Genomic DNA, 56,739 nt, shown 5'->3' with positions numbered 1-56,739 from the left:
GGGACATCTTCGTGGCGACCCGGCGGGGCGGGGTGGGATCAGGGGGGATCGCCCAGCACGGTGCGTGCCTTCGCGGCGCGTACGGCGGCGGTGAGGGCGTCGATGTCGTACGCGCCATGGTGGCGCCGCCCGTTGACGAAGAACGTGGGGGTGCCCGACACACCGTAGGTATCGGCGCTCTCGACATCCTCGGCGACCCGCGCGGCCCCCTTGTGGGACCGCAGATGCCGGTGGAACCGGTCGGTGTCCAGCCCGATCTCCTCGGCGTACCCGAGCAGATCGGCGGGTCGCAGAGCTCCCTGATGTGCGAGCAGCAGGTCGTGCATCTCCCAGAAGGCGCCCTGGTCCGCCGCGGCCTCGGAGGCCTCCCCCGCGAGCTGGGCGTTCGGGTGGACATCGTTGAGCGGCAGATGGCGCCAGACGTAGCGGACGTCCCCGAAATCCGCGAGCAACTCGCGGATCACGGGTTCGGCCAGCCCGCAGTAAGGGCATTCGAAATCGCCGTACTCGACCACGGTCACCGGCGCCTCCCGCGGTCCCCGCACATGGTCGCGGTCCGGGTCCACCGGTTCGGCGAGATCGACGATCTGCTCGGCACTGCCCAGCAGGGCCCGGATCCGCCGCTGCCGGGGCAGCGCCCCGATGACGCGCGTGACGAGCCAGGTGGCGGCGAACGAGCAGATGGCCGCGGCGAGAATGCCGATCTTGGCCTGCTCCAGCTGTTCGCTGTCGAAGGCGAGGGTGGCGATCAGCAGCGAGACAGTGAAGCCGACACCGGCGATGGTGCCACCGGCCGCGGTGGCGCCCCAGCCGACCGGCGGGCGCAGCCGGCCGTGGCTCAGCCGGGTCGTCAGCAGCGAGGCGCCGAGGATACCGAGGGGCTTGCCCAGCACATAGCCGCACAGGATGCCGAGGGTGATCGGCGACTCGAAGGCCCGAGCCAGCTGGCCACCGCTGATGGTGATACCGGCGTTGGCGAGCGCGAAGACGGGTACGACCACATAGCTCGTCCAGGGGTGGTACATCCGCTGGAGCCGTTCGTTCGGCGAGATCGCCGAGGCGATCCCGAGCCGCGCCGTTCGTTCCAGCTCCGGTGTCGGCTGCTCGCGGAAGAGCCGGAACAGTCCGCTCGCCCGTTCCAGATCGGTGCGCGAGGCGGGGTACGCGAAGGTCACCAGCCCCATCGCCAGACCGGTGACGACCGGGTCCACCCCCGACTCCAGCATCGCCACCCAGATGGCCACCGCCAGTAACGCGTACGCCACGCCCCGGCGCACTCCCCAGGCGCGCAGCAGCAGGACGAGCCCGAAGATCAGCACGGCCACGATCAGGGCGACCATACGGACATGCCCGCTGTAGGCGACCGCGATCACACCGAGCGCCACGAAGTCGTCCACGACGGCGACGGTCAGGATGAAGACGCGCAGTCCGCGCGGCAGCCGGGTGCCGAAGACGGCGAGCACGCCCAGCGCGAACGCGGTGTCCGTGGACATGGCCACGCCCCAGCCGTGCGCCGAGGTGTGTCCGGCGTTGAAGACCAGGAAGATGGCGACCGGTACGAGCATTCCGCTGACGCCGGCGATCATCGGGAGCGCGACCCGTTTCCGTTCGCGCAGTTCCCCCATGTCGAACTCGCGCCGGGCCTCCAGACCGAGGACGAAGAAGAACAGCGTCATCAGTCCGCTGTTCACCCACTCGCGCAGCTCCAGCGAGATCCCGGCGGAGCCGATCCGGACCGAGAGCACCGTCCGCCAGAACTCCTCGTACGTTCCCGGACCCGCGTTGGCCCAGACGAGCGCCGCGAGGGCCGCGGCGAGCAGAACGGCCGCGCTGCCCGTCTCCGTACGTAGGAAGTCGCGCAACGGGGTGCGCATGTCGTCGCGCTCGGTCTGGCCGGAGAGGTTCGGGGTCGCCGGGTCCACAGTCACCTCGCCATTCTCCTGCGGCCCTGCCGCGAGGGCCCGGCGACCGAGCCGCGCCGGCGCTCACCGCCCGATCAGGTGCGTCACGGTCCTGGAGAGGTACCACACGGTCACACCGCCCGTCGCCGACACGTCCCACCTCTCCGTGTGAGCCGGAATCACGTGAGAACACCGGGTGGAGGAGGACGATCGTGAGGTCTCCCCCGCCCCCGGGGCGGATCCACGCGGGCGGCGACCGCCCGGCCCCGTTCGAAAGGACCTCCCGTGCTCCCACTGGACGGCATCACCGTGATCTCTGTCGAGCAGGCGGTCGCGGCCCCGTTCGCCACCCGCCAGCTCGCCGATCTGGGCGCCCGCGTCATCAAGGTGGAGCGGCCCGGGACCGGCGACTTCGCGCGTGACTACGACGAGACGGTCCGGGGCATGTCCAGCCACTTCGTCTGGCTCAACCGCGGCAAGGAATCCATCGCCCTCGATCTGAAGCGGCCCGAGGACGCCGAGGTGCTCCGGCGGCTCGTCGACCGGGCCGATGTGTTCGTACAGAACCTCGCGCCGGGCGCGGCCGACCGGCTGGGCCTGGACGCCGCGACCCTCCTCGGCGCCAACCCCCGGCTCGTCGTCTGTGCCATCTCCGGCTACGGAACCGGCGGCCCCTACACGGACCACAAGGCGTACGACCTGCTGGTGCAGTGTGAGTCCGGGGCGATGTCCCTGACGGGTACGGCGGAGACGCCCGCGAAGATCGGTATCCCGGTCGCCGACATCGCCGCCGCGATGTACGCGTACAGCGGCATCCTCACGGCGCTCTACGAACGCGAACGCACCGGCCGGGGCGGGGCCTTCGAGGTGTCGATGCTGGAGGCGCTCGGGGAGTGGATGGGGTATCCGGGCTACTTCACCCGCTACGGCGGCGCCCAGCCGCGGCGTTCGGGTGCCGAGCACGCGGCCATCGCCCCCTACGGTCCGTACACCACCGCCGACGGGGTACGGGTCTTTCTCGGCGTCCAGAACGAGCGCGAGTGGGAGGACTTCTGTGTGCGGGTCCTGGACGCGCCCCGCCTCGCCACCGACCCGCGGTTCGTCGGGAACTCCCTGCGGGTGGCGAACCGTGACGCGCTGCGGACCCGGATCGAGGAGCGCTTCGCCACCCTGAGCGCCGGCGAGGCCGAGCGGCGCCTCGCATCGGCCCGGATCGCCCATGCCCGGCTGCGGGACGTGGCGGAGTTCTCGGAGCACCCGCAGCTCGCCGCCCGGAACCGCTGGCGCACCGTGGACTCCCCGGTGGGGCCGCTGGACGCGCTCCTGCCGCCCGTCACCGTCGCGGGCCGGGAGCCAAGGATGGGTCGCGTACCGGCCCTGGACGAACATCGCGAGCGCATCCTGGCCGAACTGAACTCGACGGCGGTGCGGCACAGCGGCTCTCGGGGCGTCTAGGGCGGGTCTTCGTGTCTTCGTGTCTTCGTGTCTTCGGGTGGATCAGGCCGGATCAGGCCCGGTCAGGCCCGGTCAGGCCGGATCAGGGAGCGGGGCCGGCGGGAAGATCACCGCCCGCAGCGGCGCCAGCAGTTCGTTGACGTACTCGATCCCCTCGGGCGTTCCCAGCGGGAGCGGCGCTGTCGCCGACGGTTTCAGCGCGTCGGGGGCACGGCGGTCGCCGAAGAACATCAGGGACTCCAGGGGCCGGTTGCGGCGCGCCTGCCAGCGCAGGCCCTGGGCCCAGGGGGCGCTGTCGCGCAGGTACCTGGCCCAGCGTCGGGTGAAGGCGTACTGCGGGCCGTCGGCCTCGACGAGCCAGCCGTCCTGGCACACCGCGGCCAGCTCCACCGCCGAGCACAGCGACACCACCCGCAGATCCTCGGTGACCTCCAGCGCGGACAGGGTCCGCTCCGCGACCTCATGGCCGAGGATCACCCGTACCCCGAGCCTCATGTCGAAGTCCCGGTCGCGCAGCAGTACTTCGGCGAGCGCCGTCGCGGGGTCGGGCGCGGCGTACAGGAACGGGTACGGGCTCTCGGTGACGCCGTCGAAGCGTGAGCCGCCGAAGTAGGGATCGGCGGGACGGGGGTTGAAGTCCGTCACCGCGCGGGTGGATCTATGGACCCGCCACAGCACCGTTCCGGCGGGGACGGTGTGCGCGTGGGGGAAGACCGGTACGTCCGGCAGGGCCTGCGCCGTCATATCAGTCCTCCCCCAGGACCGCACCGGCGCAGGCCACCAGCTCGTCGTCCCTGTCCGCGCCCAGCAGAGCGGCGGGCGGCTTCCCCAGCCAGACGTTCGAGGCCAGCCACCAGGCGGTCACACCCCAGGGGTCCCGGTCGGCGCCGAGCAGCCGGTTGACCCGTACCACCACCTCCCGGGGCCGGCCCGAGGGCTCGAACTGGAAGCGGGGGAAGGCCGTCGCCTCTCCGGGTCTGTCCAGCCGGATGAGGTCGCGCGCCATTCCGTTCCGGCGCAGGGCGTGTGCCTCGTCCTCGCTGAGCACGGGGGTGACCGCGAGCACGCGGCGCCGGACGAGGTCCATGAGCGCGGCGGGTGCGGGGACCGCAGTACCGGCGCCCGGGGTACCGGGGACCGTGGGACCCGCGTCCGCGGTACCGGCGTCCTCCGGCTCGAAGGAGAGACCGGCGAGGGACAGGAGGGCCGCGGCCTCCGCGTCGATGGCCGCGCGGTCCAGTACGTCCGGAGCCCGCCAGTCGGCCTGCCGCAGGATCGCCAGCGCCACCGGGTGGTCGGGTGGAAGCGCCTCGGCGAGGGCGAGCAGCAGCCGTCTCGCGTACGGCTTCGGGTCATCGGCGGCTCGCATCCGAGCCTGGATCGAGGCGACGGCGGCCCGGTCGCGGGCGTCAAGCCGCGCGGCCAGGTCGGCCCGGTGGTCCGTCACGATCCTGTTCAGGTCTGCCAAGCTCATCGGCGTCAACTCCGGCTGGACGGTGGGAGGTCAGCGTCCCTGGTGGGTGTACGCGGCCCAGGCGTGGATGTGAAGGTGTTCGGGGTCGTTCACCTGCCCGGCCATCAGCCGGCTCATTCCGGGGACGGGCGCGCGCTCCGGGTCGAGCATCCACAGCTGCGCGGCGCGCAGGGCGCGTGCGGGGGTGACGCCCTGGGAGAGATGGTGATGGAACACGGTCATGAGCAGGCCGCTCGGCCGGTCGGGAACGTTCCAGCGTGAGCCGACGACGCCGGTCGCTCCCGCGGTCAGGAAGGCGGTGGCGAGAGTGAGCGCCTCGTCGTGGTCACGTTCGCTCAGATCGCTGAGGCAGGCGTTGAGTACGACGAGGCCGCCTGGACTGCCTGGGCGGCGGCCCGCCGCCCGTTCGAGCACCCGCGAGATCGGGAGTTTCAGTTCGGTCCGCGCGGCGCGCTCGCTCTCCCGGGTGCCGCCGAAGAGCAGGGCCGAATCGAGCGGGACCTCTCGTGTGTCGGCGTGGCAGCCGAGATGGAGGAGGGAGGCGCCCGTCTCTCCCCGGCCGGGCAGACAGGCGAGTACCCGCTCGGGCAGCCGGGCGTGTTCCTCGGCCGTTTCCGTCTCGGCGCCCAGGATGCGGGCCCGCGGGTAGTGGGCGTCGCGGATGCCCTCCGCCTCCAGCACCGGCCACAGGAGGTCGCCGCTGGGGTCGAGAACGATGACGGGGTCGTCGGCGGGCGGCAGTTGGTCGCGTCCGGCCGCCTCCGCGAACTGCCTGCCACTCGCCGCGTAGGACACCACCGCGTCCTGGATCACATACCGGTACCCCGTCGCGTCGCCGCTGCCGGGGGCCGGGGCGCGGGCGGCGTGCCAGGTGACCACGCCGAGAGTGGAGCAGGGCACAAGCACCAGATGCGGGGGCCGCTCGCGGTCCCGGTCCCAGCCCGCGATCTCGTCGAGCACCGGTCCCATGGCCGCCGGGTACGCCCAGTCGCAGAGGCGGTCCAGCGCGGCCCGCCAGTCGGTCTCGGCGCTCTCGCGCCCGGCGCCGCGAGCCCGGGAGAACGCCGTGCGGGCGGAGATGTACGACCGGAGCGGAGCACAGGCGCCCCGCGCCAGTCCGGGCAGGGGTACGTGTACGACGCGGCCGTCCGTGTCCACCAGCAGCGCGGCGCCGGGGGCGTCGCCGTCCTCGGGCCCGTCCAGGAGGTAGACTAGCGCGTCGGCGTCCACCGCGGCGAGGGACTTCCCGAGAGCCGCCGGGGTGAGCGCTTCGTGCAGGCTGTGCCGGCCGTCGTGCTCGGCGAGTACGCCCAGTGCCTGCCGCCGCAGCTCGCTGGGGATCTCCCCGCCGGGCATGCCCTGTTCGAGCAGCAGCCGCACCGTACCGCGCAGGCTCTCGGTCACGACGGCGTCCCGGTCCGCCGCGCCCCCGGATCCGGGCGCGGACACCAAGGGAGGCGCCGGGGGCAGCACCGGCGCCGGGCTGTCGAGCACACGCGCGCGCCAGCGGTCGGCGAGGTCCGCCCGCCCGGCCGCCACCAGCCGGTCCGGTACGTCGGTCGCGGTGGTCGAGGCGCGCAGGACGAGCGCCCGCCCCAGTTCGAGCGCCTCGACGGCCGTGCGCGGATATCCGTCCGCCAGACTCCAGTGCGCGACGCGTACGGCCCTGCGCGCCGCGCCCCTGGCCGGGAGCAGTCCGTGATGGGCGCCGCGCTGGAGCATCACCTCGGCGGCCACGGTCCGGATCACCGCGAGACCCGCGTCGACCGCGGCGGAGAGATCGCCCGCCGCGGGATCTCCGCGCCGCCGGTATCCGTCGGCGAGGCCGTCCAGTACGGCCACGGCCGCGATGGGCGGCGTATCGGGGCCCATCCGCTCCCGGGCGCGTTCCAGGCCGAGCAGCGCCGTCGCCAGTACCTCCGGATCGCCGTTGAGCAGGTTCAGCATCAGCCGGGCCGAGCCGAGACCGGCGTGTCCCAGGAGGCGGATGTCCGCGGGAAGCCGCGACTCCTCCGCCACGAGCTCTTCCAGCAGGGACGTCCCGCGCCTCAGCTCGGCGGTGTCCCCCCGCACCGCCCCTCGCACCACGGCGGCCAGCCCGCCGAACGTGGCCGCCATCGGCTGGAGCCAGGAGACGGAGAAGTCGTCATCGAATGCGGTCTCGTCCAGCAGGTCCAGCGCGGCGGTCAGTTCGTCCCAGTCCTGGTTCTTCATGGCTTGTCCGAGCATGCCGAAGGCCGTGGCGATGTTCACGGGCGCGGGCAGCGGGAGTGCGCCGTCGCTCCCGACGATGGTCCGCAGTTCGGCCAGCGCCTCCGCCGCGCCGTCGCCCTCCTCGTTGGCGCGCAGCCCCAGGGCGAGGGCCCGGAAGGTCTCACCGAACTTCTGGTACCTGGCGGGGCGTTTGAGGGGCCGGTGCGCGGCGGCGGCGCCGGTGGCGTGGTCCAGGAAGATCCGTCCCGTCTCGGCATCCTGACGGGTGCCGTGCCGCAGATAGTGGAAGTCGAGCGTGCCTCCCAGCAACGCCAGAGCGGCCGGGGCGACAGCGTGCTCCGCCGGGATCAGTTCGGTGGCCCTCCGCAGATGCGCCAGGGCGCGCCGGCTGTCCTCCGTCTCTCCGGAGATCACGGCCCGGAGCATCAGCGAACCGCCCACCTGGAGATGGGCGACGCCGGGGTGGGAGTCGTCAGGGGCGAGCCCGGCCGTACGCTCCAGCATCTCGTCCGCGGCCACCAGCGCCTCGGACAGACCGTTCGGCGAGGCGCCCCGGGGAGCGGTCGCGCCGTCGGGACGCCAGCGCAGCAGCGCGCGCACCCCGGCCACGACCGACTCGTCCACCAGCTCCGGTGAGCGGTGCCGCAGCGCCTCCAGGAACTGCCGTGAGCCGAGCAGATCCAGCACGGAGTCGTACCACGGACTGCCGGCGGTGATCTCCGCCCTCGCCCTGGCCAGCACGGCGGACGCGGCTGCCAGATCCTCGTCGGTGCCCGAGTCCGACGCCCGGTCCAGATACTCCTGCGCCAATTCGCCGAGCAGCGCGTCCCGCAGGAGGTGTCCCGGGGGAAGGGTGTCGATGGCCTCCTCCAGCGCCGGGCCGGTCTCTCCGGGCGTGCCGTCGGTGTGGCGGGACACCTCCAGGGCGGCCAGTCGCGCGAAGGACTGGAACTCGGTCCGGTTCACGGCGCCCTTGGGCATCAGCCCCACCCCCTGCTGGAACAGGGGCAGTGAACGCATCAGCGACAGGGGATCGAAGGGCTGTCCGAGCGCCATGCGCAGGATCGGTACCATCCCGAGCATGAGCTTCAGCGAGCCATGGACGGGCTCCGGCCATCGCGGGCAGGCGCTGCTGTACTGGAGATGGCCGATCGACTCGTCGAGATGGGCGACAAGTCGCGCCCGCTCCCCGGGATCGCTCGGCGGGGCCTGCATCCATCGCCTGGCCGACTCGAAGTCGACGGGGGCGCCCAGTCTCAACTGCCGTGGCAGCGCGGGGAAGAAGAGCATCCAACCGAGCCACAGCCGGGCGTAGTCATGGTCCCAGCTCCCCGGCCGGGCGGTGTTGAGGACGCGCCGGAACGCCGTCAGCGCGAGCCGCCGTTCCTCGTCCTCGCCCCCGAACCGGATATGGCGGATCATCAGCACACTGCCGAGCCGGACATCCAGGCGGAGGCGACGGGGATCGTCGAGGGGCAGTTCCCGGTCCGCCTCCAGCAGCACGTCCCGCGCTTCCTCCACGGCCAGTTGACCGACCGCCTCCCGTACCCGGTCGGGCGCGAGGGGATCGGGGCCGGTCATACGGTCTCCCAGCCGCAGGAAGCGATCGGCCAACGCGATCCCCCAGTCGGCGAGTTGCCGCGCCCGCTCGACCGGGTCCAGCCTGTGGATCTCCGTCATCGCGATTCTCCCCGCAGTCGTCGCTGACGTACCGTCAGTGACTCTTCACCGTAACGCCGTTGCCCGTGCAGGGGCGGCCGTACCGCCACTGTGCGGTGCGGGGAGGCCGTACGGAGGGGACCGCCCGGAAGACAACCGGAAGGCGACCCGAAGGCGACCGCTCGAAGGGCCCGCCTTCTCCGGTGGATTTGTTGTCCAAGCCTTTGATGTCTCCGGGCTTGGCAAGGGGGCCCGGCCGGAGCACCGTGTATGGCGACTGGGCGGCCGGTAGTGATCACACTGAACCGGACTCGCGTACTTGCTTGTTGAACGCTGCGCAGTTCGCCGCGCCGCCAGTCGACCCCCGGTGCGGAGAGCCGCACCGAGGGAAGAGTGGAAGAGACCGGCGTGGAACGAGTCAGCGGGGGCTACTCCCCGGACATCACTCTGGAGTCACTGACAACGGAGCCCCTGCTCGGGCGTGAGTATCAGGACCACCCGGAGGCCGTGCACGAACGGTTACGGAGCCGGCACGGGGCAGTGGCTCCCGTGGATCTGCTGGGAGTACCCGTCTGGCTGGTGCTGGGGTACCAGGAAGCCCTGCACGTACTCCAGAACGACGCGATGTGGCCCAAGGGCCTGCGGCACTGGCGCGCCCGCAACGAGGGCCGCGTCCCGGCCGACTGGCCGGTCGCTCCCGCGCTGGAGGCCGACAACACGATGGCGCGCGGTGGGGCCGACCACTCCCGGTACCGGACGGCGTGGGACGCGGCGCTGAAACCGTTCCAGGACCCGGGTCATCCGCAGACCCGCCGGCTCAAGGACAACATCCGCAGGACCGCGAACGAACTCGTCATGCTCCTCGCCCAGGAAGGCAGGTCGGGCACGGCGGATCTGGCCGCGCGGTTCTCCCGGCCGCTGCCCCTCATGGTGGCAGGCGAACTGCTGGGCGTCTCGGGATCCCAGAGCGAGCGGACCCTCATGGACATCTGGCGGATCCTGGACGCGGGACCCGACGCGGCCGTGGCCTCCGAGCGGGTACACACCGCCATGGGCGCCCTCGCCGAGGAGAAGCGGCGCCGGCCGGGCGAGGACTTCCCCTCCTACATGCTGGCCGCCCATCCCCAGCTGACGTCCTCGGAGCTGGCCCACGAACTCACCATGCTCATGGGGATGATCTCCGACCACGCGGGCATCCTCATCGCCAACGCCGTCGTCGAGATCATCACGGGCGACGGGCGCGCACGCGCGAGTCTGTCGGCGGGCATGATCCGCGAGACCGTCAACCATGTCGTCCTCCGAAAGCCTCCGTTGGCCAACTTCATGCCGCGGTTCCCGCTCAGGGACCAGCGGCTGGGCGGATACGTCATCCGGGCGGGCGAGCCGGTATGGATCGCCACCGCGGCCACGCACGCGGACCTGCGCTCGGCGGCCGGTACGTCACCGGACCGGGCGACGAGCACACGCGCGCATCTGTCCTGGGGAGCGGGCCCGCGGCAGTGTCCGGCGCGTGAGCTGGCGACCACGATCACCACCCTGGCCCTTGAGTGCCTGTTCGAACACTTCTCGCGGCTGGAACTGGCCGTACCGGCGGACCAACTCCCCTGGCGTTCCTCACCGTTCGTACGCGGGCTGCGCTCCCTGCCCATCGGATACGAGCTCAGGGCGGACTACGAGATCCCCGCCCCCGACCGGCCGGCGGCCGACGGACGGGCGGCGGACGAGGAGCGGCCCGCCCAGGTCTCCACACTGCGACGGCTGCTCGCCGGAACGGTCACCGGGAAGGTCGATCCGTACTCGTTCTAGACGAGCGGGAGGGGTCGCAGGTGGGTGTGGCTGGGTCGGGGAGCGGGGCTGGGTCGGGGAGCGGGGCTGAGTCAGGGGGTGTCGCCCCGCCAGTCCCACAGCCCCGGGTCCGCGGGCCCGGGGCCGTACAGCGCGTGGCCCCCGGAGCCGTACGCGCCGATCTCGGTGGCCAGCGCCGCGCCTTCGCGCAGTTGTCCGGCCGTCCAGCCGGTGACATCGAGGAGCAGGCCGTCCAGCGGGCCGGCGACCAGCTCACGGTAGACATGGCCGGGCCGGGGCCCCGGGTCCGGGTCGTCGTGGTCGGCGCCGTACACCCGCCGCCGTATCAGTTCGTCCATGACAGCCAGCGTCCCACCCACCACTGACACTCGGAGGACGAGCCGGCGCGCCGTACCTCAGACCGCGACCGGCAGCCCTTCCAGTCCCCGGATCACGAAGTTCGGCTTGCGTACGGGCTCGGCGGCCAGTCGCAGTCCGGGGGCCAGCTCCAGCACCGCGGCCATGGACGCGGCCAGTTCGATACGGGCCAGTGGCGCGCCGATGCAGTAGTGGATGCCCGCGCTGAACGATATGTGCGGGTTGTCCCTGCGGGACAGATCCAGGCCGTCCGGGTCGGCGAAGACCGCGGGGTCGCGGTTGGCCGAGCCGAAGAGCAGGGCGACCTCGGCACCGCGCGGCACGGTGGTCCCTCCGATCTCGACCGGATCGAGCACCCAGCGCTCGAAGAGCTGGAGCGGTGTGTCGTAGCGCATCAGCTCCTCGACGGCGGTGGGCAGCAGGGCCCTGTCCGCGCGCAGGGCGGCGAGCTGTCCGGGATGCCGGAACAGCGCGTACCACCCGTTGACGGTGGCGTTGACGGTCGCCTCGTGCCCGGCGTTCAGCAGCAGCGCGCAGGTGGCGACCATCTCGGCCTCGGTCAGCTTCTCGCCGTGGTCGTGGGCGGCGATGAGCCCGGAGATCAGGTCCTCCCCCGGCTTCTCGCGACGTACGGAGATGAGGTCACGCAGATACGCGGAGAACTCCTGGGACGCGACGACCGCGCGGCGGGCGGTCTCCTCCGACGGGTTCAGCTCGTACATGCCGACGATCGCCGCCGACCACGGCCGCAGCAGCGGCCGGTCCGTCTCCGGCACGCCCAGCATCTCGGCGATGACGGCGACCGGCAGCGGTTCCGCGACGGATTCCAGCAGGTCGCCACCGCCGCGCTCCACGAGCCGCTCCACCAGCTCGCCCGCGAGCCGCCGCACGTACGGCTTGAGCTGCTCGACCGTACGCGGGGTGAACGCCTTCGACACCAGGCGCCGGATCCGGGTGTGGTCCGGTGGCTCCAGCTCCAGCATGCCGTGATCGTTCAGCTCGTGGAACGGTTCATGGCCGGTCGGCGGCGCGGTCCTCCCGAACTCCTCGTGGCTGAACCGGTGCCCGTAGGAACGGCCGAGCCGCCGGTCCCTGAGCAGCGCCGACACATCAGCGTGGTGCGGGACGAGCCATTGGTCGCTCGGCTCGTAGTAGTGCACCCGGCCGCGGGCACGCAGCTCGGCGTAGGCGGGGTAGGGGTCGGCGAGGAACGTGCTCGACCGGGGGGCGAAGTCAGACATTCCAGGAAGGTATCCGGCGGCGGGAGCGAAGACCAGTACGGTTCCGCCGCGACGGGCCCGTCCTCGCCAACCGCCGTGCCGCGCGCCGCGCGCCGCGATCGAGGGCTGCCGACCTTGTGCGCGGTTGGCCTGTCCATGACCATGGAGCGGCCGGATCACTCACGTAGCCGTGGAAGGGACTCGCCATGTCGCAGCACCCCACCGGGATACCTCGAAGGACCGCCCTGTCCGCCACCGTCGCGACCGCCGTGGTGGGGGTTCCCGCACTGGCGTCGACGGCGTCGGCGGTCCCCGCGAGCGCGTCCGCCGAGCGGGGATCCGGAGACCGTCCCGCCACCGCCCAGTCCCCCGGCCGGGAGTTGCGGGAGCTGCTCAAGGAGATCGACCGTGACCGGATCGAGGCGACCGTGCGGCGGCTCGCCGCGTTCGGGACGCGGCACACCCTGTCCACCCAGGACGATCCCGAGCGCGGGATCGGCGCCGCCAGGGACTGGATCCACGCCGAGCTGAAGCGGTACGCCGAGGCTTCCGGCGGCCGGATGACCGTCGAACTCCAGTCGTATGTGCAGGAACCCGCCTCACGGATCCCGGTGGCGACCCGTATCACCAATGTCGTCGCGACGCTGCGCGGTTCGGCCGACCCCGACCGTATCCATGTCGTCTCCGGCCACTACGACTCGCGTGCCACCGACGTCATGGACGCCGTGAGCGACGCGCCGGGCGCCGATGACGACGCCTCCGGGGTCGCGGTGGCGATGGAGCTGGCCCGTGTGATGGCGAGACGGCGGCCCGCCGCGACCATCGTGTTCGCCGCCGTGGCCGGTGAGGAGCAGGGGCTGTACGGGGCCGCGCACATGGCGGAGCGGTTCAAGGCGGCGGGCGCCGACGTCCGGGCCATGTTCACCAATGACATCGTCGGCAGTTCCCGGGCCGACGACGGCAGCCGCGACCCCTACACCGTGCGGCTCTTCGCCGAGGGCGTGCCCACCTCCGAGACCCCGCAGGAGGCCGCCACCCGCCGCTCGGTCGGCGGCGAGAACGACTCGGTGACCCGCCAGCTCGCGCGCTTCGTCCGGGACGTGGCGAGCAATGACGCCACGGGGATGGACGTCCGGGTGGTCTACCGCCGCGACCGCTATCTGCGCGGCGGTGACCATATCCCCTTCCTCGAACGCGGCTACAGCGCGGCCCGGTTCACCGAGCCGGCCGAGGACTTCGCGCATCAGCACCAGGACGTGCGGGTGGAGGACGGCAGGCAGTACGGCGATCTGCCCGAGTTCTGCGACTTCGGCTATATCGCCCGCGTGGCGCGCGTCAACGCCGCGGTGCTGTGGACGCTCGCCCAGGCCCCGGCGGCGCCGAGCGGGGTGAAGATCGTCACCAGCTCGCTGACCAACTCCACCGAGCTGGTGTGGGAGCCAGGTACCGAACCCGATCTGGCGGGGTACGAGGTGGTGTGGCGCGAGACCACCGACCCGGAGTGGACCCAGGTGATCAGCGCCGGTGACCGGACGAGCCACACCGTGGACCTGTCCAAGGACAATGTCTTCTTCGGTGTCCGCGCGGTGAACCGGGCCGGTCTCCGGGGCCCGGTGTCCTTCCCCGTACCGCAGCGCTGACCGGCTCCCGTCCGTCGAACGGCCGCAGTACGAAGCCCCGGGGCCACGCTCCCCCGGCCCCGGGGCTCCATCACCCACCACGGCCGCCAGGACTCATCGAGCCGGTCCGCGAGCCCGAGCCCGATGCCGTGAGCGGAAGTCCGAGGCCCGGGCCCCCGCTACATCGAAAGACGTACGGGCATCACGCCGTCCCCGCCCATGCCTCATACGAAGGGCACGGTGAGGCACGCGAGCCGGGCCCCCGCGGTTCCCGCCTCGCCCGGATCCGTCATCGTCCCGTGGTCGTGGATCACCACGGAACGCGCCTCGCCCCGCCGGAAACGCCAGTCGTGCGTGGACTCGGCGACGGCCCGTCCCAGGACGTTCGTGGTGATGTCCAGCCAGACCTCGTTGGCCGCGTTCGCGTAGGCGGGGTCGGTGGAGGGCTGGTGCGGGTCCTTGACGTTCTGGTAGTGCGGTCCCGCGTCCTCCGGGGCGCGGCCACAGGGCTTGGTGTGCGCATGCGCCCCGTACACACGGTTCGGAAGCAGCCCGGACACGGCCAGTTCGACCCCGGTGGTCCTGGCACCGGTGCGCTCGACGACGGTGACCCGCGCGCCCGCCGGCACCTTCGTCCGGTCGTAGGTCACCGCGTCCGGCGGGAAGTACGGGGACGGCGGCAGGAATCGGCCCTCCGCCGTCACCGTGGGGGAGCCGTCCCGGGCCGACACCACCGCGGGCGGCAGCGCGAGCAACGCGGTGACGGCGAGACAAGCTGAAACCGAAGCCTTGGAGCGGAACTTCACGAGCGGCCTCCTTCGACGGGTCTGATCACCCTCTCAACGGGGAGGAGCGGGCGGAGGATGTGCGGAAATCCGAACGAATTGAGGCCGGCCGGAGGGGCGATCGGGGGCGGATGACTGTGTCTTCCCCTAATCCGAATCGTGCTATTCGCGCGCAGGGCCCCGGTATCGGCCTACCGCTAGGCTCCGCTCAATGCGCTCCCCACACTTCGGGCTCCTCCGTCTGGGCGCGGCGCGGCGTCGCTATGGAGACGGCCGTCGCCGGCCGCTGTGGCGTGGGACGGAGCGGGGCCCGGCCGTCGGAATCATGGCCGCCGCGGCGATCGTGCTGGGGGTGGCCCTGACCGGATACGCGTCGGACACGGGGGTACGGGACGCGGGTGCGGCGGCGGACCTGCCATCGCCGGCGGACCTGGCTCCGCGGGGGCCGGACGAGACGGCGTTGGGGGATCCGGCGCTGCCCGCGCCGGCGCCGTGCTCGCCGCCCGCCGGTGTCGTCCTCTCCCTGCACGACGCCCCCGGGAGCCTGCCGGCCGCCGGCTTCGGCCGTATCGCTCTGCCCGCTCTCCCCCGTACGTTCATCGACGGCCCGCCGTCCCGTACCGGAACAGCGAGGACCCTGCCATGACCACCCCGCGCGCCCTCCTCGACGAGCCCGCCGAACCGCACATCCTGTTCGTGGAGGACGACGCGGTGATCCGCGACACCGTCCGGATCGCGCTCCAGCGCTATGGCTTCACCGTCTCCACGGCGGCCGACGGCCTCACCGGACTCGAACTCTTCCGGAGCGCGCAACCGGATCTGCTGCTGCTCGATGTCATGCTGCCGGAACTCGACGGCATCGGACTGTGCCGGAAGATAAGGGAGTTCAGCCTCGCGCCGATCCTCATGGTGACGGCACGCGGCGACGACCTGGACATGATCTCCGGTCTTGAGGCGGGCGCCGACGACTATGTGGTCAAGCCGTGCGAGACGGCGGTGCTCGTCGCGCGCATACGGTCGCTGCTGCGCCGTGCCTCCTTCGCGCCCGCGCGCGAGGAGCCCCCGCGTGAGGCGCGTGAGGACGGCGGGACGGCGCGCGCCGGGACGCCGGGCGGCGCACGCGGCGAGGAGAGGACGGGCGCGACGGACGGCAGCGGCGTCCTCACCTTCGGCGACCTGACCATCGACACCTACGGCATGGAGGTACGGCGCGCGGGCGAGGTGGTGGCACTGACCCCTACGGAGCTGCGGCTGCTGCTGGTCTTCGCCGCGTCGCCCGGTGTCGTACTGGAACGGCGGACGCTGCTGAGAAAGGTGTGGGACCACGCCTGGGACGGTGACGCCCGGGTGGTCGATCTGCATGTGAAGCGGCTGCGCGCCAAGATCGACGCCGAGCGGATCGAGACCGTACGCGGCTTCGGATACAAGCTGCGACGCTGACCATGCCCGAACATCGGCCGGCCCCACCGGCCTCCGGGTTCCCGCCGCGGTCCTTGCAGTGGCGCATCGCGGGGCTGGTGGCCGCGGCGACCTGTCTGGCCGTGGTCGTCCTGATGGTGCTGGTCCACCGGGCCTCGCGCGCCTTCGAGTTGGAGCAGTCGCGCTCGGTCGCGATGCTCACGCTCGAACGGGCCTCCGTGTCCTACTCGCGTACCGGACTGGTCAGCGGTACGGGCGCCGAGCTGGACGCGGCCGGGGTGCCCGGCGAGCTGCGGTCGCTGGTGCGCCAGGGCCGGCACGGTACGCAGTACACGGACGGTCCCGGCGGTCCCGCGATGTGGGCGGCGCGCCCGGCCGGCCCGCGGATCCTCTCGGTGCGGCTCACCTTGAGCACCACGCTGGGCGATCTGGAGGCGTTCAACAAGAGCATTCTGCGGGCGGGCCTGCTGACGACGGTGGTCGTACTGCCGCCCGTCTGTCTGGTGGCCCGTGGGATGAGCCGCAGACTGCGCACGGCCGCGGGCATCGCCCGGCGGATAGCGGCCGGTGATCTGGACGCCCGGATAGCGGCGCGGCCCCGCCCGTTCGACGAGATAGCCGAGATCTCCGGCGCGGTCGACTCGATGGCGGCCTCGCTCCAGGCGCGGCTGCGCGGCGAGCAGCGCTTCACCGCCGATGTCGCCCATGAGCTGCGCACACCGCTGATGGGTCTGGTCACCGCCGCCGAACTCCTCCCGGACGGTGAGGCGGAGCGTTATGTACGGGACCGGGTACGCACGCTGTGCGCGCTGGTGGAGGATCTGCTGGAGATCTCGCGGCTCGACGCGGGCGTGGAGCGGGCGGACCCGCAGCACTGCGCGCTGGTGGAGCTGCTCGAAGAGACCGTGGAGCGGGTCGCGGTCCCGGCGACGGTGCTGATCCGTGGGGCGGCGGGCCCCGCGGAGGTACGGGCATGGACCGATCCCCGCAGGCTGGAGCGTATCGTCGCCAACCTCGTCGTCAACGCGCACCGGCACGGCCGGCCGCCGGTGACGGTCATGGTGGGCGTGGACGCCGACACCGGCGTGCCGACGGTCTCCGTGCGCGACAGCGGCCCCGGCTTCCCCGCCGGGCTGCTCGACGACGGACCCCAGCGGTTCCGTACGGGCGCGCGTGAACGCGGTACGGGACACGGTCTCGGGCTGACCATCGCGCTCGGACAGGCGCAGGTCGTCGGCGCCACCTTGACGTTCGGCAACGCGCCGGACGGCGGAGGCGCCGTGGTCGTCGTACGGCTGCCGCGCGGTCCGGCGGCGGAGAAGATACCGGACTGACACTCCGTCGACATCTCGCGGACAACCGGCTGACGCCTTGTGGCCGCACAGCCGAGCGCGTCCCGACCTCCCGACCGGCCCGGGGCGGACACATTCGCCGCCCAGGATGAACCCACTCCACAGGCCAGGACCGGGCGTCGGGCGTCAACCGGCTGAGGGTCCCTCACGAGCCATGAGCCATGAGCGCTATGGGCCACATGCCGGGCGCCAGGCGCCACGGGCCGCGGAGAGCACCTGAACTGACGACGTTCCAGGGAAGGACCGCCGCAATGAACGCGAATACCACGCGTGAAGAGACCGGGGCCGCCGAGACCGAGAGCGAGTTCGACGAGCCCGTGGTCGACCTCGCCGCGTACGGCGCGCGATTCATCGAGAACCCCTATCCCGTATACGAGGAGTTGCGCGCGAAGGGACCCGTGCACCGGATCCGCCTGCCCGGCCAGGAACGGGACTGGTGGCTGGTCGTCCGCAATGAGGAGGGCCGCCTCCTTCTCGCCGACGCGCGCTTCAGCAAGGACTGGCGCTCCTCGGGGGTCTGGCCCGCCGACGCCCTGCCGATCAACGAGAACATGATCGAGAGCGATCCGCCCAAACACACGCGCCTGCGCGCCCTGGTGACCCGTGAGTTCACCTCGCGGCGGATCGAGGCGCTGGCCCCCCGGGTCCATGAACTGACCGCGGATCTCCTCGACTCGATGACCGCGGACCAGGACGGGCGGGCCGATCTCGTCGCCGCCCTCTCCTTCCCGCTCTCCATGTCGGTGATCTGCGAACTGCTGGGCGTACCGGACCTGGACCGTAAGTCGTTCAAGGTGTGGTCCAACGAAATCGTGGCCTCCACCTCACCTGAGGCGACCGTCGAGGCCGTACAGGCGGTCACCGCCTATCTCACGGACCTCATCGGGCACAAGCGCGCCGAACCGGGCGACGACCTGCTGAGCGCCCTCCTGCGCACGACCGACGAGGAAGGGGACAGGCTGAGCCCGGACGAACTCGTCGGTATGGCCTTCCTGCTTCTCGCGGCCGGGCACGAGACCACCGTCGGGCTCATCTCGAACACGGTGCTCGCGCTGTTGCGCCACCCCGATCAGCTCGCGCTGCTGCGGGCCGACTACTCCCTCGCCGGCAACGCGGTCGAGGAAACGCTGCGCTACGACAGTCCGGTGGAGAACTCGACGTACCGGTTCGCCACCGAGGACATGGACTTCCGCGGCGCCCGTTTCGAGAAGGGCGATCCGGTCCTCGTGTCGCTCGCCTCGGCCGGGCGCGACGGCGAACGCTTCGAGGACGCCGACCGCTTCGACATCACCCGCGCCGCGCGCGGACATCTCACCTTCGGCCATGGCATCCACTACTGCCTGGGCGCCCCGCTCGCCCGGCTGGAGGCCCGTGTCGCGGTCCGGGCCCTGCTGGAGCGCTGCCCCGGTCTGCGGCTCGACACCTCGGAACCCCTCGTGTACCTCCCGGGGATGCTCGTCCGCGGTGTGCGCCGGCTGCCGGTGCGCTGGACCGCGTGAGCCCCGCTCGCTTCTTCCTTTCCCTGTCCCGAGCACCTCAAGTACCCCAGGCATTCCGAGCACCCAGGAGCACTCCATGAGTACCCATACGGTGAACCCGGCGCGCGACACGGCCCGCAGCCGGATCAGCAAGATCAGCACGGACGACAGCCACACCTTCTTCTTCGACCACCCCCTCGATCACATACCGGGCATGCTGGTCGTGGACACAGCTCTGCGTCAGGCGGAGGACCTGGCCGCGCGGACCGGCCGGGATGGAGCGGAGCCGCTCCGGGTCCGGGCCCTCGACCTGGCGTTCAACGGTCTGTGCGAGCGGAGTTCCGACGCCTTCGTCCATCTCGCGGAAGGTGTGCCCGACGGGCGCGCGCTCACGGTGGACGTGCGCCAGGACGGCACGAGCGTCTGCGCGGGCTCGCTGCGGCTGGAGCCGGCTCCACGGCGCGAACTCTTCGTGGAGGAGCCGCGACGGGAGGGCCGCCCGGCGCGCGCGCCGGCGGAGCTGGTCCATAAGCGCTCCGAGGACAATGTGCTGATCGGGCCGCTCACCCGGACCGGCGAACACGCCTACACCACCGTCCTGCTCGGGCCGCCCGCCCACCGCTGGCCGGATGTCCATCCCGCGACCGTGCTGGTGGAGGCGATCCGGCAGACCGCCACCGCCACGTCCCACACCGCGTGGGACATCCCCACGGACTGGCAGTACATCCTGATGGCGATCCGTCTGACGCTCTCCGACACCCGCACCTGGCCCGCCGCCCCCGAACTGGTCTGTCGTATCAGCCCGTTGAAGGGCCGCGCCCGTGGCGGGATCGACATCGACGTCCTGGTGCGCGGGGCACAGGTCGGCCATATGCATCTGGAGGCGCGCGCCGTCCCGCCCGCCGCCTACCGGCGCATGCGCGAGGCCCGGAACAGCCCGTCCCGGAACGGCTCTTCCCGGAACAGCCCGTCCCAGAACTCCCCGGCGCCCACCGGGGAGGCCGCACGATGAGGCGGTGGATCACCGAGAAGTTCCCCGCGCTCTTCTTCGTCACCGGATTCCTGGCCGGCGCCGGCGCTCTCGTCCGGGCCGCGGCGGACAGCACGAGCCCCGCCTTCCCCATGCCCGCGGTGATGATCGGCGTCTATCTCTGCTGGGTCCTGCTGGAGGCCCGGATCACCTTCCGTACGGCGCGGATGCGGGACACCGAGGACGACCACGGTACGGAGATCCTTTACGGTCTGTCGCGATTCGCGACGGTCCTGGCCGCTCTCTACGGTCCGCTGCCGGACGGGACGCCGCTGCCGGCGGCCGGCCCGCTGCTGCTCCTGCTGGCCGGGATCGCGCTGCGGCTCGTCTCGATCCGTACGCTCGGCGCGTACTACTCGCACCGGGTACGGAAGGACGCCGACCACCGGGTCGCCACCTCGGGCCCGTACCGCCTGCTCAGGCATCCGGCGTACGCGGGGATGCTCCTCGCCCATGTCGGGCTGGTGGCGTACTTCCTCAATCCGTTCAGCGTCGCGCTGTTGCTGCTGCTGTTCGTCCCGGCGGTCGTGCGCAGGATCTCCGTCGAGGAGAAGGTGATGTCGACCGTCGCCGGCTACCGCGACTTCATGGCGGGCCGCAAACGGCTGGTGCCGTTCCTGTGGTGACGGGGGCGCGGGGCGCGGACCGGCTGCCGAGGATCGCGCTGACCGGGGCCACCGGGTATGTGGGCGGCGCCTTTCTGCGGCATCTGTCGGGGATGTCATCGCCCTGGCCGGTCACCGCGCTGGTGCGGCGGCCGCCGCGGCACCGGCTCCCGTTCGTCACCTATGTACAGGGCGAGATCCCGGGGCGGCTGCCCGTCGGCTTCCCGCCGTCGGGCACCGACGTCCTGGTCCATCTCGCCAACGAGAACCGGAGCCGCGACCGGGAGGTGCTGCACGCCGTGAATGTGGCGGGCACCCGCGCCCTGCTCGGCGCGGCCCCCGACTCGCTGAAGGGCGTCCTGCTCGGCAGCTCCATGTCCGTCTACGGCAGGGGCGCGCAGATCAGGGTGGCCGAGACGGCGCCCGTCCGGCCGGCCACGGCGCTGGGCCGCGCCCGGCTGGGCGCCGAGCGCGCGGTCGCCGAGAGCATGCGGCGCGGCGGAGGGACGGCCTATCTGCTGCGGCCCCGGTTCATCACCGGCCGGGACGACCTCTCGTTCCTGCCCGGCGTCAACAGGCTCAGAAAGCTGCCCCTGCGGGTGCGCGCGGACCGGACCCACTTCAGCGTGATCGATGTCGAGGACTACGGCTCGGTGATCGCCCAGCTCGCCCGCCGGGTGATGGAGCGTGCCGCACGCGGCACACCCGTACGTACGGCGGTGAACGTCGGCTACCGCAGGCCCCTGGCCCTCCAGGACCTGTTCGACCTGCTGGCGCCGCCGCCCGGCCCCGCCCCGCTCCGCTGGCTGCCCGCCGCTCCGGCGCGGGCCCTGTGCTCCGTCCTGCCGGGGCACTCGGCGTCCCGGCTCGGCGAACGGCTGGACCTGGTCACCCTCTCGCACTGGGCCGATGTCGGCCTCCTGGAGAGCGAGATCGGAACCGCCCTCACCGCGAAATCACCGGAAACGGTGGTGCGCTCCTACCGGGCGTACGAACCCGAACAGGAAACCTCATGATCGAGACACTTGGCGACGCCATGTCCCCCGACACCGTCGGCTGGAAGTTCGCCCGGCTGAAGACCCTCCATGACCGGGGTGTCCGGGTCCCGGGGCTGTTCTGCCTCACCGGTGCGGCCTTCCACCGCGCGGTGGCGCCGGTCGCGGACACCATCGACGCGCTGGTGCGGGACACCGACCTGGACGACTGGGAGCGGGTGTGTGCCACCAGCGCCCGGATCCGTGAGGTCATCGCGGGAGCGGGACTGGGTCCCGAGGTGGAGCGGGCCCTCGAAGAGCGGCTGGCCGCCGACTTCCCCGACGGTCCGCTGCTGGCGGTGCGCGCCTCCGTCATCGGCGCCCCGGGCCAGGGCGAGGACTCGGCGCAGAACCCGTTCGCGGGCATGAGCGACAGCTTCCTCTATGTCCCGCCGTCCGGGGTCGGGGAGGCGGTACTCAAGTGCTGGGCGTCGGCGTTCAGTCCGGAGGGCCTGCTCTACCGGCACCGTCAGCGCCTGCCGTTCTCCGGTCTCTCGGTCGCGGTCGGTGTCCAGCGGATGGTCTTCGGGGAGCGCTCCCTCGTTCTGTTCACCTGCGATCCCACCAGCTACGCGCGCGACACGGTCATCAGCGCGAGCTGGGGCATCGGCGAGGGTGTCGTCCAGGAGAAGGCCCCGGTCGACCACTACTTCGTGCACTCGCGCACCGGGAACGTCGAGAGCGTCGTGACGCCCAAGACGACGATGGTCACGCTCGACGCCGAGCGGGGCCACGGCACCGTCGAGACCGCCGTGTCGAGCGAGCGCGTCGACGTCCCCGTCCTGAGCGACGAGGAGGCGAGGTCGCTGGCCGCGCTCGGCCGTGACATCGAGAAGGTCTTCGGTGAGCCGCAGGACATCGAGGCGACGATCACCGAGGACGGCCTCGTGCATGTGGTGCAGTCGCGGCCCGTCACCATCGAGGCCGACCGGCACCGCGTCTGGAGCAGCGCGAATGTGTCCGAGAGCTTTCCGGACACGACGACCCCGATGACGTACTCGGTGGCCCGGCGCTTCTACTGGCTGCTCAACTACGACTACCTGCGCCGCAGCGGGGTCCCCGAGAGCGAGTTGCACGATCTGCACGAGACGATGACCCGGCTGCTCGGCTTTCTCGACAACCGCATCTACCACAGCATCAACTCCTTCATCAGGATGCTGTCCGCCGTGCCGATGTTCGAGGGCGTCCGGCGCGACTGGGAACGTCTCGTCGCCGAACTCGACACCTTCTACCACCATGAGTCCGAGAGGCCCACGGGCCTCGGGGCGCGCGGGCGCCGGGCGGTCCGGCTGGTCACCGGCTGGGGCCGGGTGGTACGCGGCTACCGCACCCTGCCACGCGACTTCAAGGACTTCCAGGAGCGGTGGAGCGCGCTGCTGCGGGAGGTGCGGACGGGTTCAACCGCGAGCGAGCACCCGCTGAAACTCGTCGCCGACTACCGGCACACCTGGCGCACCGCCGGTCAGCTGTGGGGGATCACGCTGGTCAACTACCAGTTCATGGTGTTGTTCCACAAAGCCGTCGAGCTGGCCATGGACCGCTGGGGCGTCGATGAGCAGGAGACCCTCTTCAGCCAGCTGCTGTGCGGCGGCCGGCAGCTCAAGGGGGCGGAGATCGCGCTGAGCGCGGTGCGACTGGCCGAGCTGGTACGTGCCGACGCCGGACTCCACGATCTGTTCCTCGGCGGGCAGCCGCGGCGGATCTGGGACCGCTTGGAGGCCGGGAAGCTCCCCCGGGACTTCACCGAGGAGGTGCGCCGGCATATCGAGCGGTACGGCGACCGGGGCATCGCGGAACTGAAGCTGGAGAAGGCCAACCTCCGCGACACCCCGTGGGAGCTGATCCGGCTCGTCCAGCAGTACGCCGCGAGCGATCTGACCGTCGCGGACATGGAGGAGGTCGAACGGGCCACCCGGCTGGCCGGCGAGGAGCTGCTGCGCGGCAAACTGCTGCGTGCCCGGCTGCGGCGCGCCGTCCTGCTGGGTCTGTTCGACCGGCTGCGCACCACCCTGTACTACCGGGAGGTGGGCCGGTACATGCGCAGCGAGCTGTTCGGCTACAGCAAGCAGGTGATCCGCGCCCTGGGCGTGGAACTGCACCGCCGCGAGGTGCTCGGCGACCCCGAGGACGTCTTCTTCCTCGATCTCGACGAACTCTTCGGTTTCGTGGACGGGACCGGCTCCACCCGTGATCTGGCGGGGCTGGTCGCGATCAGACGGCGCGATCTGGAGAAGTCCCGCGCGCTGCGGCCGTTGCGGGAGTTCGCCACCGGCGATGTGGTGGCCATGTCCGTACCGCAGGAGGTGGAGGTGTCGCCCGCCGATACGGAGCGGGGTCTCGCGCTGCGCGGGCTCGGCTCGTGCCCGGGAAAGGTCCGCGGATACGCGCGGGTCCTGTCGAACCCCACCCTGGACGGGGACTTCCCCGCCGACAGCATCCTCATCACCCGCGAGACGGACCCCGGCTGGCTCTATCTCATGCTCGCCTCGAAGGGGATCGTCGTCGAACGCGGCAGCCTGCTGTCGCACACCGCCATCACGGGCAGGAAGTTCGGCATACCGACGATCGTGGGTGTGCCGGACGCGACCCGGCGGATCCCCGAGGGAAGTCTGATCGAGGTCGACGGGGGCACGGGCAGCGTCGTGATCCTGGACGAGGCCCCGCGATGAATCCGGCGCGCGCGTTCTGGCGGTTCTTCTCCGGGCGCTTCCCGGCCCCCCGTTATCTGGCGTACGTGGTGCTGTGGCCCGCGGGCATCCTGGGGGCGCTCGCCCCGCTGCGTCCGCCGGGCGCGGCGGTGGGTCCTGGCGTGGCCGAGCAGGTGTGCGGCGCGCTGGCCGTGTTCGTGATCCTGTTCTTCATGCGGGCGGTCGACGAGGTCAAGGACCTGGACTACGACCGGGAGTTCAACCCGGACCGGCCGCTCGTGACCGGCGAGACGCAGGTCGCGGCCGTCCGGGTCTATCTGGCGGGGTCGGCCGTGACCGCGGTGGCGCTGAGCGCGGTCGTGGGTGCGGCGGCGGTCGTGGGTGCGGTGCTGATCATGGCGTACAGCCTGTTCCTGCTCCTGCTGGAGCGGGTCTCCGACCGCTTCCGCGAGAGCGTCTGGGGGAACATCGTCGTCACCATCCAGCTCAAGACCGGACTGGTCTGCTACGTGGCGCTGTCGGCCGGGTCAGGCGACGCGGGGACGCCGGCGCTGCCGACGGCGCTCGTGGTGCTCTCCTTCGTACTGGCCTATCTCCACTGGGAGATCGCGCGCAAGACGGTACGGGCGCGGTTCGCCCTGCCCGGCGAGAAGCTGTACTCGACGGCGCGCGGGGCCATGTGCGGCCTGGGCGTGGCCGTGGCGCTGATGCTCGCCGCGTGTGCGCTGCGCGTGGCGGTGACCCTGGGGCCGGACGCGGCGGAGGTACGGCCGGCCGCGTTGGCCGTCCTGGCGGTACCGCTCGCGCTCGTGCTCCGGAACGTCCTGGGCTTCCGTGGGCACAGCCAGGCGCGACGTACCGCCGGGGGCCCGGCGTTCGCGGCCTATCTGGCCTTTCTCGCGGCGGGCGCGGTGCAGCCGGCGTTGATGGGCGGGGCGCCGGCCTGGTTCGGCTGAGGCGGGGCGGGCCCCCGGGGAGTCGCTTCCGTTCCATCTGTCCTTTCTGTTTTCTCTGATCCTTCTGTCGAAATGTGTGGTGAGTCATGAACGGACGTGTGATCTACGCCGACTTCGAGTACCCCATCCCGCTGGGCGGCGCACGCGTCCTGTCGGCGCATGTGAAGCTGCTGGCGGAGGCCGGCGTGGACGCCTACCGGTGGTCGCCGACTCCGGGCTTCCGGTACGCGTGGTTCGACGACAGCGGCGTACCGACTCTCTCGGGCATGGAGATCGACCTGACGGCCGACGACCTCCTGGTCGTCCCGGAGATCTCGGTCCTGCCGGGCCATGACCCGGCGCCGGGCGCCCGCAAGGTCGTCTTCAACCAGGGGCACTTCCTCACCTTCGTCACCAGCGGCGCCGTCGACCGGTATCCGGGCTTCACCCCCGACCCCGGCATCTGGACGATCTCCCGGGAGAGCGTCGACATCCTCGGCCGCGCGCACCCGTATCTGCCGACACCCCTGCTGATCCCGAACCCCATCGACGGCGAGTTGTTCCGCCCCGCCGACCGGCGGGTGGCGAGCATCGCATGGATGCCACGCAACCGGCCCGCCGAGTCACTGCTGCTGGAACGGCTGCTGCGTAACGACCCGCGCTGCGAAGGCGTCGAGCTGCGCCCGATCCGGGGACTGAGCCACGAACAGGTCGCCGACGTCCTCGCCGACACGTCGGTCTTCGTCGCGCTCGGCTCACCGGAGGGGGAAGGGTTCGGTCTGCCTGTAGCCGAGGCGCTGGCGAGCGGTTGTCTTGTCGCCGGATATCCGCTGGGCGGCGGTGAGGAACTCTTCGACGCGCCTTCGGCCTGGCGCGTGCCGGATCTCCGTACGGGGCTGCTGGCCGACCGTGCCCTGGAACTCGTCCGGCGGCCCGAGGACGGGATACGCGCCGAGGGACGCCAGTGGCTGCTGGAGCGCTACCACCGGAAGACGACCACGGACGCGCTGCTGGCGGCGGTCGACTCGGCACGGACCCTGCCGGGCGGGCCGGCCCGTGCGACGCACTTCCTGGCCTGGTCGGAGGAGTACCGGCCGTTCTTCGTCTCGCAGGTGGCGGCCATGGAGGCGGCGCACAGGGCGAGTTGAGCGCACACTGTCGCCCAGGTCCTGTCCGACGCCCGACCGGACAGGACCTGGCTCCTGGCTCCTGGCTCCTGGCTCCTGGCTCCTGGGTCCTGTCCGCCGATCGGCGCGGTGAGCGCTCAGCCGCCGTCGGCGGGCGAGGGGTCGGCGAAGACGCCGCGCAGTATGCCGGTCGCCTGCCCCACCTCCACCAGATAGCCGTCGGGGTCGCGCAGATAGCAGCGCAGCTCGGCCTTGCGGTCGAGCGGTTCGGTCAGGAATCGCGCGCCCTTGGCGGTGGCCTGCTCATAGAACGCGGCCAGATCGGCGACCCGCACATTGAGGAACGACGACACGGGGTCGCCGGGCTCGGGCGCGGTGAGGACGACCTCGGGCTTGTCCGGGGTCGGCCCGCCACCGGGGTTCATGATGATCCAGCCGTTGGCGATCTTCACGATGCCCGGGTTCTCCGCGAGCACCACCTCGCCGCCGAGGATGTCCGCGTAGAAGCGGCTGGAGACATGAACGTCCCGAACGGTCAGGAAGTGGGTCAGCACCAGCCCTCTCTCAGGGGCCGGCAGATCCTCTCGCTTCGCCATGGGTGTCGCCCTCTTTCGGCCCGCGGGGAGTCGGGGCAGTCGTCTCCACCCTGCTGGCACCGGAGTACCCGGGCAACTCGGCGTCCGGACTGGGGCAAGGCCATGTTCCGCATCGGCTCCCCCTGACAGATGATGACGTGCAGGGCTGCCCTCTTCGGTGCGGCACCGGTTCTCCCAGGAAGGGGCTCCCGATGGACGAAGCCGAGGTGATCGTGGTGGGGGCCGGGCCGGCGGGCTCGTCCGCCGCCTACCATCTGGCCACGGCGGGCGTCGATGTCCTGCTGCTGGAGAAGACCCGCTTCCCCCGGGAAAAGGTGTGCGGCGACGGCCTGACCCCTCGCGCGGTGCACCAGCTCGTCCGGATGGGCGTCGACATCAAGGCTCCGGGATGGATGCGTTCACGCGGGATGCGCTGGGTGGCCGGGGAGCATCGGGTCCATATCGACTGGCCCGGCCTGGGGAGCTATCCGGACTTCGGTCTCTCGCGCAGCCGGCACGATTTCGACGACATCCTGGCCCGGCGCGCGGTCGCCGCCGGAGCCCGGCTGCGCGAGGGGGTGAAGGTGACGAGCCCGGTGACCGATCGCGCCGGCCGGGTCACGGGGGTCACCGCGGCGGCTGGAGCGGCGGGGGCCGGAGCGAAAGCGGGGGCCGGGGAGCCGGCGGTCTACCGCGCACCGATCGTCATCGCCGCCGACGGCGCCTCCGCCCGCCTCGCCCTCGCCCTGGGCCTGCAACGCGACCCGAACAGACAGATCGCGACGGCCGCCCGCCGTTACTACCGCAGCGCGGAACGCTCCCAGGACGAGTACCTGGAGCTATGGGCGGATCTGCGCTATCCGGGGACGGATCACTACCTGCCCGGCTACGGCTGGATCTTCCCCATGGGCGACGGCCGGGTCAATGTCGGCCTCGGCGCGCTGCCTCACCGGCGGTACGGAAACGCGGATCTGCGGACCGCGCTCGACCATTGGCTCGCCCGTACCCCGAGCGCGTGGGGGCTGTGTGAGGAGAACGCCGAAGGCCCCGTCAGAAGCGCGGCTCTGCCACTGGGTTTCAACCGCCATCCGCTGTACACGCGCGGGCTGCTGCTGGTCGGTGACTCGGGGGGCATGATCAGCCCCTGGAACGGTGAGGGCATCGCCCAGGCCATGGAAGCCGGCGAGGTCGCCGCCGAGAGGGCCGCGCTCGCCCTGGCCCTTCCCCAGGGGCCGAGGCGTGAACATGTGCTGCTCAACTACCCCGTGGAGATGAACCGCCGCTGGGGGCGCTACTACCGTCTCGGCAATGCCGCCGCCGACCTTGTCTTCAGCCGGTCGGGCTTCCAACCGGTCCTGAACCGCTACGTCATGGGCTCGCCGTTTCTGCTCAAGACCCTGGCTCGGCTGCTCGCCAATCTCACCGACACGCCCTCGCGGGACACGATCGACCATCTGCTCAACACCGTCGTCCGCCTGGTCCCGGCACCGGCCGTACGACGCCGCTGAGGCCGGCGGCCGTCCGCGACACCGGAGGGGGAGGTTCCGGCCGGCCGCGTCGTGCGTGACCGCGCGTGCGATGCTGAGGCGCGGACAGGGACGGAGCGGACAGGGACGGAGCGGCAGGTCCTGAGTGAGAGCGGACCTCGGCGGGCGAACAGGGGAGTCCGGCAGCGTGAGGGCGGGAACAGAGCGGGCCGGGGCCGGCACCTGGGATCGTCTCGCGGCGTCCGACCCGGGTCTGCTGCGACTGATGGCGGGGCTGCGGACGGTCGCGGCGGTCGGGCTCACCCTTCTCGTCCTCGCCCTGCTCGGCACCGGCGTCACCTACCTGGTCGCGGGCGCCATGACGGCGATGGTCTCCACCTTCGCGATCAAGGAGAAGCAGGTACGCGGCCAGGCGATCACGCTCGCGCTCGGCCTGCCGGTCGCGCTCGCCGCGGTGTCCCTGGGGGCGCTGCTCAGCACCCGGATCATCGCGGGTGACGCGCTCTTCGTCGCCCTGATCTTCGCCGCCGCCTACAGCCGCAGATTCGGCGAGCGGGGTTCCGCGCTGGGTCTGATCGGCTTTCAGATCTATTTCGTCGCCCTGTTCGTGGGCGCCGACGCGGCCGATCTGCCCGTGCTGTGGGAGACCTTGGCCATCGCCTCCGTGTGCAGCGCGATCGTACGGTTCGCCGTCGTACCGGAGACGCCCCAGCGTGTACTGAAGCGGCTGCGCGACGCCTTCCGGGCGCGGCTGGCCCAGGTCGTGACCAGTCAGATCGAGTTGCTGGACGCCGCCCCGGAGCAGCTGGACAAGGTCCTCGACGAGCTGCGGCGGCGCACCGCCCGGCTGCACGAGGGGGCTCTGATGATCCAGGGCCGGCTGGAGGAGGGCACACGCGACGCGGCCACGGCGGCGCTGCTGCAACGCAGGGTCGCGGACGCCGAGATCGCCGCGGAGCGGCTGGGCGTACTGCTGCTGAACGCCCGCAGCGCCGAGCGCGCGGACACCCTCACCCTGCATCTGCCGAACGCGCCCGTGCCGGCCACGGGGAACCTGGTGACGTCCGCCGACGGCGATGTGATCGGGACGCTGCGCCGGGACCTGAACGCGCTGCACCTGCTGGTGGCCAGGTCGGGAACCGACGACCGCGGTACGGCGTTGGCGCACGTACGCAACAGGCTGCTCGGTTACCGCGACGAGGAGCGACTGCCCCGTGCCTCGGACGCCGTCCAGGACGTCTTCCGCGGGATCGGTGAGGTGGCCCGCGCCGTCCTGGGTCTGCGGCTCGCGCTGGACGGGCCGGAGGACGAGTCCGGCGACTCACCGGCGACCACGCGTTCACGCGAGGAGTTCGACGCCGAGGACGTCTCGCTCACCGGTCCCGAGAAGCCCGAGGAGCCCGGGAAGCCGGGGAAGCCCGGAGAGCCCGGAGAGCCTGGGGAGTCCGGGGAGTCCGGGAAGCCCGGAGAGCCCGGGGAGTCCGGGGAGTCCGAGGGGAAGGTCCGCACCGGCCTCAGGCGTCCCACCACCCGGGCCGCCTTCCAGGTGTCCGTAGGGTCGGTCCTGGCCATCGTCGGCGGTGAGTTCCTCTCGTCGCAGCGCTGGTACTGGGCGGTGCTGACCTGCTGGGTGGTCTTCCTCAACACCGCGTCCACAGGTGAGATCCTGGTCAAGGGCTACCGGAGGTTGCTCGGTACCGTCCTCGGGGTGGTCGCCGGTGTGCTGCTGGCGGGACTGGTCGGTCAGCACACCTGGCTCGCGTTCACGCTCGTCCTGGTCTTCATCTTCGCCATGTTCTTCACCGCGCCGCTGTCGTACGCGCTCATGTCCTTCTTCGTCACGGCGATGCTGGGACTGCTCTACACACTGCTGAACAAGTACAGCTTCGCCGTGCTGGTCCTGCGCATCGAGGAGACGGCGCTCGGTGCGGCCTGCGGCATCATCGCGGCCGTACTGGTGCTGCCGGTGCACACCGACCGCCGCACCGACGAACTGCTGGGCACGGTCCTGGACCGGCTGGGCGATGTCGTGTCGGCGGCGGTGGAACAGCTCAGCGGCGGGCCCGCGTCCGATCTGCTGAGCATGGCGCGGGATCTGGACACCGCTCTGGACGATCTGCGTGACTCCACCGAACCGTTGACGCATCCGATCTCGCCGCTGCGCGTCCGGCGCAGGACCGTCCGCTATCTGGTGGCGCTGCTGGAGACCTGCGCCTACCACGCCCGTTCCCTGGCGGCGACGGCCGAGTTGGTACCGCACAGCAGAACGGTCACGGCCGACCCGCGGCTGGGGCGGGCGGGCCGACGCATCGCGCACAACATCGACGTGCTCGCCGCGCGCGTCAAGGACACGAGAACCGAGGGCGCGGGCGAGGTCGAGTCCGGCGCGAGCATCGCCTCCATGCTCAAGTCCGACGCCTCCGGCGCGCCGCCCTCGGACACGGTGACCGCCCGCGTACTGCGCCATCTGCAACGCCTCGACGAAGGCGTGGTGGGCCTCGCGCGCCCCCTCGGCGTACCGGTCGCCGACCGCACGGAGCGCAGGACCGCGCGCGACTGACGGATCGGCGGCGGGGGTCTCGCGCACCTGGTGGTTCCGGTGAGCAGAGCTTCGGCGTGTTTACGGAAAGCGATGGCCAGACGGCTGCGGTCGCCGGTGGGCCGGGCATCGAGAAGACACTGCCGCGGCTCAAGACGCTCGTCGAGAACGGATAGGCGGGCCGAGGGCCCGGAGTGTCGTACGGTGCGTGCCCCTACGTACGGTGCGTGGCGACCGCCGGTTCGTGAGCCGGCGCCGGGGCCTCGTCCGGCGCCTTCCGCTCGCGGCGGACGAGCAGTGTGCCGATCACGCACGCGCCCCCCGCCAGGACGAAGCCGTACCACGGCGTGGCCCCGGAGGGATGGGTCTCGTACACAAGCGCGGCCGACAGCACGGTCAGTACCGTGGCCGTGCGGCCGTACGGCGCGGTGGCGGCGATCACCGTCATGCCCCAGAGCAGGTACCACGGCTGCACCATGGGAGAGAGCGCGACCAGTGCCAGCAGAGCCAGCCCCAGGGCATGGGCCGGATTCAGGAGAGGGGCCGGATTCCCCAGAGGGGCGGTTTCCGGAACGGAGTCCGGACCCGGAGCACGGGCGGAGTCCGATGCCTGGGCGGGAATCGAGCCACGAGCCGGGTCCGGGCGGCCACGTACCGTCCGCCACGCCAGGCAGGCGGTCAGTACGAGCGCCACGCCCAGCCCCAGGTTCTGTACGGCGGCCTTGACCGGATCCGGGTCGGCGCCCACCAGGAGGCGCAGCAGCTCGCCGAGACCGAGGCCGAGGTCGCTGGTGGCCGACAAGGCGGTATGAATGGTGCCCGCGACGCTCTGGGTCCTGAGCCAGCCGAAGCCGGTGCCGCCGAGCAGCGCCGCCACGAGAGCGACCGCCACCGCGACCAGGCCGGGCGCCAGAGCCTTCGCCACCCGCCGTACGAGCGGGCCGGTCGCCGCCCTGCCCACGCACACGCCGATGAACAGCAGCGCCATCCCCGCCGGGGACTTGACCATCATGGCGAGCCCGACGAGCACGCCCCCCACGATCCATCCGCCGCGCAGAGCGAGCACCACGCCCGCCAGCATGAGACCGATCATCAGCCCGTCGTTGTGCATGCCGCCGACCACATGCATGAGCAACAGCGGATTGAGCGCCCCGAGCCACAGCGCGCCGCTCTCGCTCGTGCCGCGCTCCCGTGCGAGCTGCCGCAGGGCCCACACGATCAGCACCAGCGCGCCCACGGCGATGAGACGCATCCCCAGCACGGCGGGAACGATCGTCCCGCCCGTCGCCCAGGTCACGCCGCGCGCGAGGATCAGGAAGAACGGACCGTACGGTGCGGGGGCTTCGGTCCAGTTCCCTCCGACGCTCGCGGCGGCGTCGCCGCCGAGTCCCGCGGGGTCGAGGACGGACGGCCCCGCGCCGTAGACGTCATGTCCTTCGATGACCATCGCGCCCTGGGCGATGTAGCTGTACACATCGGCGCTGTAGAGCGGCGGCGTCAGCGCGAGCGGGGTCGCCCACCAGACGAGGGTGACGAGCGTGTCGCGCGTGGAGGCGCCGGTTCTGCCGTACCGCCACCAGGCGACGACCAGCAGCGTCAGCCCGACGTAGGCCAGGACGGCGCCCGCCAGGGTCACCGCGGACCCATGGGGCACCCAGAGCCCCCACGGATCGCGGGCCGGCAACGTACCGGCGACCCACCCACCGACAGCGGCCGCGACAGATCCGGCCGCGCCAAGCCGACGGTATCCACCGGCGCTCCATGCCCACATGACCAGCCAACCTATCGAACGAGTCCCCGGGCCATGTGCCGGGGAGACCATCAGAGAGGATGGCCGTCTCGTACCGCGTTCGCGGTGATGCCGAGGGGGACGCCATGACCACGAGGCCGGTCGATCCATCGCCCAAGGAGGCCCGGGCGACCGCACGACGGCGAAAGGGCGGTCGCCTGCGGCGGACCTGGAAGTTCCTCAAGGAACTCGTCGAGGAAACCGTCGGGGAATTCATCATGGAGTCCGGCCTGCAGCTGCTGAGCTGTCTGCTCCTCGTGGGAGTTGTTCTCGGACTGCTCTGGGGCTGGCGTCAGAGCCCCGAACTCACACTCGGGGCCGTCGCCGTGCTGCTGATCGGCACCGTCGCCGCGATCACGGCCTGGCGCCACCCCGGACCGCTTCGGGCACGACGGATGGGGGCGACGCTGGGGGCCGTTCTGCTCGTTCTGGCCCTCTGGTTCCTCCTGTACGGCAGCAACTGCGGGTGCGTCTGACACCAGGGGCGTGGCGGGGCTACACCGCCACAGGTTCCAGCTCCGGTGTGCCCTCGGCCTTGGCCGCGCCCTTGGCGCCCCTGGCCTCGGTCCTGGCCTCCGGCGTGGCCCTCGCGGGGCCGGCCGGCTGGGTGGTCTCCGCGGGCTCTCCGGCCGCGTCGGGCTCCTCGGCACCGCTCGCGCCGCCCTCCACCAGGCTGAGGAAACCGCGGATCGCCTCGATCGACAGACCGAGTTCCTCGGCGGCGCCCCCTTCGCTCCCGAAGACCTCGACCGCCTCCGCCACGGCCTCGGCCAGCTCCGACTCGGCCTTCCGCAGCTTCGCCTCGGCCTTGTCGATGGTGTCGACGACCGCCAGCTGGCGCCGCTGCTTCTCCTGGAGTCGCTGCTTGCGGGACGGGCTCTTCTCGGGGGTCTGCGAAGTCATAACCAAGATCATAAACCGACCGTCGGCCCCACCGGAAACCCCCAACTTACTTTCGACGAACGGGCGTTCCCCACGCGGGCGGGTGCCCCTGCCGAGTACGGGGCGATCGCGACGCGAGGCCCACCTCCCCGGGCGCCGGGCCGGGGCACCCGCCGGACAAGGTCCCGGATCCGCCCTTCCCCCTCCACTCCACGGCGAGGCCCGGAACAACCTCCACGGCGGGGCCCGAAACACGACACCGGGCCGACGGCGCCCGCCCCGTTCTCCTCGGGGCTCCGACCGGAAAACGACGGCCTCTTGATGCCACTCGACTCGGCATATATATGGCAAAGATCCGAACAAAATTGGCTCAACGAACACCACCCGTTTCGGCAGGCTCAGGGCGCCTCAACACGAAGCCCGCCGGAGCAGGGCCAGTTCGGGGCGGACTCACCCAAGCGGAACACCGGGTTCGGCCAACGACGGCGCCCGGCCGACCTTTCGGTATCTTTCCATCGTCGTAAGAGAAATCCCTATGCGACGTGGCACACACGCGCTGGCGTGATACCTGACATGGAACGACGAAAACGAGCCAAGTTTCATGGCTGGCGCATCCGACGTGCCGTGCCGCTTCCTCTTACCTACGAGTAGGGCGTCATTATCGCTAGGTACGTAGGGTTGGCCCCGGGGGGAGGCGTTCCATGCGCCCGCTCCCCCGGTCGCATCAGAAAGGCAACGGGCGACAATTGCAGATCAATCTTCTGGGACCGCTGGAAGTAATCGATGACGGGGTTCAGGTCCGGATACCGGGAGAGAAGTTACGCTCAATACTGGCGGCCCTCTCATTATCGGTGGGCCGCTCCGTCTCGCGCAGTGAACTCATCGACGAGCTATGGGGCGAAGAGCCACCGAACAGCGCCGAGAATTCATTGCACGGCCATATCGCCCGACTGCGCCGGGTCCTGGTCGCACACGGCGGGAAGGCAGCTCTGCGCAACGTTATCCAGACGTCGCCGACCGGATACGTCCTGGAATTGACCGAGGAGAACGTCGACGCCTCCCGGCTCCTCCAGCTGGTGTCCCGCGCCGACGCGGCGAGCGCGCACAATCCCCAAGAGGCCGTCGATCTGCTGACCGAGGCGGTTTCCCTATGGCGCGGCCCGGCGCTGATCGACGCCGGACACGGAATGATCTGTCAAGTGGCCTACACCCAGCTGGAAGAGGTCAGACTGGGAGCCTACGAAAGGCTTTTCGACATCCGGCTCCGGCTGGACCACCCCCGGGCCGTCATCCCCGGGCTGGAGCAATTGCACGCCAGGTACCCGCTCCACGAGCGCTTCTGCGAGCAGCTGATCACCGCGCTCTACCTGTCAGGACGGCAGGCCGACGCCCTGAACACCTACCATCGCACCCGCGAGTACCTGTCGCAGCATCTGGGACTTCAGCCAGGACACGGACTGAGAGACAGGTTCCAGGACATCCTCCGGCAGTCTCCCCATCTGTCCATATCGCGGGCCGGGGAAGAGGTCATACCGATTTCGTGACCCGCAGGATCTGCCAGATGGCACCCAGCCTCGCCCGCCCGTGGAAAGCCAGATACTCGGGAAGCACCAGTTGGGGGCCCCACTTCTCCTTGTAGGCGAGCTGGCTGGCCGCGGGATAGACCTTGTCACCGTGGTCGGCCAGCAGCCGCATGATCCTGCGCGTGGCCCCGCTCGCCTCGGCCGGATCGTGCTCCTCGGACAGTCCGGTGAACGGTGTGAAGCCGAAGTGCAGCCACTCCGCGCCCTCCTGACGGAATGTCTCCAGCGCGGTGAGGTTGATCGCCTCCATCACACCGGGAGGCGCGTCCGGGAGCCGGCGGCTCAGATCGTGCAGCCACCCGGGACGTGAGCCGTACGCGGGTGAGTACGAGATATAGGCGATGGGCACCCCGTCGAGCCGGCCCAGCATCAACCGGCGCGCGTGCTGTACGGGCCCGCCCAACTCACCGACCAGGAACTCGATCTCCTTGACATGGCGGCCCTTGCTCCGCAGCCAGGCGCCGTCGATACCGGCTATTTCCGCCGCGCACTCCTCGTGGGAGACCTCCGTCACCTCCAGGCCACTGCGCCGCGCCCGCGAGATTTTGTTGCGGAGTTTCATGAAGCGCGTTCCGCGCAGGGCGAAGTCGGGCAGGTGCACCGAGTACGACGATCCGACCTGATTGACCGTGAAACCGCATCGGACGTACAGCTCGACGTCCGACGTGAGGACCTGTACGGCGACCACCTTGCGGCGCCGCAGACGCGCGTGCGCGAGGAACGCCCGCAGCAGCGCCTCCCGTTGTTCCGGCGGGGCGTAGACGCCTCCGAACTGGATCAGATACGAGCCCGCCTCGCGATAGGCGACGACTCCGTCCGTCGCCGGATCGCTGAAGTACGCGTTACCGGAGTTCAGCGCGAGGAAGGCGCTGGGGTTGTCGCCGTCCTTGCGGAGCTTTTCCAGGACTTCGAGCACTTCTTCGTCGGATACCTCTCCGCTGCGCGTGGTCATCTCACTCCCGTTGCCTGAGGCGTCGAGTTACCGGGCCGGCTGCCCGGGGACATGCTCCTCACACTCTCTTCCATTTCCCTGAAACGGCCGTCTCAGCGGCGTCTCAGCGCCGTCTCCGAGGATTTTCAGGGCGCTCTGTGAGGGTGATAGCCGCCACTTGGAACTGCGAACATTCCCATCAGCCGATGGGAAGTGGAGAGCGGAGGGGCTGCGTGAGCAGCGATATCGCGACGCCTTCGGCGTCAGGAAAAGAAGATTCCGGAGCACCCCGTCCTGAAATCCCCACCTACCTTTCCCTCATTGACGGAAAGGCCGTTCCGAGCGGGACCTGGGTATACGTGGTCGACTCGGACGCCCTGCTCGACGACGCCTTTTCCACGCTCACCATGAAGCGAAAGCTGGAGAGCGGCCGCATTTCCGCCGAGAATCTGCCGGCCACCATCGTCGGCCGGGTCGCGAGGGCGGACCGCCAGACCACGGATCTGGCGATCGAAGCGGCGGCCGCCGCTGCCGCGCCCTGGGCGGCGTTCCCCCCGGAGACCCGGATCGAACAGTTCGGCACCCTGCTCTACCGCAGGCTCGTCGAACAGGCCGAGCGGATCACCGAGGTTCTCGTCCAGGAGGGACACCCGCTGGCGCTGGCCCGCTGGCAGGTGTCAGGGGCGCTTGAGGTCTTCGGGCCCGAGTCGCTCGGCTTCTACCGGAGCCAGATGCTCCAGGAGTACCGGCACGGTGAGCGGACGATCTCGGTGCGCCGCCGTCCCGACGGCGTGGTCTGCCTCAACCCCCCGCAGAACGCCCCGCTCTCCAGCGCGCTGCTCGGCGTGACCGCGATCATGGCCGGCAACTCCCTCGTCGTACGAGCGCCGCGCAGCGCCCCGCTGGGCGTCATGTACGTACTGCAGGAGGTGGTGGCGCCGGTACTGGCGGAGCTGGGTGCTCCCCCCGGCACGCTCGGCGTGGTGTGCGGGGACCCGGCCCCGATGCTGGACGCGTGGCTGGAGAGCCCGCTCGTCGACGACATCATGTACTTCGGCAGCAGCGAGAACGGGATGCGCTTCCAGGAGCGCTGCATCGCGGCGGGCAAGAAGCCGATCCTCGAACTGGCCGGCAACGATGTGGTGCTGGTGTGGAAGGACGCGGACCTGGACCTGGCGGCCGAGGCCATCACGGAGAGCTTCTACGGCTCGGGCCAGCTGTGCATGATCCCCAACCAGGTGGTGGTCCACCCGGACGCCCGCGACGAACTGCTCGCCCTGCTGACCGAGAAGGCCGCGGGGATCAGGCCGGGCCGCTCGTCGGAGGAGGGCGTCCTGCTCACTCCCGTGCTGCGCAACGAGAAGTTCTTCTCGTGCCTGCGCGACGCCCTCGACCGGGGCGCGGAGCTGGTGTGCGGCGGACACGCGATCCAGGAGGACGGAACCCGCGACACGGCCGGGATCTTCCTTGAGCCCACGGTGGTGGTCGTACGAGGGCTTGAGGAGGCCAGAGAGGTCCAGGCGGTCCGCGAGGAGACGTTCTTCCCGCTGCTGCCGGTGATCGTGGCCGAGCCCGCGCCCGACGATGTCCTGCTGGACCGGTTCATCGACTTCGTCAACAGCAACGCCTACGGGCTGCGGAACTCGGCGTGGGCACGGGACCCCGAGGTGGTCGACCGGATCGTGACCCGGATCACCCAGGGCGGGCTGCTCAAGGTGAACGACTCACACATCGGGTTCCTGCCCTATCTGCCGACCCACGGCGGGACCGGTCTCACCGGGGGCGTGTTCGGCGAGGCCAACTACCCGATCCTGCGCACCTCTCATATCCAGGGCGTGAGCGTCGCCTCCGGCGCGCGTCCCTCCGAAGCGGTGTTCGGCGCGTGGAAGGCCCTCCAGGCCGCCGCCCACAGCTGAACCGCGCTCCCAAGCCACCGCGCCACCGCGCCACCGCGCCACCGGCGGCAGAACGCCGGAACGCCAGAACGAACGCCAGAACGAACGAAGGAACAGAGGGGGATCCATGCGCTCGTTGGAAGCCGCACGCGAGACGTGCGAGTCATTCCTGCCCGGCCTGCTCGATCAGCTCTCCGGCACCCCGCTGGAGGAGCTGGAAGCCCCGAAGAACCCCGCGCTCGACCACTTCCGCACGGCCGGCGGCCCGGGTCTGGTCATCCCCAAGACCTACGGCGGGGCGGGCGCCGATCCACTCCAGGCACTCGCCGTGGTCCAGGCCCTGGGCTCGCGGGCGCCGTCCCTGGCGATCGCCACCACGATGCACCACTTCTCGGTCGCGACCCTGTTCACCCTGGCCGACTCCATCCAGAGCAGCGGTATGGAATGGGCGCTGCTCGAAGGGATCGCGGAACAGCGGCTGCTGGTCGCCTCGGGGTTCGCGGAGGGCCGGCCCGGCCGGGGCATCCTCTCGCCGATGATGTCGGCGGCGAAGGCGGACGGCGGCTTTGTGATCAACGGCTCCAAGAAGCCGTGCAGTCTGTCGCACTCGATGGACCTGCTCACCGCCAGCGTGGCGCTGCCGACCGACAGCGGTGAGCCGAGGATGGCGGTCCTGCTGATTCCCCGGGAGACCGAGGGGGTGAGCGTCCATCCGTTCTGGGGAAGCCGGACGCTCGCGGGCGCGGAGAGCGACGAGGTGCGGCTCACGGACGTCTTCGTCGACGAGCAGCTGCTGATGCGCACCGATCCACAGGGCGACGCCGGGAATCTGGACGATCTCCAGACCGTCGGCCTGATCTGGTTCGAACTCCTCATCTCCGCCTGCTATCTCGGCATCGTCAGCGGACTGGTCGAGCGGGTCGTCGACGGCGGCCGGGGCAGCGACTCCGACCGTGCCCGGGTGCTCACCCGGCTGGAGACGGCCGCCCTGCTGCTGGCCGGCACCGCCCGGATGATCAGGGACGGCGAGACCGGCAACACGGCGCTGGCCCGCACGCTCGTCGCCCGCTACGCCGCCCAGGACGCCCTGGGCGACGCGCTGAACCAGGCCGTCGAACTGCTCGGCGGCACGGCCTTCATGTCCTCTTCCGATGTGGCCTACCTGGCCGGCGCCGCCCACGGTCTCTCGTTCCACCCGCCGTCGCGGTCGAGCTTCACCGGTCCGTACCTCGACCACGTCGCGGGCCACCCGCTGCGCCTGACCTGATGACGGAGAGATCCATGACATCCATGACATCGGCGTCCACTCGTCCGCCGAGCGTGCCCCCCGCCGCGCCGCCGGCCGTCCCCGCCACCCCGCCCGCCCTCGGGCGTGAGGAGCTGGGCAAGCTGTACCGGGCCCGTCTCAGCAAGGGCCGGGCGACCCTCGGCGAGCTCTTCGGCGGGCACATCGAGGTGGCCTCGGAAGGCGCCTGGGTCACCACCTCGACGGGCGAACGCTTCCTGAACTGCGGTGGATACGGCGTCTTCCTGATGGGCGCCCGGCATCCCACCGTCATCCGGCATGTCGCCGAGCAGCTGGCCACCCACCCCGTCGCCACCCGGCTCTTCCTCGAACCGCAGGTCGCGCTGGCCGCCGACGCCCTGGTGTCGGTGGCGCCGCGAGGACTTGAGCGGGTGCACTTCGCCGGTTCGGGGGCGGAGGCGGCCGAGACGGCCATCAAGCTGGCCCGCACCCGTGGCCGCCACCGGCTGATCGCCATGGAGAACGGCTATCACGGCAAGACCATGGGCGCGCTCAGCCTCACCGGCAAGAGCGTCTTCCAGGACCCGTTCCGGCCGCTGCTGCCGGAGACCAGCCATGTGCCGTACGGCGACGCCGCCGCCCTTGAATCCCTGCTGGCGACGGTCCCCGGCGAGGCGTGTGTGTTCGTCGAACCGGTGCAGGGCGAGGCCGGGGTGGTGCTCCCGCCGGCGGGCCATCTGCGCGCGGTGCGGGAACTGTGCGACCGGTACGGGGCCTTCCTCGTCCTGGACGAGATCCAGACCGGTCTGGGCCGGCTGGGCTCCTGGTGGGGCGCCGACCGCGAGGACATCGCCCCCGATGTGCTGCTCGTCGGCAAGGGGCTCAGCGGGGGCGTCGTACCGGTCTCCGCCGTGGTCGCCACCCGCGAGGCGTTCGGGGCCTTCGACCGGGACCCGTATCTGCACACCTCCACGTTCTCCGGGGCGCCGCTGGCGATGGCCGCCGTACGCGGGGCGCTCACGGCGATGCACGAGGACGATCTCGTGACCCGCTCCCGCGAACTGGGCGACGAGATCCTCCCGGAACTGGAATGCATCGTCCGGTCGCACTACGGCGACGCCGTGCGTGAGGTACGGGGCCAGGGGCTGCTGCTGGGGATCGAGTTCGCCGAACCAGGTCCCGCGGGCGATCTGCTGATCGAGCTGATCATGAACGGCGTCATCGCCAACCACTCTCTCAACTCCCATCTGGTCCTGCGCTTCACCCCGCCGGCGGTCCTGACCAGAAGCGACCTGGACTTCTTCTACGAGGCGGTCGACCGCGCGTGCCGCGCGCAGGGCGCCAGGTACGCACCCACAGCGGAAGGTGACAAGATCCATGCGTAGCGTGCAGGTAAAGGTCCGCGTTCACGACGTCGCAGCGACGGCGGCATTCGACCAGGTCAGCGCGTTCAGTCGGTACTCCGAATTCACCGATGTCATCCGCTCGGTGACCTCTCGTCAGGAGTCCGGCTCGGCGGAGGTCAGCGACTGGGAGGTCTACTTCCGTAACGGCATCCTGTGCTGGACCGAGTCCGACCGGTTCGACCGGGACGCCCTGACCATCACCTTCGAGCAGATCGACGGTGACTTCGCGGAGTTCACCGGTGTGTGGCGGCTCGTCGCGGACGGCGACGACTGCGTGGTCGACTTCAGCGCCGAGTTCGACTTCGGTATCCCCAGCCTCGCGGGGATTCTCGACCCGGTCGCGGAGCGGGTCTTCAAGGAGACCATCGCCCGAGTCGTCATCAGCCTCTTCGCGGGCAACGCCTCGGTGGTCGGTGACGAGGCGGTCGCCCGCGCCGTCGCCGAGGTGACGGCCGCGCCCGTCGTCGCCGCGTCGGGATCACACTGATGGACGGCAAGAATCTCTTCGAGACGCGGACCACCTACCGGCTGATCCGGCTGGAGTACGGGCTCGGTCTGGTGATCGCCGCGGCCTTCTTCTTCACCCATCTCGACGAGGTCAGATGGCTCCCCGCGATCGGTCTGTTCGCGTATATCGACCTCATCGGCTACATCCCCGGGGCGATCGCCTACCACCGCAGTACGTCCAAGCGGATTCACCGGGCGTACTACGTGCTCTACAACGTCATGCACAGCCTGGTCACCCAGACGCTGGTGGTACTGGCGTGGATCTGGCTGTGGGGCCCCGAGTGGGCGCTGCTGGTCATCCCCATCCATCTGTTCGGCGACCGCGCGCTGTTCGGCAATTTCCTCAAGCCCTTCGCGCTGGACTTCGAACCGGTGGCCCATCCCGCGTACGCCCGCTTCACCGACCAGTTCGACGCCGCGGCGTCCGCGCGCCCCGGACCGGCCGACGGTGTGACCGGTGTGGCCACCGCCCCGCGGCAGCCGCAGCGCGGCTGACGCGCCCGCCGGCGGCGGACACCCGTATACCCACGAACGCTTACGCTCCCGAAGGGAACCTCTCTCTCATGGAAGACATCTACCAGCGCCTGCTGGAACTGCTGACCAGCACCTTCGGCCTGGACCCCGAGAGCATCGAACCGACCAGCACGCTCAGCGCCCTCGAACTCGACTCCCTCGCCCTCGTGGAGCTGTCCGTCGCCGCCCAGGAGGAGTTCGACGTACCGCTTGAGGACAGCGACCTGGGCCCCGAGTCGACCGTCGGGCAGGCCGCCGAGCTCATCTCGGGCAAACTGGCCACCGTCTGATGGGCCGTCCACCGACGACCGCCCCGGCACAGGCTCCGTTCGACGCCGCGATCACCGGAGTCGGTATGGTCACCGCCGCCGGGCCCGATGTGCGGCGGAGCTGGGAGCGGATCCGTGCCGGGGCCGGTACGGCGGCCACCGACGTCCCGGCGCTCGCCGGCATACCCGCCGACTTCGCGTGCGCCGTCACCGATTTCGACCCCAGCGGGCTCATCGAACGCAAACAGATGTGGCGACTGGACCGCAGCAGCCAGCTCGCGCTGGTCGCCGCCCACGAGGCGGTCACCGACTCCGGCCTCGACCCGGACTCCTGGGACGCCACCAGGGTCGGTGTCATCCTCGGCAACGGCATCGGCGGCGCCGCCACCTGGGAGAAACAGCACAAGGTGCTGCTGGAACGCGGGCCGCGCAAGGTCTCCCCGCTGCTCGTCCCCATGCTGTCGCCCAACATGTGCGCGGGATACGTGTCCATGATGTTCGGCGCCCGGGGCCCCAGCCTGGTGACGGCGACGGCCTGCGCCTCCGGGACCACGGCGGTGGGCATGGCGCGCGAACTGCTGCGCTCCGGAGCCTGTGATGTGGTGATCACCGGGGGTACGGAGGCGCCCCTGGTCCCCTCGCTGATCACGGGATTCGGCCAGATGCGGGCCCTGGCCGGCCGGCGCGACGAGCTGTCCGCCACCTCCCGGCCCTTCGACGCCGACCGGGACGGCTTCGTGCCGGCCGAGGGCGCGGCCGTACTCGTCCTGGAACGCGCCGAGGACGCCAGGGCGCGCGGAGCCACCATCCGGGCCATGGTCAGCGGGTACGGCGCCTCCGCCGACGCGTACCACGCGACCGCTCCTGACCCGGAAGGCGGCGGCGCCGAACTCGCCGTACGCGCCGCGCTGCGCGACGCCGGGGTGGGCCCCGGCGAGGTGGACCATGTCAACGCGCACGGCACGGCGACGGTACTCAACGACGCCACCGAGGCCCGCATGATCCGCCGAGTGCTCGGGGAGCGGCCCGCCGTCACCTCCGTCAAGGGTGTGGTGGGCCACTCCCTGGCCGCCGCCGGGGCCATCGAGGCGGTGGTGACGGCACTGACCCTCCAAGAGGGACACATCCCGCCGACCGCCAATCTGGAGAGCCTGGATCCGGAACTGGAACTGGACATGGTGTTCAAGGCCGGGCGTGATGTGCGCGCCGAGGTGGCCGTCAGCAACTCCTTCGGATTCGGCGGTCAGAATGCCGTACTGCTGTTCACCAGGGCCTGACCGGTCCATGGTCGACGCCGGCCGTGGGCACGGCGGCGGTTGTCCGGGCGCCGAGGGCACGCACCACGGCGGCGGCGGCGACCGCGTGGCCGAGGCTGTTGGGCCGCGCCCGGTCGCGGCTCCACACGGCCGCCACCTCGCTGTCGGAGTAGTGGGAGGCGAGGTCGATATAGAGCGTGCCATGGCGCAGGGCGACGGCTCTGGCCTGTTCGGACACCCGTTTCTGCTGTTCGGCCACCTGTTCCCGGCGGCCGGCCGGCAGTCCGGGCCAGTCGGCCAATTGGTAGGAGCCGAGCAGCGCCACGTCGTACCCGGCGTCGCGCAACGGTGTGACGATCCGCACCAGTTCTGCGGTGAGTCCGTTCATGGCGAGCGTCTCGTCCTGTGTGTACGCGGTGCCGCAGCAGACCAGCGCGAGGTCGCCCCGGAAGGCGAGCGCGGCCGGGAGTTGCCCGGAGCGCACCTGCGCGGCGCGCAGTTCCCGCCGACCGAGGAGATTGAGGTACGCGAAGCCCTCCGCGGCGTCGCCCAGGGCCGTCGCGACCCTGTCGTACCAGGGTCGCGGTCCGTACCCCTCGACATGTTCCGCGGCCCGCTCCACCGCGATGTCGCCCAGCACCACCAGACGGCGCCAGGGGGCCCCGGCGAGGAGCCCGCCGGCCTCGCCGGGCCGCAGACAGCGGGGGTCAGCCGCCTCCTTGACATGGGACATTCGCCGGTCGGTCGTGTCGCTCATGGTGTTCCCCTCCCTCTGAACCCTTCCTTGCTGCCCGCTTCGATTCCGGTCCACTCCATCGATTTCCCCACGTCCGGGGCGCGACGAGCGGTCTCAGGAAGATCTCAGCGTGATCTCAGGAAGCTGCGGCAGCATCGGTGGAGCAGCGGGAGCAGCCGGAGCAGCGGCCAGAACGCCTCCGAGGCTGGGAGAGGTACCCGAAGTGGTCCAACGGGGTTCCGGGGCAACCCGGATCGGGTTCACGCCCGCGCAGGTTCGAATCCTGCCCTCTCCGCCGACCGTCCGATGCCGTGCCGCGGCGGCGTCCCCGTTGGCGAGGGGACCGCGCCCAGGGCCGTCAGGCAGCCGGGACACCGGCGTGCCACTCCGCGTACGCGCCATGGCCCGCACACCCATTCCCGGAAGTTGCCGGGCTCGCCCTCCGGGGCCGGCGGCCCATTCCGTGGCACCACCCGAGACGTTGCGAATCGCGAAGGGAAGTCCGGATGATCGACAAACTGCTGAAGAGGCCGCTGGAGTTGGTGGAGGACAACTTCCGGCAGCCGAACGGGCGCGCCGGTCGGCTGATCGGCCATGTGATGGCGAAGCAACACCGTACGCTCACCGTGTGGGCGATCGAGCACATGGAGGTACGGCGCTCCCAGCGTGTGCTGGACATCGGCTGTGGCGGCGGAATGGCCGTCAAGCTGCTGTCGGAGCAGGCGAGTCAGGGGTTCGTCGCCGGAGTGGACTACTCCGCGGAGATGGTCCGGCAGTCGGTGCTGCGCAATGTCGACGGCGTCGCGGCGGGACGGGTGGAGATCAAGCAGGGCGACGCGGGCGCGCTGCCGTACGGCGACGCGTCCTTCGACCAGGTCAGCGCCATCGAGACGTTCTACTTCTGGCCCGACCCGATGCGTGGGCTCAGCGAGGCGTACCGGGTTCTCAAGCCCGGCGGCCAGGTGTCGGTCACGCTGGAGATGAGCCGGGAGGCCGCCGAGAAGCCCACGGCGAAACAGCGTTATCTCGGGCGGCGGTTCACCGAGCGGTCCGAGCGCGAGGGCCTGCGCATCCTCTCGGGGGCCGATCTGACGGAGATGCTGGGCAAGGCCGGTTTCCGGGAGGCCCGCTATGTCGCGGAGCCGACCCGCTCGTTCGGCTGGGTCTGCGCCCTGGCCCGGAAGTGAAGGGGAGGGACTCTCGTATGACGGCAACACGCTCCACCGCCGGTACCGCTCCGTCCCCGTCCGGGGCGTCGGCCCCCTCGGCGCCCGAGGCGCGCGGGCTGCCCGTGCTGGGCAGCGTGCTGGACTTCCGCAAGGACATCCTGGACGCCATGCACCAGGGCTGGCGCGACCACGGCGATCTGGTCCGCTACCGCCTCGGTCCGGTCGTCGTCCACGGCGTCTCCAGCCCCGAGCTGGCCGGTGAGGTCCTTACCGACAGCGCGACCTACGGCAAGCTCGGCCCGGACAACCCGCTCCGGCTGATCCTCGGTGAGGGCCTGCTCACCAGCGACGATCACGAGAGCTGGATGCGCAACAGGCGCATGATGCAGCCCATTTACACCAAACAGGCGATCGCGCGCATGTTTGACTCGATGTCCGAGTCGACCGCGAATCAGGTCGCCCACATGGCCGCTACGTACCGCAGCGGCGATGTGGTCGACGTGCACGAGGAGATGATGCGGGTCACGCTCGACATCGTCAGCCGGTGCATGTTCAGCACCGATGTCGAGCAGACCAGGGACGGCATCAGCCCGGAGGCCGTCGACGTCGCCATCAACTACGCCTTCGACCGTCTGCAGAACCCCTTCAGCCCGCCGACCGAGTGGCCCACACCGCGCAACCGCCGCTTCCAGGAGGTGATGAGGGGGATCGACGAGATGACGTACGGGATCATCGCGGAGCGCCGCAAGGCAGCCGCCGACGGTGTCCCCCGGGGTGACGGGCCGCCCGATCTGCTCGACATGATGCTGGACGTACGGGACGCCGACACCGGCGAGGGCATGAGCGATCGTGAGGTGCGCGACGAGGTCATCACCACCTTCGGCGCCGGACACGAGACCACCGCGATCACCCTCACCTGGGCGTTCTATCTGCTCTCCGGCAACCGCGAGGCGATGCGCCGGGTGCAGGACGAGGTGGACGAGGTCCTCGGCGACCGTATGCCCACCATGGACGACCTGGCGGCCATGCCGTACGCGCTCCAGGTCTTCGAGGAGGCGCTGCGGCTGTACCCGTCCGCGCCGATTGTCCCCAGGCTGGTGCTCAAGGACACCGTGCTGGGGGGCCACAGCGTGCCGGCCGGCTCACGGCTGCTGGTCAATCTCTACAACATCCACCGCCATGAGCGGCACTGGACCGATCCGGAGCGCTTCGATCCGAACCGCTTCTCCCCCGAGGGCAGGAAGGGCCGGCACCGCTTCGCGCACATGCCCTTCGGCGCGGGTCCGCATCTCTGCATAGGCAAGCACTTCGCTCTGATGGAGGCACATCTGCTGCTCGCCGCCCTGGTACGGCGGTACGAGTTCCGGCACGTGCCCTCGCACCGCGTGGTCAACCAGGCGTCGATCACCCTGCGACCGCGCTACGGAATGTCGATGACCGCGCACGCGCGAACGGGAGCGTCCGGCGCTCCGTAAGCGTGGTGCACCGGCGCCGGGCGCCACCACAAGCACGGCGCAGCACAGCACAGCGCACAACAAGTACCGGTATCGGATGGGAAGACGGACCCGATGAACTTGGACCCCAGCACAGCGGACGCGGAGCGCCTGAACTGGACGCAGTACCGTCCGGGCCAGGAGGCCGGCCACTACGAGAGCTTCTACCAGCGGGGCAACCACCCGACGGAGCCCCGGGCCTTCTGGATCCGGTACACGATCTTCAGTCCCGCCGGCATGCCGCAGGCCGCCATCGGCGAACTGTGGGCCATCTACTTCGACGGGACCACCGGCCGTCATGTGGTGGCCAAGGAGGAGTACCCGATCTCCGAGTGCCACTTCAGCCCCGACTCGTTCAGTGCCCGGGTGGCCGACCGGGTCCTGGAGACGGGCGCCCTGAAGGGCGAGGCGGCCGGTACCAACGGTCATATCGGCTGGGACCTGACGTACGAGGGCTCGGAACCACCGCTGCTCCTGCTGCCGCCGGGCATGTACACCGGAAGCTTCCCCAAGGCCAAGAGCCTGGTCGGGGTCCCCCTGTCGACCTACAGCGGCAAGCTGACGGTCGATGGCGAGACGATCGATGTGGACGGCTGGACCGGCAGCCAGAACCACAACTGGGGCAGTCGGCACACCGATCACTACGCCTTCGGTCAGGTGGCCGGGTTCGACGACCATCCGGACAGCTTCCTGGAGATCGTCACCGGCCGTACGAAGCTGGTGGGCCCGGTCAAGACGCCGAAGATCACTTTCCTGGTGCTCCGCCACGAGGAGCGCGAGTACTCCCTGTCCGCGCCCCGCCAGGCGCTCAAGGCCAAGGCCGACTTCGGCTATTTCTACTGGGACTTCGCCAGTTCCGACGAGAAGGTCGCCATCCGGGGCCGCTTCACCGCGGCGCCCGAGGATTTCGTCGGGCTCAACTACTACAACCCTCCCGGTGGCATCAAGCACTGCCTGAACACCAAGATCGGCAGGTGTGAGCTGGAGATGGTCAACAAGGCGACGGGCAAGCGCCATCGTCTCACCACGGGCAACCGCGCGCTGATGGAGATTCTGACGGACGACCGCGAACACGGAATCTCGATCCGCGCATGAGAGACCGTCACGACCCGCCCGGCGCGGCGGGGTCCGCCGGGCGTGGCGGCTCCCGGTTACCGGCGCGTCTGTCCCGTGTGACCAGTCGTCACCGGGTGCCGCTCGCCGCCCTGTGGCTGCTGCTGTTGGTGGTCGCCGGCTGGCAGGCCGCCCCGCTGCCCGGTCTGCTCAGTGGCGGCGGGTGGTACGTGCCGGGCTCCGGCTCCGCCGTCGCCGCGGAGCGGCTCACCGACGGGTTCGACGGGCGCGGCGCCACCTCCCTGACCCTGGTGATCGAGGACACCCGGTACCGGGCCGGCGATCCCGCCTTCGAGACGCGGGTACGGGACGCCGCCGAGGCCGTCCTCCGGGACGACGGGCTCAGGGCCACGGGCGGCTACGGCTACACCACGCTCACCGGCGAGCGGGCGCGCGCCGCCTTCCTCGGCGACGACGACCGTACCGCGCTGGTCCGTGTCGGCTCCGAGCTGGACGACGGCACCGCCCGCCGCCTGCTGCCCGACATCCAGGACAGGCTCAGCCAGGAGTACGAGCCGCGGGGGCTGCGGGTGTCCCTGGTGAGCCAGGCCGCGCTGTGGGGCGAGGTGAACCATCTGAGCGAACGCGGGCTGATCCTCGCCGAATTGGTCACCCTCCCGCTGATCCTCCTGGTCCTGCTGCTGCTCTTCCGCAGCGTGGCCGCCGCGCTCGCCGCCCTGCTGGTCGGGGTCACCTCGGTGGTCTTCGCCCTCGCGGTGCTCGCCGTCGTCGCCCGGCAGACCGAGCTCTCGGTGTTCGTACAGAACGCCGCCACGATGCTCGGTCTCGGTGTGGGCGTGGACTATTCGCTCTTCATGATCATGCGTTTCAAGAGCGAGCTGCCCCCCGGCGGCGGCCCGCTCTCCCGGGAGGACCGCGAGCACGCGCTCGCGCGCACGCTGCGTACGTCGGGCGAGACCGTCGTGGCCTCCGGCATCACCATCGTGGCGGCCATGTCCACCCTCTTCCTGGTGGATCTGAGTGTCATTCAGTCGATGGCTCTCGGCGTCGTGGTGGTGGTCGCCTTCTCCGTTCTCACCAGTGTGCTGCTGCTGCCCGTACTGCTGCATCTGCTGGGGGCCCGGATCGAGTGGGGCCGGATCGGCCGCCGCAGGGCGGGCACCGCCCGGTCCGGTGGTGGCTGGGTCGCCGTGACCCACGCGGTCATGCGCCGCCCCGTGCTGTTCCTGGTGGTCGGCGTCGCGGCACTGACCGCACTCGCCGTCCCCGCCGTGCGCCTGGACACCTTCACCCCGGACGCCCGGGTCGTACCCGCGGAAGCGGCGGTACGCCAGGGGTACGACGCGGCGAGGGACGAGTTCGGGGTGGGCGGCGCGGCCCCGATCCAGGTGGTCGTCGAGTCGGGCGAACCGCTCCAGCGGCGCTCCGACGCGGACGTGGCGAAGCTGCTGCGGTTCCACGACACCGTCGCCGCACTGCCCGGGGTGGTACGGACCGACTCGGCGATCGGCACGCTCCGCCAGGCCGGCCAGGACCGCCCGTTCGCGGTCCTGACCTCGCTGGACCGGCTTCCCGCCGATGCCCGTGGCACGGTCGGGCACTTCGTGTCCCGGGACGGCAGGACCGCGCTCATCGAGGTGGTGGGTGACGACACCGCCTCCTCCGGCGCGGTGCGGGACCTGCTCACATCCGTACGCGCCGAGGCCGCCGGCCTCACGGCAGGCGGCGGAGGCTGGCGGGTGAACGTCGGCGGGGAGACCGCCGAGGGCGTCGACGCGAACAAGGTGATCGAGGACGGGCTGGTGCCGGTCATCGCGACCATGCTCGCCGTCATCTATCTGCTGCTGCTTCTCACCTTCCGCTCCCTGTTCCTGCCGCTCAAGGCCATCGCGATGAACCTGCTCTCCGTGGGCGCCACCTACGGGGTGCTTGTCCTGGTCTTCCAGGACGGGCTGGGGAGCGGGCTGTTCGGCTTCGACGTGGACGGCCACCTCACCAACTTCGTCCCCGTACTGCTGGTCACCCTGCTGTTCAGCCTCAGCACGGACTATGAGGTCTTCCTGCTCAGCCGGGTCCGCGAGGACTACCTCGCCACCGGGGACGACATCGGCAGCGTGGCGCGGGGCATGTCCTCCACGATGCCGCTGATCTCCGGCGCGGCGGTCCTCATGGTCGCGGTCTTCGCGGCGTTCGCGTTCACCGGCATCCTGCCCATGCAGCAGCTGGGCCTGGGCATGGCCCTGGCCATCGCGCTCGACGCGACCGTCATCCGGCTCCTGATCGTCCCGGCGTCCATGCGTCTGATGAGCCGCTGGAACTGGTGGCTGCCGGGCCGTAAACACGCCCCGGGACCCGCCTTCGCCGGTCAGGGCACCACCGACGACACACCCGTACCCGTACAAGCCGAAAGTACGGTCAGCATGAAAGGGACGGCCCCGTAGTGACCGACCAGACCGCCTCGATACCACCGGAGTCCGACTCCCCCTCACGGATATCCGAGAGCATCGTCATCCGCGTGCCGCCGGAGACCGCCTACGCGGCGGTCAGCGATGTGGCGCGGATGGGTGAGTGGAGCCCGGAGTGCCGTGGCGCGTGGATCATCGGACGGGGCGGCCCGGCCAGGAAGGGCATGCGCTTCATCGGGCGCAACCGTGCCCGATGGCTGCCGTGGCCCACCCTGTGCCATGTGGTCGAGGCCGATCCGGGGCGCGCCTTCGCCTTCCATGTGAGCTTCCTCGGTATCGCGGTGGCGGGCTGGACGTACCGCTTCACGCCGTTGCCCGAGGGATGCGAGGTGCGGGAGGAGTGGCGGGACCGCCGCTCCGGCCCGTTCGGCATGGTGCTCACGGCCGTCACCCCGCTGGTGACCGGTGTCGTACGCCGTAGGGCCCGCAACCGGGACACCATGCGCACCACGCTCGTCGCACTGCGGGACGCTCTGGAGTCGGGCCGCTAGGGCGTGTTGCCAAGGGGCCCTGTTGCGCAGAGGCCCCGTTGCGAAGAGGTCCCGTTGCGAAGGAGCGCCGTCAGCCCGTGGGGCGCGGTTCCGCGGACTGTCGGCCTCGCCATGCCGTCCCGCCTCCGGGTCGCCGGAACAGAAGACAAGAAACCGGACAGGAAGGAGCCCCATGATGCAGCCCGTCATAGCCGGTGCGCGTACCGGCGGGCCGGAAGTGGATCAGACGTCCGTTCCCGCCGCCCAACTCTGCCTGGACTTCTACGCCGGCCTCGCCTCCGGCATCGCCGTGGTCACGGCGCCCTCGGACGACGGACCGGTGGGAACGACCGTCTCGACGGTCACCTCGCTCTCGGCCGATCCTCCGCTGCTGCTCGTCTGCCTGTCCCACAGCTCGCGTACGCTCGCCGCGATCAGGCCGGGCTCCGCCTTCGCGGTGCATCTGCTGCACGAGGAACAGGGCGGCCGGGCACGGCTGTTCTCCACCGCCACCCCCGCCGAGCGGTTCGCCGCCGAATCGTACGAGGAGGTGCTCGGCGTACCCGTGCTCGCCGACACCCTGGCCTGGTCGGTCTGCCGGACCGAGGAGGTACGCGCGTACGGCGACCACTGCCTCGTCGTCGGGCGGGTGGCCGCCCTGCACACGGCCGGCGGGCGGCCCCTGATCTGGCACGACCGCGCCTTCCACACCCTGGCGGAAGGGGGCAAGCGGTGACCGCCCCGGTACGGGAGGAGCCCTGCTGGGCATCCGACGCCTCCTCCGGAGACTCCCCCGGCCGGGCCACCGGCCGCGCGCCTTCCGCACGGGTGACCGGCGGGCTGACCGCCGATGTCGCCGTGGTCGGAGCCGGGCTGGCCGGCCTGTCCACCACCTACCACCTGATGGAACGCGATCCCTCACTGGATGTCGTGGTCGTGGACGCCCGGCATCCGGCGGCGGGGGCCAGCGGCCGGGGCACCGGCCTCCTCGGGCCCCGGGTCGGTCCTGCCATCGACCGGGCCGCCCGCCGCTACGGCCCTTCCATGGCGCGGCGCATGTATCTGGCCTCCGTCACCGCGGTCGAGCGAGTGATCGCGCTGACCGAGGAGTTGGGCGCGCCGTGCGGGCTGCGCACGGGCGAGCAGATCGTGGCGACCCGTACCGCGTCCGGACTGGCGTCCCTCGCCCGGCAGGCGCGGACGTATCAGGCGCTCGGCCTGGACGTCCCCGTGCTGTCGGCCGCCGCCGTCCGCGAGCGCCTGGACGTCCCGTACCACGCGGGGCTGCTCTACCGCTCCGCCGCCACCCTCGACCCGGCCGCCCTGAGCGGTGCGCTGGCCGCGGCCTGCGCCGCGAAGGGCGTCCGATTCCACGACAACAGTCCCCTGCGCGGTATACATCCCGGCCGTGGTGACACGCCCACCGAACTGCTCTTCCCCAGCGGTACGCTCCGGGCCCGCAAGGCCGTCCTGGCCGTCAACGCGGCGGCAGGACCGCTCGGGCTGCCCGTCGGCACGGTCCTGCCCCTTCAGGTGCACGCCATCGCCACCGCCCCGCTGGGCCCCGAGGCCCAGGAAGCACTGGGGGGCCGCAGGGGAACGGCCCTCGTCGACAGCATGTCCCTGGCGCCGTACTTCCGTCTCACCCACGACGGCCGTCTGGTGGTGGGCGGCGGCGGGGCCGTCCATCTGCCGGGGCTGCGTGCCGACCGGGCCGCCGCGCTGCGTAATGCCACCTGGACCTGGCTGGAGGAGCGGCTGCGCCGACTTCACCCCGGCCTCGCCGAAGTCCCGGTCAGCCACCGCTGGTCGGGACAGATCGGCATGACCATCGACGACCTTCCGGTGGTCGGCCGCGTCGGCGGCCACCCGGACGTCTGGTACATCGGTGGCTGCTGCGGCCATGGCCTGGCCATGTCGGTGGCCCATGGCTCCCATGTCGCGCAGTCCCTCGTCGAGGACCCCTCGGCGGCCCGGGGCCCCGGCCAGTACCCCTGGCACCGCGACCGGGCCCCCCGGGTCCCGCTCACCGCGCGCCCGGCCAGGGGACTTCTCCGGGCCTATCTCCAGAGCATGGACCGGGAAGCGCGCCGTACACCATGAGGCCGGGTCTCCCGCACCGGGCAGATCTACCCGACGGCGCTCGGTGCTCGGTCCGGCCGCCCGACTCCCCAGGGGCTGTCCGGCCACCCGGCCACCGTGATCGTCAGGTGAGGGGAGAACAGACTGCTGGGCCGCAAGCCGAACATCGCGTGGAAGGCACTGCTGAAGTGGGACGGGCTGGCGAAGCCCGACTCGACGGCCGCCGTGCTCAGATCGGGCCAGGTGTCCAGCAGAGTCGCCACTCTCACCATGCGTGTCCACATCCGGTAGCGACGGAACGTCGTGCCCGTCTCGGCCCGGAACAGCCGGAGGAAGGCCGAGACGGACAGACCGGCCTCCGCGGCCAGTTCTGTCGCCGGCAGCCGCTGTCCGGACCTCTCGGTGAGCCGACGCGTCGCCTGCCGGACACGCGGGTCCCGGTGGCCGGGGAGCCCGTCCGGGCCGGCGAGATCCAGCCACTGCCGGACGGCCGGCAGCGGCGCGTCCCGCTCCAGCAGCGCGGCCGTCGAGGCCAGTTCACGCTCGTGCTCGTGGTTCCTGGCCAGTTCGGCACCACCGCTCATCAGCCGGCGGCACGCCCGCTCCCGCGCGGACGCCGGATCCAGATAGCAGAAGGCCATCCGGCCCCCGTCGGCCACGATCCGGTGCCGTACGCGCGCCGCGACCAGTGCCGTACGGACGACCTGGGCCTGGCCGTGCTCCAGCCGGACCGTGAACTCCCCGTCGAGGCCCACCGCCAGACAGCTCACCGCCCCGGAGTGGACGTCCAGTTCGAAGGACGGTCCGACATACAGCGCGTGCCCTGGCCACAACCACAACGCGGCCTGGTCACGGCACGTTTCTGAAAGCAGCGCCGGTCGCATGCGGGCATGCTAACCAACACCCCGATCGTCCCTTCCTCTTGTTGAACGGAAAAAACATGTGGACCGACCGACTCACCACCGCACTGTTCGTCGTCGTCGGTGCGGTGAACCTCCTGCCCGGAGTCGTGGCACTGGCGCCGTCCCAGATCGCGACGGCGTACGGGGTGTCCGTCGACGGGCCCGACTCCGCTGATCTGACGGTGCTTCTGCGGCATCGCGCGGTGTTACTGGGACTCGTCGGAATCGCCCTGCTCTGCGCGGCGTTCATACCGTCGATGCGGGTGCCCGCCCTCGTCGGCGGGGCGGTCAGCATGGGGTCGTTCCTGCTGTTCGCGTACTCCACGCCGGCGCTCAACGACGCGACGATGCGCGTGGCGCGGATCGATATCGCGGCGATCGCACTGCTGGCCGTGACCGCCGTCCTGGTCTGGCGCAAGAACGCCTGAACACGGCGGAGGCGAGATGGCGGTCGCGTCTCGCCTCCCGCCTTCCCGACGCCGACGGCCCGGCCGCCGCCCTCATCGGGCGGCGGCCGGGCCGTCGTTGTGCGGAGAGGGCAGGATTCGAACCTGCGAGGGCTTTCACCCGGTCCGGATTTCCCCAGAACCCCGTTGGGCCGCTTCGGGTACCTCTCCCCACCTCCGGGGCGGGGTCTCCCCCGTTCCCTTCGGTGCTCACGATTCTGCTGGACCGGCCTGACATTTCGCTGACACGATCCTGAGATGGCTCACGCGGCGCCGCGGTCCGCGAAGGGCCCGTTGGGCGCGAAGGCCAGGTGGGCGAAGCGTTCACCGATGAGGTGGTGGGTGGCGGCGTCCGGGTGGAGCTGGTCGGGCAGCGGCGACTCGGCGGCGTCGGCCTCGCCGTAGAGGTCACGGCCGTCCAGGTAGTACAGGTGCGGGTCCTCGGCCGCCCGCTGCGCCACGACGCGGGCCAGTTCGTCCCGGATGACATTGAGCGTCAGCTTCCCGGCGGCCCGTTCCTCGGGGTCGCCCATGGCCCGGAACCGGAGCTTCCCCTCGCCGGCATCGCTGAAGTCCGGCGCGCTGGGGCCCGGGGTGTCCTCGTGGATGGGGCACAGGATGGACGAGACGACCAGCAGCGGTGCGGTGGGGTGGCCTTCTCGGATGGTGTCGAGGAAGCCATGGACGGCGGGTGTGAAGGCGCGCAGGCGCATCAGGTCGGCGTTGACCAGGTTGATACCGATCTTGACGCTGATGACATCGGCGGGGGTGTCCCGCAGGGCGCGGGCGGTGAACGGGTCCAGCAGGGCGCTGCCGCCCAGGCCCAGATTGATCAGCTCCACACCGCCGAGGGAGGCGGCAAGCGCCGGCCAGGTGGTGGTGGGGCTCGCGGCGTCGGAGCCGTGGCTGATCGAACTGCCGTGGTGCAGCCACACCTTGCGGCCCCGGTCCGGTACGGGCTCGACGGGAGCGTCGGTGCGCAGAGCGACGAGTTCGGTGGTCTCGTTGTGCGGCAACCAGATCTCGATGTCCTTGATGCCGTCGGACAGGTCGGCGAAGCGAAGGGTGCCGGCGGGCCCGGGCCGGTGCTCGGCGGTCCCCGTGGTCATGTCGATGGTCAGGGTGTTGCCGCCGGTCACACTGGCCCGGCCGGCCGGGCGGGCGTCGACCAGCAGGTCGTACACGCCGTCGGGGCGGGGCGGGGCACCCACGTAGACCCGCTTGGTGGGCAGCACGTCCAGTTCTATGACGGTGGCCCCGGTACGGAAGACCAGCCGGACGCCGGAGGGCTGGGACTCGGCCATGGCGAGCTGTCCGTCGGAGTACTGGGCGCGGGCCCGCGCGGGCAGCCGGTGCGGCAGGACGCCGTGCGCGGTGTGTTCCAGGTCGAGGGCGCCGCGCAGGATGTCCGTGGTGATGGGTGTGGTGATCCAGTTGTGTTCGGTGTTCATTTCTCCGCCTGTTGATCTGGTTGCTGAGGAGTGCGTCGGCGGCCCGTGGATGCCGTGATGGCCGGATTCATGGTGCGGGCCAGTTCCGGAGCAGGGCGTCGAGCGCGTCCAGTACCCGTGACCAGGATTCCTGCGAGTCGGGGGCGCTGTGGCTGAAGCCTCCGGCCATCTCCAGGCTGACGTAGCCGTGGAAGACGCTGCCCAGCAGCCGCACCGCATGGGTCTGGTCCGGCTCCGTCAGCTCATAGCCGCGCAGGATCGCCCGTGTCATCTGCGCGTGCCTGCCGCCGGCGCTGGCGGCCGCCGTCTCCGGATCGAGCCTGAGCCGCGCCGCGGCGTAGCGGCCGGGGTGCTCCCGGGCGTAGTCGCGGTAGGCGTTCGCGAAGGCCGCCAGGGCGTCCTTGCCCGCCCGGCCCGCCAGGGCCGCGGCGACCCGGTCGGCGAGTTCCGCCAGGGCCAGCAGGGCGATCCGGGTCTTGAGGTCCTGGGAGTTCTTCAGATGCGAGTACAGACTCGCGTCCTTGACTCCGAACCGCCGGGCGAGCGCCGAGACGGTCACCTTGTCGAAACCGACCTGGTCGGCCAGTTCCGCCCCCGCCTGGGTCAGTCGTTCCGCTGTCAGCCCGGCTCTCACCATTATCATCCCTCCATAAGCCTGAGTCGATTATGCAGCTACCTAGGACCCCTAGGCAAATAGCGTTACCGCGTAGGACTCAATCGGGTGCCAGGCCCGCCGTTTAGGGTGGGAATGCGATTCACCTCCCGCGCCGTCCGTCGCCGTCCGGACGGGGCGCGCGTATGACCAGGGTGACCAGGTCACTGCCGGTCCTCGCGCCCGGCTCGGTGGAGGCGGCCTTCGTCATCGAGGGGTACGACGAGGTCGTCGCCCACGACACCGTCTGGGACGAACACGCGCATCCCTTCCACGAGTTGCTCTGGAACGAGCGTGGCGCGTCCACGGCCGTGGTCGGCGCGCGGGCCTGGACGATCACCCCCACGCTGGGACTGTGGATACCCGCCGGCACACCGCACTCCGGCTCGGCGGTCGCCGGCACCTGGTTCCGCGCGAGTTTCTTCGGCTTCAGCACCACCCCCTCGATCTCCGGGACACCCGTGGCCGTCGAGATCACTCCGCTCCTGCGGCTGCTGCTGGAACGGCTCAGCGAGCCCGGTCTCCCCGATCACTCACGGGCGGCCACCGAGGCGCTGGTGCTCGATGTGCTCGCACCGTCGCCGCGCGAACTGCTCCTGCACGTTCCCACGTCCGGCGCGCTGAACGACGGCATCCCGGGACCCAGACGTGCGAGGACCGGCACCCTGGTATCCGGAAGTGGAGTAAGAATCGATGCGTTCACATCGTCCGCGCCTGCTCACCGTGGCAGCCGCCCTGCTGGGACTCGCCTTCACCCCGCTCGCCTGGACCTGCCTGAGCCACCTCGGCGGCGGTGACCCCGA

The 56,739-nt window shown here is 70.9% G+C and carries 48 protein-coding genes, 1 tRNA gene and 1 pseudogene; 34 read left to right on the top strand and 16 right to left on the bottom strand.

Translation table 11 applies throughout. The features are described 5' to 3' along the window. Positions 1–38: 38 nt before the first annotated feature. Entirely contained in the window at positions 39–1,874 is a 1,836-nt protein-coding gene (gene nhaA, locus AB0M67_RS37280; RefSeq protein ID WP_365752083.1) for a Na+/H+ antiporter NhaA, read from the bottom strand. Positions 1,875–2,186: 312 nt separating this feature from the next. On the opposite strand from nhaA, the gene AB0M67_RS37275 reads away from it, so the two are divergent. Next, positions 2,187–3,356, top strand: coding sequence for a CaiB/BaiF CoA-transferase family protein (locus tag AB0M67_RS37275; protein ID WP_365752065.1), 1,170 nt, complete (start codon positions 2,187–2,189; stop codon positions 3,354–3,356). Positions 3,357–3,428: 72 nt separating this feature from the next. Here the strand turns inward: AB0M67_RS37275 and AB0M67_RS37270 are convergent, their stop codons facing one another. Genes AB0M67_RS37270 through AB0M67_RS37260 form a run of 3 tightly spaced genes read right to left on the bottom strand, consistent with a single transcriptional unit; the run spans position 3,429 to position 8,724 of the window. Next, positions 3,429–4,100 carry an RES family NAD+ phosphorylase gene (locus AB0M67_RS37270; RefSeq protein ID WP_365752064.1) on the bottom strand — a complete coding sequence of 224 codons (672 nt, stop codon included), beginning with the start codon at positions 4,098–4,100 and terminating at the stop codon, positions 3,429–3,431. A gap of 1 nt (position 4,101) precedes the next feature. Beyond that, a complete protein-coding gene (locus AB0M67_RS37265; protein ID WP_365752063.1) occupies positions 4,102–4,830 on the bottom strand; it encodes a hypothetical protein in 729 nt (242 codons plus the stop codon). 30 nt (positions 4,831–4,860) lie between these two features. Further along, complete coding sequence (locus AB0M67_RS37260; protein WP_365752062.1) at positions 4,861–8,724, bottom strand: CHAT domain-containing protein; 3,864 nt, start codon at positions 8,722–8,724, stop codon at positions 4,861–4,863. 387 nt (positions 8,725–9,111) lie between these two features. Between AB0M67_RS37260 and AB0M67_RS37255 the strand changes: the two genes are divergently transcribed. Further along, positions 9,112–10,509 carry a cytochrome P450 gene (locus tag AB0M67_RS37255; protein WP_365752061.1) on the top strand — a complete coding sequence of 466 codons (1,398 nt, stop codon included), beginning with the start codon at positions 9,112–9,114 and terminating at the stop codon, positions 10,507–10,509. A 71-nt stretch (positions 10,510–10,580) separates the two neighbouring features. Here AB0M67_RS37255 and AB0M67_RS37250 read toward each other — a convergent pair whose 3' ends face one another. Both AB0M67_RS37250 and AB0M67_RS37245 read right to left on the bottom strand, forming a co-directional pair. Further along, positions 10,581–10,847, bottom strand: a complete 267-nt coding sequence (locus AB0M67_RS37250; RefSeq protein ID WP_365752060.1) for a hypothetical protein — start codon at positions 10,845–10,847, stop codon at positions 10,581–10,583. Positions 10,848–10,904: 57 nt separating this feature from the next. Next, the gene (locus tag AB0M67_RS37245) at positions 10,905–12,107 is read right to left on the bottom strand and encodes a cytochrome P450 (RefSeq protein ID WP_365752059.1); all 1,203 of its coding nucleotides are present in this window, start codon (positions 12,105–12,107) and stop codon (positions 10,905–10,907) included. A 185-nt stretch (positions 12,108–12,292) separates the two neighbouring features. On the opposite strand from AB0M67_RS37245, the gene AB0M67_RS37240 reads away from it, so the two are divergent. Further along, on the top strand, positions 12,293–13,726 hold the full coding sequence (locus AB0M67_RS37240) for a M28 family metallopeptidase (protein ID WP_365752058.1): 1,434 nt from the start codon (positions 12,293–12,295) through the stop codon (positions 13,724–13,726). A gap of 203 nt (positions 13,727–13,929) precedes the next feature. On the opposite strand, the gene AB0M67_RS37235 is transcribed toward AB0M67_RS37240, so the two are convergent. Next, positions 13,930–14,511 carry a superoxide dismutase family protein gene (locus tag AB0M67_RS37235; protein ID WP_365752057.1) on the bottom strand — a complete coding sequence of 194 codons (582 nt, stop codon included), beginning with the start codon at positions 14,509–14,511 and terminating at the stop codon, positions 13,930–13,932. A gap of 190 nt (positions 14,512–14,701) precedes the next feature. Here AB0M67_RS37235 and AB0M67_RS37230 point away from each other — a divergent pair, with 190 nt between their 5' ends. From AB0M67_RS37230 to AB0M67_RS37185, 10 genes are all read left to right on the top strand, one after another. Then, a complete protein-coding gene (locus AB0M67_RS37230) occupies positions 14,702–15,136 on the top strand; it encodes a hypothetical protein (protein WP_365752056.1) in 435 nt (144 codons plus the stop codon). Continuing rightward, positions 15,133–15,930, top strand: coding sequence for a response regulator transcription factor (locus AB0M67_RS37225; RefSeq protein WP_365752055.1), 798 nt, complete (start codon positions 15,133–15,135; stop codon positions 15,928–15,930). The genes AB0M67_RS37230 and AB0M67_RS37225 overlap by 4 nt, the downstream gene beginning before the upstream one ends. 2 nt (positions 15,931–15,932) lie before the next feature. Continuing rightward, on the top strand, positions 15,933–17,243 hold the full coding sequence (locus tag AB0M67_RS37220) for a HAMP domain-containing sensor histidine kinase (protein WP_365752054.1): 1,311 nt from the start codon (positions 15,933–15,935) through the stop codon (positions 17,241–17,243). A gap of 269 nt (positions 17,244–17,512) precedes the next feature. Next, the gene (locus AB0M67_RS37215; protein WP_365752053.1) at positions 17,513–18,760 is read left to right on the top strand and encodes a cytochrome P450; all 1,248 of its coding nucleotides are present in this window, start codon (positions 17,513–17,515) and stop codon (positions 18,758–18,760) included. Between the two features lie 76 nt (positions 18,761–18,836). Continuing rightward, positions 18,837–19,751, top strand: a complete 915-nt coding sequence (locus AB0M67_RS37210; RefSeq protein WP_365752052.1) for an AfsA-related hotdog domain-containing protein — start codon at positions 18,837–18,839, stop codon at positions 19,749–19,751. Continuing rightward, positions 19,748–20,395 carry an isoprenylcysteine carboxylmethyltransferase family protein gene (locus AB0M67_RS37205; protein WP_365752051.1) on the top strand — a complete coding sequence of 216 codons (648 nt, stop codon included), beginning with the start codon at positions 19,748–19,750 and terminating at the stop codon, positions 20,393–20,395. Before AB0M67_RS37210 ends, AB0M67_RS37205 begins: the two co-directional genes overlap by 4 nt. Continuing rightward, a complete protein-coding gene (locus tag AB0M67_RS37200; protein WP_365752050.1) occupies positions 20,392–21,390 on the top strand; it encodes an NAD-dependent epimerase/dehydratase family protein in 999 nt (332 codons plus the stop codon). Before AB0M67_RS37205 ends, AB0M67_RS37200 begins: the two co-directional genes overlap by 4 nt. Continuing rightward, complete coding sequence (locus AB0M67_RS37195) at positions 21,387–24,077, top strand: PEP/pyruvate-binding domain-containing protein (RefSeq protein ID WP_365752049.1); 2,691 nt, start codon at positions 21,387–21,389, stop codon at positions 24,075–24,077. Before AB0M67_RS37200 ends, AB0M67_RS37195 begins: the two co-directional genes overlap by 4 nt. Then, positions 24,074–25,012 carry a hypothetical protein gene (locus tag AB0M67_RS37190; RefSeq protein WP_365752048.1) on the top strand — a complete coding sequence of 313 codons (939 nt, stop codon included), beginning with the start codon at positions 24,074–24,076 and terminating at the stop codon, positions 25,010–25,012. Before AB0M67_RS37195 ends, AB0M67_RS37190 begins: the two co-directional genes overlap by 4 nt. Positions 25,013–25,098: 86 nt before the next feature. Continuing rightward, a complete protein-coding gene (locus AB0M67_RS37185; protein WP_365752047.1) occupies positions 25,099–26,139 on the top strand; it encodes a glycosyltransferase in 1,041 nt (346 codons plus the stop codon). 116 nt (positions 26,140–26,255) lie between these two features. On the opposite strand, the gene AB0M67_RS37180 is transcribed toward AB0M67_RS37185, so the two are convergent. Then, positions 26,256–26,714, bottom strand: a complete 459-nt coding sequence (locus AB0M67_RS37180) for a VOC family protein (RefSeq protein ID WP_365752046.1) — start codon at positions 26,712–26,714, stop codon at positions 26,256–26,258. Between the two features lie 191 nt (positions 26,715–26,905). Here AB0M67_RS37180 and AB0M67_RS37175 point away from each other — a divergent pair, with 191 nt between their 5' ends. Next, the gene (locus tag AB0M67_RS37175) at positions 26,906–28,201 is read left to right on the top strand and encodes a geranylgeranyl reductase family protein (RefSeq protein ID WP_365752045.1); all 1,296 of its coding nucleotides are present in this window, start codon (positions 26,906–26,908) and stop codon (positions 28,199–28,201) included. Between the two features lie 244 nt (positions 28,202–28,445). Then, entirely contained in the window at positions 28,446–30,740 is a 2,295-nt protein-coding gene (locus tag AB0M67_RS37170) for an FUSC family protein (protein WP_365752082.1), read from the top strand. Between the two features lie 193 nt (positions 30,741–30,933). On the opposite strand, the gene mptB is transcribed toward AB0M67_RS37170, so the two are convergent. Continuing rightward, the gene (gene mptB, locus AB0M67_RS37165; RefSeq protein ID WP_365752044.1) at positions 30,934–32,490 is read right to left on the bottom strand and encodes a polyprenol phosphomannose-dependent alpha 1,6 mannosyltransferase MptB; all 1,557 of its coding nucleotides are present in this window, start codon (positions 32,488–32,490) and stop codon (positions 30,934–30,936) included. Between the two features lie 104 nt (positions 32,491–32,594). On the opposite strand from mptB, the gene AB0M67_RS37160 reads away from it, so the two are divergent. Beyond that, complete coding sequence (locus tag AB0M67_RS37160; RefSeq protein WP_365752043.1) at positions 32,595–32,984, top strand: hypothetical protein; 390 nt, start codon at positions 32,595–32,597, stop codon at positions 32,982–32,984. Positions 32,985–33,003: 19 nt separating this feature from the next. Here AB0M67_RS37160 and AB0M67_RS37155 read toward each other — a convergent pair whose 3' ends face one another. Beyond that, the gene (locus AB0M67_RS37155) at positions 33,004–33,411 is read right to left on the bottom strand and encodes a hypothetical protein (RefSeq protein ID WP_365752042.1); all 408 of its coding nucleotides are present in this window, start codon (positions 33,409–33,411) and stop codon (positions 33,004–33,006) included. 680 nt (positions 33,412–34,091) lie between these two features. Between AB0M67_RS37155 and AB0M67_RS37150 the strand changes: the two genes are divergently transcribed. Continuing rightward, positions 34,092–34,934 (top strand): AfsR/SARP family transcriptional regulator, encoded by an 843-nt coding sequence (locus tag AB0M67_RS37150; RefSeq protein WP_365752041.1) that lies wholly within the window; start codon positions 34,092–34,094, stop codon positions 34,932–34,934. On the opposite strand, the gene AB0M67_RS37145 is transcribed toward AB0M67_RS37150, so the two are convergent. Then, the gene (locus tag AB0M67_RS37145) at positions 34,918–35,925 is read right to left on the bottom strand and encodes a DUF2156 domain-containing protein (RefSeq protein ID WP_365752039.1); all 1,008 of its coding nucleotides are present in this window, start codon (positions 35,923–35,925) and stop codon (positions 34,918–34,920) included. The genes AB0M67_RS37150 and AB0M67_RS37145 overlap by 17 nt on opposite strands. Before the next feature lie 338 nt (positions 35,926–36,263). On the opposite strand from AB0M67_RS37145, the gene AB0M67_RS37140 reads away from it, so the two are divergent. The 7 genes from AB0M67_RS37140 to AB0M67_RS37110 all read left to right on the top strand — a co-directional run bounded on the left by AB0M67_RS37140 (position 36,264) and on the right by AB0M67_RS37110 (position 43,017). Continuing rightward, a complete protein-coding gene (locus AB0M67_RS37140; RefSeq protein WP_365752038.1) occupies positions 36,264–37,820 on the top strand; it encodes an aldehyde dehydrogenase family protein in 1,557 nt (518 codons plus the stop codon). A gap of 106 nt (positions 37,821–37,926) precedes the next feature. Then, entirely contained in the window at positions 37,927–39,066 is a 1,140-nt protein-coding gene (locus AB0M67_RS37135) for an acyl-CoA dehydrogenase family protein (RefSeq protein WP_365752037.1), read from the top strand. A 14-nt stretch (positions 39,067–39,080) separates the two neighbouring features. Further along, positions 39,081–40,430, top strand: a complete 1,350-nt coding sequence (locus AB0M67_RS37130) for an aminotransferase class III-fold pyridoxal phosphate-dependent enzyme (RefSeq protein ID WP_365752035.1) — start codon at positions 39,081–39,083, stop codon at positions 40,428–40,430. Further along, the gene (locus tag AB0M67_RS37125; protein WP_365752034.1) at positions 40,423–40,938 is read left to right on the top strand and encodes an SRPBCC family protein; all 516 of its coding nucleotides are present in this window, start codon (positions 40,423–40,425) and stop codon (positions 40,936–40,938) included. Before AB0M67_RS37130 ends, AB0M67_RS37125 begins: the two co-directional genes overlap by 8 nt. Further along, positions 40,938–41,453 (top strand): hypothetical protein, encoded by a 516-nt coding sequence (locus AB0M67_RS37120; RefSeq protein WP_365752033.1) that lies wholly within the window; start codon positions 40,938–40,940, stop codon positions 41,451–41,453. Before AB0M67_RS37125 ends, AB0M67_RS37120 begins: the two co-directional genes overlap by 1 nt. Positions 41,454–41,521: 68 nt before the next feature. Continuing rightward, complete coding sequence (locus tag AB0M67_RS37115) at positions 41,522–41,761, top strand: phosphopantetheine-binding protein (protein ID WP_030349575.1); 240 nt, start codon at positions 41,522–41,524, stop codon at positions 41,759–41,761. Next, positions 41,761–43,017: a beta-ketoacyl-[acyl-carrier-protein] synthase family protein gene (locus AB0M67_RS37110; protein WP_365752032.1), complete on the top strand. Its 1,257-nt coding sequence runs from the start codon at positions 41,761–41,763 to the stop codon at positions 43,015–43,017. The genes AB0M67_RS37115 and AB0M67_RS37110 overlap by 1 nt, the downstream gene beginning before the upstream one ends. On the opposite strand, the gene AB0M67_RS37105 is transcribed toward AB0M67_RS37110, so the two are convergent. Further along, positions 43,004–43,753, bottom strand: a complete 750-nt coding sequence (locus AB0M67_RS37105; protein WP_365752031.1) for a GDSL-type esterase/lipase family protein — start codon at positions 43,751–43,753, stop codon at positions 43,004–43,006. The two genes, AB0M67_RS37110 and AB0M67_RS37105, sit on opposite strands and share 14 nt — an antisense overlap. 187 nt (positions 43,754–43,940) lie before the next feature. On the opposite strand from AB0M67_RS37105, the gene AB0M67_RS37100 reads away from it, so the two are divergent. The 8 genes from AB0M67_RS37100 to AB0M67_RS37065 all read left to right on the top strand — a co-directional run bounded on the left by AB0M67_RS37100 (position 43,941) and on the right by AB0M67_RS37065 (position 52,506). Continuing rightward, positions 43,941–44,027: transfer RNA gene (locus AB0M67_RS37100), tRNA-Cys, on the top strand. 211 nt (positions 44,028–44,238) lie between these two features. Continuing rightward, complete coding sequence (locus AB0M67_RS37095) at positions 44,239–44,919, top strand: methyltransferase domain-containing protein (protein WP_365752030.1); 681 nt, start codon at positions 44,239–44,241, stop codon at positions 44,917–44,919. Between the two features lie 17 nt (positions 44,920–44,936). Continuing rightward, positions 44,937–46,376: a cytochrome P450 gene (locus tag AB0M67_RS37090; protein WP_365752029.1), complete on the top strand. Its 1,440-nt coding sequence runs from the start codon at positions 44,937–44,939 to the stop codon at positions 46,374–46,376. Positions 46,377–46,469: 93 nt separating this feature from the next. Then, on the top strand, positions 46,470–47,489 hold the full coding sequence (locus AB0M67_RS37085) for a hypothetical protein (protein WP_365752028.1): 1,020 nt from the start codon (positions 46,470–46,472) through the stop codon (positions 47,487–47,489). Positions 47,490–47,566: 77 nt separating this feature from the next. Next, positions 47,567–49,909 (top strand): MMPL family transporter, encoded by a 2,343-nt coding sequence (locus AB0M67_RS37080; RefSeq protein WP_365752027.1) that lies wholly within the window; start codon positions 47,567–47,569, stop codon positions 49,907–49,909. Next, the gene (locus tag AB0M67_RS37075; protein WP_365752025.1) at positions 49,909–50,424 is read left to right on the top strand and encodes an SRPBCC family protein; all 516 of its coding nucleotides are present in this window, start codon (positions 49,909–49,911) and stop codon (positions 50,422–50,424) included. The genes AB0M67_RS37080 and AB0M67_RS37075 overlap by 1 nt, the downstream gene beginning before the upstream one ends. A gap of 172 nt (positions 50,425–50,596) precedes the next feature. Beyond that, complete coding sequence (locus tag AB0M67_RS37070; protein ID WP_365752024.1) at positions 50,597–51,139, top strand: flavin reductase family protein; 543 nt, start codon at positions 50,597–50,599, stop codon at positions 51,137–51,139. Then, positions 51,136–52,506 carry an FAD-binding oxidoreductase gene (locus tag AB0M67_RS37065; RefSeq protein WP_365752023.1) on the top strand — a complete coding sequence of 457 codons (1,371 nt, stop codon included), beginning with the start codon at positions 51,136–51,138 and terminating at the stop codon, positions 52,504–52,506. The genes AB0M67_RS37070 and AB0M67_RS37065 overlap by 4 nt, the downstream gene beginning before the upstream one ends. A gap of 26 nt (positions 52,507–52,532) precedes the next feature. Here the strand turns inward: AB0M67_RS37065 and AB0M67_RS37060 are convergent, their stop codons facing one another. Continuing rightward, positions 52,533–53,369: an AraC family transcriptional regulator gene (locus tag AB0M67_RS37060; protein WP_365752022.1), complete on the bottom strand. Its 837-nt coding sequence runs from the start codon at positions 53,367–53,369 to the stop codon at positions 52,533–52,535. Between the two features lie 56 nt (positions 53,370–53,425). On the opposite strand from AB0M67_RS37060, the gene AB0M67_RS37055 reads away from it, so the two are divergent. After that, positions 53,426–53,815 (top strand): hypothetical protein, encoded by a 390-nt coding sequence (locus tag AB0M67_RS37055; protein WP_365752021.1) that lies wholly within the window; start codon positions 53,426–53,428, stop codon positions 53,813–53,815. A gap of 102 nt (positions 53,816–53,917) precedes the next feature. Here the strand turns inward: AB0M67_RS37055 and AB0M67_RS37050 are convergent. The 3 genes and pseudogenes from AB0M67_RS37050 to AB0M67_RS37040 all read right to left on the bottom strand — a co-directional run bounded on the left by AB0M67_RS37050 (position 53,918) and on the right by AB0M67_RS37040 (position 55,921). Beyond that, positions 53,918–54,004: pseudogene (locus tag AB0M67_RS37050) on the bottom strand. 92 nt (positions 54,005–54,096) lie between these two features. Further along, positions 54,097–55,284 (bottom strand): GDSL-type esterase/lipase family protein, encoded by a 1,188-nt coding sequence (locus tag AB0M67_RS37045; RefSeq protein ID WP_365752020.1) that lies wholly within the window; start codon positions 55,282–55,284, stop codon positions 54,097–54,099. Positions 55,285–55,351: 67 nt separating this feature from the next. Further along, complete coding sequence (locus AB0M67_RS37040) at positions 55,352–55,921, bottom strand: WHG domain-containing protein (protein ID WP_365752081.1); 570 nt, start codon at positions 55,919–55,921, stop codon at positions 55,352–55,354. Positions 55,922–56,082: 161 nt separating this feature from the next. On the opposite strand from AB0M67_RS37040, the gene AB0M67_RS37035 reads away from it, so the two are divergent. After that, positions 56,083–56,733: an AraC family ligand binding domain-containing protein gene (locus tag AB0M67_RS37035; protein ID WP_365752019.1), complete on the top strand. Its 651-nt coding sequence runs from the start codon at positions 56,083–56,085 to the stop codon at positions 56,731–56,733. Positions 56,734–56,739 lie beyond the last annotated feature (6 nt).

Origin of the sequence: Streptomyces sp. NPDC051662, assembly GCF_040681655.1 — a bacterium.
Taxonomy (GTDB): Bacteria; Actinomycetota; Actinomycetes; order Streptomycetales; family Streptomycetaceae; genus Streptomyces.
The sequence above is the reverse complement of the archived record's forward strand: the minus strand, read 5'-3'. Positions and strand labels throughout refer to the sequence as shown.

Bases quoted from the DNA above. Each gene is read 5' to 3' on its own strand.
- nhaA (WP_365752083.1), bottom strand. From the start codon at position 1,874: ATGCGCACCCCGTTGCGCGACTTCCTACGTACGGAGACGGGCAGCGCG.
- AB0M67_RS37270 (WP_365752064.1), bottom strand. From the start codon at position 4,100: ATGACGGCGCAGGCCCTGCCGGACGTACCGGTCTTCCCCCACGCGCAC.
- AB0M67_RS37265 (WP_365752063.1), bottom strand. From the start codon at position 4,830: ATGAGCTTGGCAGACCTGAACAGGATCGTGACGGACCACCGGGCCGAC.
- AB0M67_RS37260 (WP_365752062.1), bottom strand. From the start codon at position 8,724: ATGACGGAGATCCACAGGCTGGACCCGGTCGAGCGGGCGCGGCAACTC.
- AB0M67_RS37250 (WP_365752060.1), bottom strand. From the start codon at position 10,847: ATGGACGAACTGATACGGCGGCGGGTGTACGGCGCCGACCACGACGAC.
- AB0M67_RS37245 (WP_365752059.1), bottom strand. From the start codon at position 12,107: ATGTCTGACTTCGCCCCCCGGTCGAGCACGTTCCTCGCCGACCCCTAC.
- AB0M67_RS37240 (WP_365752058.1), top strand. From the start codon at position 12,293: ATGTCGCAGCACCCCACCGGGATACCTCGAAGGACCGCCCTGTCCGCC.
- AB0M67_RS37230 (WP_365752056.1), top strand. From the start codon at position 14,702: ATGCGCTCCCCACACTTCGGGCTCCTCCGTCTGGGCGCGGCGCGGCGT.
- AB0M67_RS37225 (WP_365752055.1), top strand. From the start codon at position 15,133: ATGACCACCCCGCGCGCCCTCCTCGACGAGCCCGCCGAACCGCACATC.
- AB0M67_RS37220 (WP_365752054.1), top strand. From the start codon at position 15,933: ATGCCCGAACATCGGCCGGCCCCACCGGCCTCCGGGTTCCCGCCGCGG.
- AB0M67_RS37215 (WP_365752053.1), top strand. From the start codon at position 17,513: ATGAACGCGAATACCACGCGTGAAGAGACCGGGGCCGCCGAGACCGAG.
- AB0M67_RS37210 (WP_365752052.1), top strand. From the start codon at position 18,837: ATGAGTACCCATACGGTGAACCCGGCGCGCGACACGGCCCGCAGCCGG.
- AB0M67_RS37205 (WP_365752051.1), top strand. From the start codon at position 19,748: ATGAGGCGGTGGATCACCGAGAAGTTCCCCGCGCTCTTCTTCGTCACC.
- AB0M67_RS37195 (WP_365752049.1), top strand. From the start codon at position 21,387: ATGATCGAGACACTTGGCGACGCCATGTCCCCCGACACCGTCGGCTGG.
- AB0M67_RS37190 (WP_365752048.1), top strand. From the start codon at position 24,074: ATGAATCCGGCGCGCGCGTTCTGGCGGTTCTTCTCCGGGCGCTTCCCG.
- AB0M67_RS37185 (WP_365752047.1), top strand. From the start codon at position 25,099: ATGAACGGACGTGTGATCTACGCCGACTTCGAGTACCCCATCCCGCTG.
- AB0M67_RS37180 (WP_365752046.1), bottom strand. From the start codon at position 26,714: ATGGCGAAGCGAGAGGATCTGCCGGCCCCTGAGAGAGGGCTGGTGCTG.
- AB0M67_RS37175 (WP_365752045.1), top strand. From the start codon at position 26,906: ATGGACGAAGCCGAGGTGATCGTGGTGGGGGCCGGGCCGGCGGGCTCG.
- AB0M67_RS37170 (WP_365752082.1), top strand. From the start codon at position 28,446: ATGGCGGGGCTGCGGACGGTCGCGGCGGTCGGGCTCACCCTTCTCGTC.
- mptB (WP_365752044.1), bottom strand. From the start codon at position 32,490: ATGTGGGCATGGAGCGCCGGTGGATACCGTCGGCTTGGCGCGGCCGGA.
- AB0M67_RS37160 (WP_365752043.1), top strand. From the start codon at position 32,595: ATGACCACGAGGCCGGTCGATCCATCGCCCAAGGAGGCCCGGGCGACC.
- AB0M67_RS37155 (WP_365752042.1), bottom strand. From the start codon at position 33,411: ATGACTTCGCAGACCCCCGAGAAGAGCCCGTCCCGCAAGCAGCGACTC.
- AB0M67_RS37150 (WP_365752041.1), top strand. From the start codon at position 34,092: ATGCGCCCGCTCCCCCGGTCGCATCAGAAAGGCAACGGGCGACAATTG.
- AB0M67_RS37145 (WP_365752039.1), bottom strand. From the start codon at position 35,925: ATGACCACGCGCAGCGGAGAGGTATCCGACGAAGAAGTGCTCGAAGTC.
- AB0M67_RS37135 (WP_365752037.1), top strand. From the start codon at position 37,927: ATGCGCTCGTTGGAAGCCGCACGCGAGACGTGCGAGTCATTCCTGCCC.
- AB0M67_RS37130 (WP_365752035.1), top strand. From the start codon at position 39,081: ATGACATCCATGACATCGGCGTCCACTCGTCCGCCGAGCGTGCCCCCC.
- AB0M67_RS37125 (WP_365752034.1), top strand. From the start codon at position 40,423: ATGCGTAGCGTGCAGGTAAAGGTCCGCGTTCACGACGTCGCAGCGACG.
- AB0M67_RS37120 (WP_365752033.1), top strand. From the start codon at position 40,938: ATGGACGGCAAGAATCTCTTCGAGACGCGGACCACCTACCGGCTGATC.
- AB0M67_RS37115 (WP_030349575.1), top strand. From the start codon at position 41,522: ATGGAAGACATCTACCAGCGCCTGCTGGAACTGCTGACCAGCACCTTC.
- AB0M67_RS37110 (WP_365752032.1), top strand. From the start codon at position 41,761: ATGGGCCGTCCACCGACGACCGCCCCGGCACAGGCTCCGTTCGACGCC.
- AB0M67_RS37105 (WP_365752031.1), bottom strand. From the start codon at position 43,753: ATGAGCGACACGACCGACCGGCGAATGTCCCATGTCAAGGAGGCGGCT.
- AB0M67_RS37095 (WP_365752030.1), top strand. From the start codon at position 44,239: ATGATCGACAAACTGCTGAAGAGGCCGCTGGAGTTGGTGGAGGACAAC.
- AB0M67_RS37090 (WP_365752029.1), top strand. From the start codon at position 44,937: ATGACGGCAACACGCTCCACCGCCGGTACCGCTCCGTCCCCGTCCGGG.
- AB0M67_RS37085 (WP_365752028.1), top strand. From the start codon at position 46,470: ATGAACTTGGACCCCAGCACAGCGGACGCGGAGCGCCTGAACTGGACG.
- AB0M67_RS37070 (WP_365752024.1), top strand. From the start codon at position 50,597: ATGATGCAGCCCGTCATAGCCGGTGCGCGTACCGGCGGGCCGGAAGTG.
- AB0M67_RS37060 (WP_365752022.1), bottom strand. From the start codon at position 53,369: ATGCGACCGGCGCTGCTTTCAGAAACGTGCCGTGACCAGGCCGCGTTG.
- AB0M67_RS37055 (WP_365752021.1), top strand. From the start codon at position 53,426: ATGTGGACCGACCGACTCACCACCGCACTGTTCGTCGTCGTCGGTGCG.
- AB0M67_RS37045 (WP_365752020.1), bottom strand. From the start codon at position 55,284: ATGAACACCGAACACAACTGGATCACCACACCCATCACCACGGACATC.
- AB0M67_RS37040 (WP_365752081.1), bottom strand. From the start codon at position 55,921: ATGGTGAGAGCCGGGCTGACAGCGGAACGACTGACCCAGGCGGGGGCG.
- AB0M67_RS37035 (WP_365752019.1), top strand. From the start codon at position 56,083: ATGACCAGGGTGACCAGGTCACTGCCGGTCCTCGCGCCCGGCTCGGTG.